Consider the following 54,158-nt stretch of genomic DNA (forward strand, 5'->3'; position numbering starts at 1 on the left):
AACTCGTCTCGCCGGAGCGCATCCTGTTCTCGGGCGACGTCGTCAGCGTCATCGTTCCCTCGGTCGAGGGTGAGATGACCGTGCTCGCGGGCCACGCGCCGCTCGTCGCGACGCTCAAGGCCGGTATCGTCTTCGTCCAGACGACCGAGAGCAATGGCAAGGAATTCTTCGTGAATGGCGGCCTCGTCGAGGTCAACCAGGCCACGACGACGATCCTGGCCGAGCAGGGCCGCTTTCTCGAAGATGTCGATACCGCCGTTCTTGACGCTGAGATCCTGACCGCCGAGACCCGTCTCGCCGGTTCGCATAATGACGACGAGAAGAAGCGCCTGCAGGACACGCTGGTTCAGCTGCGCGAGTTCAAGCACGTCTTCGAGCAGCGCAAGGCGGCTTGATCCGCCTGACAGCTTCGGAATTTGGAAAGGGCGGCGTGAGCGGCCCTTTTTCATGCGTAGCTGATGAATTCCAGCAGCGAACCGTCGGGATCGCGGAAATAGACGCTGATGCCATGGCCGCCGCGGCCGAAGCGCTGCACCGGCCCGAGCTCGATCGCGACCTTCTGCCGTTCGAGATGGGTGATCGCCTCAGTGATCGGCCCGGACCAGGCGAAGCAGAGGTCGCTGCCGCCCGGCGGCACCGGCAGGCGGGCCACCGGGGTCCCATCGACACCCGGCCCGTGGCAGTTCAGTTGCGCGCGCCCGATGCGGCAGGCGAAGCCGTTGCCGATCGCGATGATCTCGGCGCCGATGACGTCGTGGTAGAAGGCGTTCGAGCGCTCCCAGTCCGAGACATGGATTACGGAATGGTCGAGCTCGACGAGACTCATCCCGCTCTTCCTTCCTTGGTGATGGGAGAAGCGAAGGCGGCAAAGGCCTGCGCCACCTTCTCGTAGACCGGGCGCTTGAACGGCACGATCAGGCCCGGCATGTCCGCGAGCGGACTCCAGCGCCATTCGCTGAACTCCGGCGGCTCGTCGCCATTGGGCTTGCCGATATCCATTGCCTCCTCGCTGCCGGTGAAGCGGAAGGCGACCCAACGCTGGCGCTGGCCGCGGAAGGCCACGAGCTTGTGCCAGGGACCGTCATAGAGTGGGAAGTCGTAGCTCCACCACTCATCGGTCACTGCGAGCAGCTCCGCCTGCGTAACGCCGGTTTCCTCTTCCAGCTCGCGACGGGCGGCGGCGACAATGTCCTCGTCCGGGTCGATGCCGCCTTGCGGCATCTGCCAGTCGAAGCCGGGCAGGACGATCTCGGGGCCGGCGCTATGCGAGCGGCCGGTGAAAACAAGGCCCTGCGCGTTGAACAGGGCGATGCCGACATTGGGGCGGTAGGGGAGGCTCATTGGGCGAGCATAGGGTGGCGATGGGCGAAGCGGAACAGGTGGAGTGTCAATCGCCCTGCTTCGGCACGACGCAGGCAAGCAGGCCGGGGAAGCGCTGCTCGATATCGTCGCGGCGCAGCGCGTTCATCCGGGTCACGCCCTCGTTCCGGGTGCGGATCAGGCCGGCCTCGCGCAGCACGCGAAAATGATGCGAGACGCTGGATTTCGGCCGGTCGCCTTCCAGCGCCTGGCAACTCTGCTCGCCATCGGTCGCGAGCCGGCGCACGACTTCGAGCCGGAACGGGTCGCTCAGCGCGTGGAAGACGTCTTCGAGCGCGATCTCTTCGGAGGCGGGGAGGCGGGCGTGGCGCATGAACGACAGCCTATCACAGGGTTTTGAACTTGCCAAAGTTCGAAAAATATCGAACTATCGAAACATAAAGACCCACCTGCACGGAGCCGCATCATGCCTGGCCTGTTCGATCCCTTCAGCCTGAAGGACGTCACCCTTCGCAACCGCATCGTCGCCTCGCCGATGTGCCAGTACATGGCGCAGGACGGCGTTGCGAACGAATGGCACCGAGCCCATCTCGCCGGGCTGGCACGGGGCGGCACGGGCCTCGTCGTGATCGAGGCGACCGGCGTCTCACCGGAGGGTCGGATCACGCCCGGCTGCCTCGGACTCTGGAACGACGGCCAGGCGGAGGCGCTGGCGCCGATCGTCGCCGAGATGCGCAAGGCCGGCGCCGTCACCGGCATCCAGATCGGCCATGCCGGGCGCAAGGCCAGCGCCAACCTGCCCTGGGAAGGCGACGACCATATCCCTGCCAATGACGAACGCGGCTGGGAGACGATCGCGCCGTCTGCGGTGGCGCATGGCGGCGGGCTGCCGCGCGTGCCGCGCGCGATGACCACGGCCGATATCGAGCGCGTGCGGAACGATTTCGTCGCGGCGGCGGAGCGTGCCCGCGATATCGGCATCGAGTGGCTGAAGCTGCATTTCGCCCATGGCTATCTCGCGCAGAGCTTCCTCTCGACCCATGCCAACAAGCGCGAAGACGCCTATGGCGGCAGCTTCGAGAATCGCAGCCGTTTCCTGATCGAGACGCTGGCCGCCGTCCGCAAGGTCTGGCCGGAGAACCGCCCGCTCTCTGCCCGGCTCGGCGTGATCGAATATGACGGACGCGACGAGGAGACGCTCGCCGAGGCGATCACGCTGGTGAAGCGCCTGAAGGACGAGGGGCTCGATTTCATCGATGTCAGCGTCGGCTTCTCGACCACCGAGGCGAAGATCCCGTGGGGGCCGGCCTTCCTTGCGCCCGTCGCCGAGCGGGTGCGCCGCGAGACAGGCCTGCCGGCCTCGACGAGCTGGTATATCAGCAAGCCCGAGCAGGCGGATGCCTTGATCCGCAAGGGCAAGGTCGATCTGGTCACGCTCGGCCGGCCGCTCCTGGCCGATCCGCACTGGCCCTATGCCGCGGCGCAGGCGCTCGGCGTCGAGAACCCGGCCTGGGCGACCCTGCCGCCGCCCTATGCGCATTGGCTGGCGCGCTATCGCGCCGCCTGAGGGCATTCCATCCGAAATGACGCCGTGCGACGAGGGGCCTTGCGGCCCCTCGTTCGTTTGCAGGAGGAGCCGAGGCCGATCCGCTGCGAGACTGGCACGGGCTTCCCCGTAACGACGAGGCAAGAGCCAGCCACGATCTGAAATTGTAACGGAACTTCCGTCTCGTTGACGGCATTTCAACATCTTATGATGTCAGGAAGACTGGACGCACGGATGTGCCGTGCTCAAGCCAGCAAGGCGCCCGGAGGCTGGACATGCCGATCGCTTCGCCCTCTCGTTCCTTCATGCTGAGCCGCCGCGGATTCGGGCAGCTCGCGGTCGGGGCTGCGGCGGCGTGTTTCGCCGGGAGCAGGGCGGTTCATGCGGAGGGCAACACGCCCGTCCGCTTCGCGCTGGACCGTCGTTTCGACGCGCTGACGGCACCGTTCCTGGCAGCGCAGGACAAGGGCTATTTCGGCGGCGAGGGGCTCGATGTCGTGATCGAGCCGGGCAACGGCGCGCGCGCCATGCTGCAACGCCTGGCGGCGGGCGCGCAGGATGCCGGTTTCGGCGACATCAACGCGCTCATCCGGTTCCGCGACGAGAATCCCAGCGCCGATCTCAAGGCGGTGATGATCATTCACGACCGGCCGGGCTATGCCCTGGTCGGCCGCAAGAGTCGAGGCGTCACGACCGCGCCAGCGAGCCTTGAGGGCCGGAAGCTCGGCGCGGCGAGCATCGATGCCAGCTTCGCGCAATGGCCGCTCTTCAAGAGCCTCAACAAGATCGACGACAGCAAGATCAAGATCGAGACGATCGGCCTGCCGGTCCGCGAGCCGATGCTGGCCTCGGGCGAGATCGATGCGCTCTTCGCCTTCGGTCCGTCGACCGCCGTCTCGCTCAGGGCGCGCGGCGTGCCGGGCGACGATATCGTGCTGATGGAAATGGCCGAGCATGGGCTCGTGCTCTATGGCAGCGCCGTGATCGTTTCCGGCAAGCTGATCGCGAGCAAGCCGGATGCGGTGCGCGGGCTCGTACGCGCTGTGATGCGCGGTATCCGGGACACCGTCGTCAACCCCGCTGCCGCCGCACAACTGGTCCTGCGCCGCAACGAGAACGCCCAGGCCGATGTCGAGCGCGACAAGCTCGTTGCCGTGACCGAGCGCAACATCCTGACCCCGTATGTCCGGGCGCATGGCCTGGGCGGGGTCGATCGCGAGCGCTGGGCCCAGGCGCTGGACCAGCTCGCCCTGGCCGGGAACTTCCGCGACAAGGCGCGGGCGGGCGATGCGTTCACCGACGCATTCCTCCCCCCGGCGGGCGAACGCATGTTCTGAGCGCATCGTTACGCTGGGAGATGATACGCAAGATGCGGGTGACAGGGGGGAGCGGCCTGCCTATCGTGCCGCGCCTCCCATCGGACACCTATCTTGATCCTGCCAGACCTGACCGATTACGCCGCCCTACGCGAGGGCTTCCGCTGGCGCATTCCGGATCGCTACAACATCGCCATCGACGTCTGCGACCGCTGGGCTGCGGTCGAGCCTGACCGGCCCGCGATCATCGAAGTCTCCACGGACTGGCAGGTGAGCCCGGTCAGCTTCGGCTGGCTGCGCGAGCATTCCAACCGATTGGCCAATGCGCTGCGGGCGCGCGGCGTCGGCCGCGGCGACCGCATCGCCATCCTGCTGCCGCAGGGGCGGGCGGTGCTGACGGCGCATCTCGCCGCCTACAAGCTCGGTGCGATCGCGGTGCCGCTGGCGGCCTTGTTCGGCGTCGATGCGCTCGCCTATCGCCTCGCCGACTCAGGCGCGAAAGTCGTGGTGACCAATGCCGGCGGGCTGGCGAAGCTCGGCCAGATCACGCAGCCCCTGCCCGAACTCTGCTCATGCATCTCCACCGACGGCGCCGATGGCTCGGTGGAGGGCTGGGACGCGTTGCTGGCGGAGGGCAGCCCGGATTTCACGGCCGTCGACACCACGCCGGACGATCCGGCCTTGATGATCTATACCTCGGGCACGACCGGCAATCCGAAGGGCGCGCTGCACGGGCACCGCGTATTGCCCGGCCATCTGCCGGGCGTGCAGATGCCGCATGAATTCATGCCGCAGCCGGGCGATCTCGCCTGGACGCCGGCCGACTGGGCCTGGGCCGGCGGGCTGCTCAACATGCTGTTGCCGGCGCTGCATTTCGGCGTCGCCGTGGTGGCGCGGCCGGTGACACGCTTCGAGCCGGAGGAGGCCTACCGGCTGATCCAGGATCTCGGCATCCGCAACGCTTTCGTGCCGCCGACCGCGCTTAGGATGATGCGCGGCGCGGGCAGCCCGCAGGGGCGCTGGAATCTTAACCTGCGCACGGTCGCGGCGGCTGGCGAGGCGCTCGGCGCCGAGACGCTGGAATGGGGGCGCGAGGCGCTCGGCCTCACGATCAACGAGGCCTATGGCCAGACCGAGTGCAATCTCGTGCTGGCGTCGAGCGCCGCTCTCGGCGTCAGCCGTCCCGGCGCGATCGGCAAGGCGGTGCCCGGCCATGAGGTCGCGATCATCCGGCCGGACGGCACGGTCTGCCCTGCCGGCGAAGAAGGGCAGATCGCCGTGCGCCGGCCCGACCCGGTGATGTTCCTGGAATATTGGCGCAATCCGGAGGCGACAGCGGCGAAATTCATCGGCGACTGGATGACGACCGGCGACGAGGGCGTGCAGGACGAGGACGGTTATGTCCGCTTCATGGGCCGCGACGACGATGTCATCACCTCGTCGGGCTATCGCATCGGGCCGGGCGAGATCGAGGATTGCCTGCTGCGGCATCCGGCGGTGGCACTGGCAGCGGCTGTCGGCAAGCCCGATCCGCTGCGCACCGAGATCGTCAAAGCCTTCGTCGTGCTGAAACCGGGGCGGGACGGCTCGCAGGCCCTGGTCTCGGAGCTGCAGAGCTTCGTGCGGGCGCGGCTGTCGGCCCATGAATATCCGCGTGAGATCGCGTTCCGTGACGAGTTGCCGCTGACGACGACCGGCAAGATCATCCGCCGATTGCTGCGGGCCGAGGCCTGAACAGAGCCCGCCGGATCTACCGCGCATGCGCGGGCCGATCAGGCGGTTTGCGGCTGCGCGGATACCTTGCCGAGGAAGGCCGACCAGAGCTTGCGCACAGTGTCCTCTTCGATGTCCTTGACGATCAGGACGAGGCGCGAGCGGTGGTCCGAATCCGGCCAGGCATCGAGCTGCATCGGCGGATGCAGGATCTGCTGGACGGCATGGACGAGCAAGGGCCGGCCGGGCTCGCCGGCGACGTCCACCAGCCCCTTCAAGCGCAGCAGGCGCGGGCCGTGGATGGAGCGCAGCAGGGTCCAGAACAGCTCGAAGGTGGTCCGCGCGACCGGCTGATCGGCGGTCAGGACGAAGGCGCGGATCGAGGCGTCGTGGCGATTGACGTCATGCGGCTCCTGCCCATGGGCATGGTCGTGCGGGTGATGATGATGGTGATCGCCATGATGGTGGCCGTGATCGTGGTGATGATGGCCAGGCAGAGCGTCCTCGGCCAGCCAATGGCGCAGGGCATGGGGCTGCTTTGCGAGATCGTAGAGGCCGGCGCCGATCAGGTCCGCGGAGGAGGCGTCCGGCCGAAGGATCGCGATGCCGGGATTGAGGCCGTGGAGGCGTTCGCGCACGGCGATCACGGTTTCGGATGTGGCGAGCTCGGCCTTGGTCAGGACGAGCCGGTCGGCGGCGACGACCTGCCGGCGCGCTTCCTCATGCGCATCGAGCGTCGCCATGCCGTTCACCGCATCGACCAACGTGACGACGCCGTCGAGTTGGAAGCGCATGGCGAGATAGGGGTGGTTGATCAGGACGTTGAGGATCGGGGCGGGATCGGCGAGGCCCGTCGTCTCGATAGCCAGCCGCGAGAAGGGGGCGATGCGGCCGTTGTCACGCGCACGCAGCAAGTCCTCCAGCGTGACGATGAGGTCGTCGCGGATGGTGCAGCAGAGGCAGCCGGATTCGAGGAGGATCATGTTCTCCTCGACTCCCTCGATCATCAGGTGGTCGAGGCCGATCTCGCCGAATTCGTTGACGAGCACGAGCGTGCCGGCCAGCGCAGGATCCTTCAGCAGGCGGTTCAGCAAGGTGGTCTTGCCCGCGCCGAGGAAGCCGGTGAGCAGGGTCAGCGGGATAGGGAGGGGGCGGGCAGGGTCGCCGGTCATGGATCGCAGAGCCTCTAGGACATCGGATCAATCCGATGTCCTATCAAAGAGATCGATCATCTTCTCCGCCCCGAAGGAGCGGGATGATCTAGGCAGGCACGACGCTCCGCCTCGTTTGTTCTAATATTACATTAGTGGCGATGGCGGCGATGACAAGGGCGCAGCCGGCATATTGCAGCGGGCCCAGCCGCTCGGCGAGCACCACGGCCGCGATGATGACGGCGAAGACCGGCTCGGCGCAGAAGGCGAGACCGGCGGGGCCGGGTGCGACGCGGGCGAGCGCCAGGATCTGGAACAGGAAGCCGACGATATAGCCGCCATAGGTGATGGTGACTGCGATAGGGGAGAGCAGGAAGGTCTGGGGCGGCAGAAAGCCGCCTGTGGCCAGCAGCACCAGTGCCGCGACTGGCAGGATGACGACATGCGACCAGAACAGCTTCGGCAGTGTCGGCGTTTCCTTGCAACGGGCGGCAGCGAAGAACTGCGCGGTCGCGCTGAGGCTCGCCAGCATGGCGAGCGCAAGGCCGCGCGGATCGAGACCATGCAGGTCAGGCCCGACTACGAGCGCGATGCCGAGAAAGGCTGCAAGCGCGACCGCGAGTCTATCGGCCCGGAAGGGAGCCGGGGTCAGCACCGGTTCGGCCAGCACGATCAGGACTGGAAAGGTATAGAACACCACCGCCGCGACCGAGACCGGGACGAAGGCGACCGACGAGAGATAGGCGATGCCGACCAGCGCCGTCGCCAGGCCGAAGAGCAGGACGGGCTGGCGCTCGCCGCGCCGCAGGACCAGCGATCCGCGCCAGATGAAGGCGGCGGCGCCGACCAGAAGGAGCATCAGCAGCACGCGATAGAAGACCCGCAGCGGGCCGCTCAGGCCAGCCTGGCCGGCGATCTGCGCGCTGACGATATTGGTGCCGAAGGCAGCGGCGGAAGCCAGGGCCAGGGCGAGCCCCTGGCGTTGACTGGCTTGGTCCCGATCGGGGCTGCCTGGGTTCAAGCCGGCCTCAGGCGTCGTTGGCGGGCTTGGCCTTGGCGCCAGGCTTTCCAGCCGACGGCTTCACGGCGGCTTCGGCAGGTTTGGGCTTGGCAGGGGCGGTGCGAACCGGCGGGGTCTTGAGGGGCACGGCCTTCGTCGGCTGGGCTTTGGCGGCGGCTTGCGCCTTGTCGGGCCTGGCATTGCGTGCGGCCGGCTTGATGCCGGCGGCGGCGGCGGGGCGCAGGCTCGCGGCATTGGCGGCGCCGGGCTGGACGGAACCCTGGAGGCGCAGCGGGCCGCCTTCGAAGGCATCGCTGGAGGGCTGGACCGGCGTATTGGCCGGCGCGAAGGCAGTAGTGCCGCGCGGGATCGCGCCGTTGCTCGAGGCCGTGCGGCGGGTGGGCGGCAGGGCGAGGCCGGCGGCGACCGGCGCTTCCGGCTCGATCGTCGGCGTGCCGCGGGCGACACGCGAGGCAGGCTGCGCCGTGGCATTGGCGGCGAGAGGTGCCCCGGCCGAGCCTGCGGTGCGACCGAAGGAGACCTGCACCGGCGTCACCTCGGCGCGCGGGCCGAGCGTGATACGGCCGCGTGGCGAGCGCGTGGCGAGCGTGCCGGCCGACTGGGTCGTATAGACCGGGAAGCGGCCATCATCGGCATCACGGCTGGGGATTGGCGCCGCTGCGATCGGTCCGGCAGCGTCGGCATCGTCGGCGAGCGCAGTGCCGCCGCCGCGATGGCGGACGTCGTCGCAGATATTGGGCGCGCGGGTGCCGCTTGGCGGCATCGAGGCGACGCTGTAGCCGGCGCCACCCCAGGAGGCGAAACCCTGGTCGAGCAGCTGGGCGGCCTTGACCGTCCGGTCGGTGCCGGAGAGCGAGCCCATGACGACGGCGATCAGCGTGCGGCCTCCGCGGCTTGCGGTCGCGACCACGTTGAAGCCGGAGGCGCAGGTGAAGCCGGTCTTCATGCCGCCGATGCCGGAATAGCGCCCGACCAGCCCATTGGTGTTGTGCATCACCTGCTTGCCGAGCTGCACGGCCGAGGTGTTCCAGTAGTCGGAATAATCAGAGAAATCGTGCATCAGCGCCATGGCAAGCACGGCGAGGTCGCGGGCGCTGGATTGCTGGTCCGGATTGTCCCAGCCATTGGGGTTGACGAAGCGAGTGTCGCGCATCCCCAGGCGCTGCGCTTCGGCGTTCATCATGCCGACGAAGGTCGGGACGTCGCCGCCGACACCCTCGGCGACGACATAGGCGATGTCGTTGGCCGATTTCACCATCATGATGCGCAGCGCGTTGTCGAGCGTGATCTCCGAACCCGGCCGGGCGTAGACCTTCACCCGTGGTTGGCTGGCGGCGAGCTTGGAGACGGGAATCGCGGTCTCCAGCCCGAGGCGTCCTTCCCGCACCGCTTTCAGCGCGAGATAGATCGTCATCATCTTGGTCGTGGAGGCCGGGCGCCAGGCCTGCGTCGCGTTCTCGCTCGACAGCACGGCGCCGCTGGAAGCGTCGATGACGACGCTGGTTCCGGCATGAGCCGGCCCTGTCAGGACGGCACCGAGAGCGAGGACGGCTGCGAGGCGGGGAGCGATCATCGGGCGGGTCTGAACCTGTCTTGCTCGGAACGGGCGGGTAGCGTCTTGCGGGTATGACGGCGCAGGGTTCAACGCGACGCATGCGGCAATTTCGAGACGGCCGCTAAAGTCGCCCGCCCGTGAACGCATACCTACCCCTTGCCGAGCGATTTGCCTAGCCGCGGCGGCCGGTTCACAAGCAAGGGTATCTTCCGCTTTTCCGAGGCTTTGTCGCGTGGCTTTCGGCCTTCTTTGGATCCCGGCGACCATCGCCGCCTCGCTCCTGCAGACCGCGCGCAATCTGGCGCAACGCTCGCTCACCGAAACCATCGGCGTCGTCGGCGCGACGCAGGTGCGCTTCCTGTTCGGCCTGCCTTTCGCGATGCTCTTCCTGGCGCTGGCTTCCCTTGGCCTGCAACGTCTCCCGCCGGCGATCGGCATGGCCTCGCTCGGCTATACGCTCTGGGGCGCGCTGACGCAGATCGCCGCCACTGCGCTGATGTTGGCGGCGATGCGCGAGCGCTCCTTCGCGGTTACCACCGCCTATACCAAGACCGAGCCGGTGCAAGTCGCGCTGTTCGGCGCGGCGCTGCTCGGCGACGCACTGACGCCGATGAAATTCCTGGCGATCGCCATCGCCACTGCCGGCGTGATCGTGGTGTCCTGGAAGCCCGGCGAGAAACTGACCCGTGCCGGCCTGCGACCGGCTGTGCTCGGCATCGTGTCCGGCGCCTTCTTCGCGCTTTCCGCAATCGGCTTCCGCGGCGGCATCCAGGCGCTGCCGGAGGGCGAATTCCTGATCCGCGCCTCGACCATCCTCGTGCTCGGCCTCGGGCTCCAGACCCTGCTTTTGGTCGTCTACATGCTCATCGCTGACCGGCGGGCGCTGATGCTCAGCCTGAAGAGCTGGCGCCGCTCGCTCTCGGCCGGTTTCCTCGGCGCTGCCGCCTCGCAGTTCTGGTTCATCGGCTTTTCGCTGACGACGGCCGCGAACGTCCGCACGCTGGCTCTGATCGAGGTGCCGCTGGCACAGATCGCCTCACGGAAGCTCTTCGCGGAAGGCACGAGCCGACGCGAGATGCTGGGCATGGCGATGATCGTCGGCGGGGTCGGGCTGCTGCTCTCGCTGGCGTTGCGGTGAGCCGGCGGGGCGGCTAGTTCTGAAAGCACAGGCCCGCCAGCCGATCCATGCACGGCCACCATGCGCGGATACCGGCTTGCCCGATGGCGGCGGGCTGCCAAAATAACGTGTAGCTGCACAGTAAGGGAGATTTCGCCATGAGCGCTGCGATCGTCGGCTGGGCCCATACACCGTTCGGCAAGCAAGATGCCGAGACCGTCGAAAGCCTGATCGTGCGGGTGGCGACCGAGGCCCTGGTCGATGCCGGCATCACCGCCGACGAGGTCGACGAGATCGTGCTCGGCCATTACAACGCCGGCTTCTCGGCGCAGGACTTTACGGCGTCGCTGGTGCTGCAGGCCGATCCGGCGCTGCGCTTCAAGCCGACGACCCGCGTCGAGAACGCCTGCGCCACTGGCACGGCCGCGGTGCATCAGGGCGTGCGGGCGATCAAGGCCGGCGACGCCAAGGTCGTGCTCGTCGTTGGCGTCGAACAGATGACCAAAACGCCGGGTCCCGAGATCGGCAAGAACCTGCTGAAGGCCTCCTACCTGCCGGAAGATAGCGAGGTTCAGGGGGGCTTTGCCGGTGTCTTCGGCAAGATCGCGGCCGCCTATTTCCAGCGCCATGGCGACCAGTCCGACGCGCTGGCGATGATCGCGGCGAAGAACCACAAGAACGGCGTCGCGAATCCTTATGCGCAGATGCGCAAGGACCTCGGCTACGCCTTCTGCCGCGAAGAGAGCGAGAAGAACCCCTATGTCGCCGGCCCGCTGAAGCGCACCGACTGCTCGCTGGTTTCGGACGGCGCCGCGGCGCTGGTGCTGGCCGACGAGGAGACCGCGCTCAGGATGCGCCGCGCCGTCGGCTTCCGCGGCATGGCCCATGTCCAGGAATTCCTGCCGATGTCGAAGCGCGACATCCTGAAGTTCGAGGGCGGCGCGCTTGCCTGGAAGCAGGCCCTGGCGAAGGCGGGCGTCACGCTCGACGATCTCTCCTTCGTCGAGACGCATGACTGCTTCACCATTGCCGAGTTGATCGAATACGAGGCGATGGGCCTGACCAAGGAAGGCGACGGGGCTCGCGCCATCAAGGAAGGCTGGACGCAGAAGGACGGCAAGCTGCCGGTCAACGTCTCCGGCGGCCTGAAGGCCAAGGGTCATCCGATCGGCGCGACCGGCGTCTCGATGCATGTGCTCTCGGCCATGCAGCTTGCCGGGGAGGCGCCGGAGGGCATGCAGCTCGACAGCCCGCGCCTCGGCGGCATCTTCAACATGGGCGGGGCGGCGGTCGCCAACTACGTTTCCGTGCTCGAACGGATCAAGTGAAGCCGGCGCCCCGGGCGGATGCCGCTCGGGGTCCGGTCTTGCGGAAAGGGGCTTTGCCGGAGCGCAGGCCGCTATGGCACCGGACCGAAAAGTGGAATCCACTTTTCGGTCAAATCGGATGCGATAACAATGTCATAGGTCATCGTTACCGCGTCCGGTAGGACGCGCGATGATCTAAGCGAAAGCGACGCTTCGTGACGAGCTTTGTCGTCCTGCTGCTGGCCTATATCCTGAGCCAGTTCTTCCGCGCCTTCCTGGCGGTGATCTCGGGGGACCTCACGCGTGATCTCGGCCTCGACCAGGGTCAGCTCGGCAGCTTGCAGTCGGCCTGGCTGATCGCATTCGCGCTCTCGCAATTCCCGGTCGGCTATGCGCTCGACCGGATCGGCCCGCGGCGGACGCTGGCAGGCTTCCTGCTGGTCGCGCTCGCCGGGACGGTGATCTTCGGCCTGTCGCGAAACTATCTCACTGCGCTGACGGCGCTCGCGCTGATCGGCATCGGCTGCGCACCGATCCTGATGTCCGGCTTCTATCTGGCTGCGCGGCTCTATTCACCCCGGCATTTCGCGACGATGTCGTCCTTCCTGATCGGCTTCGGTTCGATCGGCGATCCCTTGAGCGGCGCGCCGCTCGCCTATTTCCTGGCGGCCTATGGCTGGCGTGCGACCGTGTTCGGGCTTGCCGGGATCGTGGCGTTCATAACCTTGCTCGTGATGCTGCTGCTCAAGGACCCGCCGCCGCTGCCGGACGCGTCACAACGGCATGTCTCGCTGCTGGGTGGGATCAAGCAGATCGTGGTGAAGCGGCCGCTCTGGCTGATCTTTCCCATCACCTTCGTGAGCTACGGCGTGACGATCTCGATTCGCGGCTTGTGGATCGCGCCCTATCTCCAGAAAGTTCATGGTTTCGATCTCGCTGCGACGAGCTATGCGGCGATGGCCATGGGAGGCATCATCGCGGTCGGTGCGTTGCTGGTGCTGCCGCTCTATCGGCGGATCGGCGCCAAGCCGACGGTCATCGCCTTTGCCGTTGCCGTCATTCTGGCCTGCTTCGCGCTGGCTCTGTGGGGAGAGGCATCATCCCGCCTCGCGGTCGGCCTGCTTCTCGCCATCGGTCTGTTCGGCGTCACCTATGCCGTGGTGATGGCGCATGCGCGCGCCTTCATGACGCCACAGGAGATCGGCCGCGGCGTCACCTTCATGAATTTCGTCTTCATGGGTGGGGCAGGCGTGATGCAGTGGCTGTCGGGGCGCCTGGTCAATGCCCTCGACGGGCACGGCTATGACGCGCACGTAACCTTCGGCTGGCTGTTCGTCTTCATGGGTGCCATGCTCGCCGCGGCGCTGGTGGTCTATGTCGCCGCTCCGGCGGAACCGAAAGCTACCGCTTCCACGGCACCGTAGTTCAGCCTTCGCCCGGCGCCTTTGCGGCGATAGCCAGGGCGTGGACGCGATCGGCCAGCTCCTGCGCCAGGGCCGCGTTGACGAGGCGGTGGCGTTCGAGCCGGCTCTTGCCGGAAAAGGCCTCCGACACGATATCCACCCTGAAATGAGTCTCGCCGCCCTCGCGCCAGCCGCCATGGCCCTGATGCTGGTGCGATTCATCGATGACCCTGAGCGCCTGTGGCGCAAAGGCCGCGGTCAGCTTTTGCGTGATTCTTTCGCTGATTGAGGTCATGATCGCGCCACCGTTGCCATGATTGTTCGTCGGTCCGGCGATGTGTCGCATCGCACTTGCCGACCCTAGCTCCTGCGTCTCATAACCCGTCGACGATGAACATCAACTCACGCCTCTTCGACAGCATCAGGATCGGCGCTTCCGAGGCGGAAGCGCCGCTGGAGAGCGGCGCGCCACGTTGCGACCATCCGGGCTGCGCCCGCGCCGGCGAGTTCCGCGCGCCGAAGGGCCGTGGCCGCGAGGGCCAGTTCTTCCTGTTCTGCATGGATCATGTGAAGGCCTATAACGCGACCTACAATTATTTCGCCGGCATGGATGACGAGGCGCTCGCCGCCTACCAGAAGCAGGAAGAGATCGGCCACAGGCCGACCTGGAAGCTCGGCGTCAATTCCAAGGCGGCGCGGATGTCGCAGCGTGGCCGCAAGGCGAATGGCGAAGCCAGCGCCGACATGCACGACGCCTTCAACCTGTTCGGCGCGCGCAACAAGCAGCAGGCGGCCCAGCCGGAATCGCGCGTCGGCATCGTCGCGCGCAAGGCGCTGGATACACTCGGGCTGGACGACACGGCGGATTCCGCGGCGATCAAGGCGCGCTACAAGGAGCTGGTGAAGCGCTTCCACCCGGATGCGAATGGTGGCGACCGCTCGCGCGAGGGCACGCTTCAGGAAATTCTGAAGGCCTATCAGCAGCTCAAGAGCGTTGGGATGGTGTAGCGGGGAAGGGCGCGGTCATCCCGTGCGCGTTGCGGCACGCAGTGCTGCGACGCAGACGCGGGGCCGCGTGACGAGAAGGCGCCTCTTTCTGCGAACGGTCCCGTGTCTGCGCAGCGGCGTTACACGCCGCAGCGCGCACGGGATGACAGCGGGCTTATCCCTGCTTCGCCGCCAATCCTGCGACATCGGCGATGATGCCGTCCAGCGCGAAATCCTTCGGCGTATAGACCCGCGCCACGCCCATGTTGCGTAGCGCGTTCTCGTCGTCGGGTGGGATGATGCCGCCGACCACGACGGGCACGTCCATCCCGGCGACGCGCAGGCGGGCCGTGACGTCGCGGACCAGCGGCAGATGCGAGCCGGACAGGATCGAGAGCCCGATGATGTCGGCCTGCTGCTCGCGGGCCTCGCTGACGATCTCCTCCGGCGTCTGGCGGATGCCGCCATAGCTGACGCTCATCCCGGCATCGCGCGCGCGCACGGCGATCTGCTCGGCGCCGTTGGAATGGCCGTCGAGGCCGGGCTTACCGACGAGGAAGCGGGGCGCGCGGCCGAGACGCTCGGTCGCCTTCTCGACGGCCGCCTTGGCCGTAGCGAGGCCGGTCGCGTCACCCAGCTTCGTCGTGTCGACGCCGGTGGGCGCACGATACTCGCCGAAGATCTCGCGCAGGGTCTGCGCCCATTCCCCGGTGGTGACGCCGGCCTTGGCGCAGGCGATCGAGGCCGGCATGACGTTGCGGTTCTCGCGCGCGCTGGCGGCGAGCTCGGCGAGCGCTGCCTCGGCGGCCTTGGCATCGCGGGCGGAGCGCCAGGCCTTGAGCCGGGCGATGGCCTCGGTCTCGACGGAATCCGGCACGGTGACGACGGCGCCGTCGCCAGCCGAGAGCGGGGAGGGCTCGCTGTTGGTGAACTTGTTGACGCCGACGACGACCTGCTCGCCGCGCTCGATCGCCTCGATGCGGCGGGCGCCGTTCTCGACCAGCGCCTGCTTCATGTAGCCGCTCTCGACGGCGGCAAGCGCCCCGCCCATGTCGTCGATCTTGGCGAGTTCCTCCAGCGCGGCGGCTTTCAGCGCAGCGACCTTGGCATCGACCACGGTCGAGCCATCGAAGATGTCGCCGAATTCGAGCAGGTCGGTCTCATAGGCGAGGACCTGCTGCATGCGCAGCGACCATTGCTGGTCAAAGGGGCGCGGCAGGCCCAGCGCCTCGTTCCAGGCCGGGAGCTGCACGGCGCGGGCGCGGGCCTTCTTGGATAGCGTGACCGCCAGCATCTCGATCAGGATGCGGTAGACGTTGTTCTCCGGCTGCGGTTCGGTCAGGCCCAGCGAATTGACCTGCACGCCATAGCGGAAGCGCCGCATCGCCTCGTCAGCGATGCCGTAGCGGCCGAGCGTGATCTCATCCCAGAGCTCGACGAATGCCCGCATCTTGCAGAGTTCGGTGACGAACCGCATCCCGGCATTCACGAAGAAGGAGATGCGGCCGACCGTGCCGGGGAATTCTTCCGCCGAGACCTCCGGCCGGGCACGGATCGAATCGAGCAGGGCGATGGCCGTCGCCAACGCGAAGGAGAGCTCCTGCACCGGCGAGGCGCCGGCCTCCTGCAGATGGTAGGAGCAGACATTGGTCGGGTTCCATTTCGGCAATTCGCTGGCCGTGAACACGACGATGTCGGTGGTGAGCTGCATCGAGGGGCGCGGCGGGAAGACATAGGTGCCGCGCGACAGGTATTCCTTGACGAGGTCGTTCTGGGTCGTGCCCTGCAGCAGCTTGCGGTCGGCGCCCTGCTCGTCGGCGATGGCGATGTAAAGCGAGAGCAGCCAGGCCGCCGTCGCATTGATCGTCATCGAGGTGTTCATCTGCGCCAGCGGGATCTGGTCGAACAGAGCCCGCATGTCGCCGAGATGGGAGATCGGCACGCCGACCTTGCCGACTTCGCCGCGCGCCAGCACATGATCGGGGTCGTAGCCGGTCTGGGTCGGCAGGTCGAAGGCGACGGAGAGGCCCGTCTGGCCCTTGGCGAGATTGGTCCGATAGAGCTTGTTGGATTCCGACGCGTCGGAATGACCGGCATAGGTCCGGAAGATCCACGGCTTGTCGCGCTGGGCCGTTTCCCGGCCGCCCTTGTCCGTCGCGGTCATGGCGTCTCCCCGTATTGCAGAGCAATCTGAATGTTGCACTGCGGCGAAGATAACGCCAGAGCTTCGGCGATGTCCCGTGCGACGTTAGGCTGACGAGATTTTTGTTCAGGTCGCCGCGTCAGCGGCGTCTTGAAGGATGTTCCAGATATCTCCGGAGCCTCCTGGATCATCCTTCGAGACGCAGCCTTTCGGCTGCTCCTCAGGACGAAGGCTAGGCAAGATTCCAGGCGAGCCAGGAGCCTCAGCGCGAACGCGACGAGAGGCTGCCGCGCATATCGGCGGTCGACAGCAGCGCCACGCGGCGGTCGTCCTTGGGCGGCGAGACGAAGGCGCGCAAGGGCGCCTTGGGCAGGTCGAGATCCAGCGGTCGGCCGGGCGGCAGCGGCGCGTTCTTGATCAGCGTGGCGATCGGGCTCTCGAGCGCGGGCAGCTTCGGCGCTGGCGCTTCCGGCGCGAAGGCAAGCGGCGCGGAGGCGAAGGAAGCTGCGGTCGTCGCCGAGGAGGAGGCCGTCGTGAGCGGGATGGAGGTGGTCGAGGCCGAAGCGAGCTGGATCGTCGGCTCCTCGATGCGGCGGCGCTCGGGACGCTCGCCCTTCAGATAGAAGGCGTTGCCGCCGGCCACGGTCACGTAATGCATGTTGTTGTAGCCGAAGCGCATCCCGGCCATGTGGAAGTGCTTGGCAGCGCCGACCGCCTCGTTGCGGCGACCGTTGAGGATGTCCTCGGCGATAGCCTCGACCCGCGGCAGGACCTTATCGGTCATCGGGCGGCTCAGCACGCCGGCGGCGAACTGCCGGGGAGCGCCCACGACGCCGCAGATCGTCTCGGGATATTTCGCCGATTCGACGCGGTTCATCACGACCGTGCCGACGCCGAGCAGGCCCGACTCGCTCGAGCGGTTCGATTCGAAATACATCGCGCGGACGAGGCATTCCTTCTCGCGCGGATCCGCCTTGGCCAGCGCGACCGCATGCTTGCGGGCCTTGGCCGGCTCCTTCACGGCCGGGGCGGCAGCGGAGGTCGCTGCTGTCTCGACCGGGGACATGCTGCAGGCGCCGAGAGCGGGGGCCGCCAGCGCAATCAGAAGCGGGATCGCCTTGCTGCCATGCCGGGAATTCTCGCCGGAACGAAGACCATGAGCAGCGATCGCGGTCCGCTTCATGCGGCAACCTCCTGAGTTCCGGACCCGTGATCGCCGAGGGCGGCAAACCGGGATTGCCGGCAAGGAACCGCGAATTCCTTAACAGAAAGTTAATCGGGGAAGGAAGGGGGGACGTCGCACAGACAGCCGCCAAGCCCCTCCCGGCAGGAGGTGTTTGGCTGATAGCCTCTTGTTACCAAACGAAAAAATTCGTGATCTTGCGTCGAAAATTTTCGTCAGGCCCGTCTCACAAACCTTGCCGAAATCGTAATCCCGGCAGCGCTGAAAATCACTGTGAGCGCGGTTTCGTGATCAGAAACGCCCGAGGAGCGCTTCAGTTCCCCGAGCCCGGCAGGCGGGGGAGCGGCAGAAACTCGACGCCTTCCTCATGCAGCATCCGGGCATCGTCCGGCGTCGCCTCGCCGTAGATCGCGCGCTCTTCCGCCTCGCCGTGATGGATCTTCAAGGCCTCGTCGGCGAAGCGTTTGCCGACATGCTCGGCATTCTCGCTGACATGGCGGTGCAGGGCTGCGACCATCTCGCGAAAGGCTTGCTCCTTCTCGCTCATCAACGCGACCGGCGCAGGCGCTGCGGCGGCCGGAGCGGGCGCCTCCGCCACCGGCCCCGGCGTCTTCGGGCCGAGATCGGTGCGGGCGACATTGGGCGCCATGACGGCGCGCTCGACCTTCGCGCTGTTGCAGACCGGGCAGGTGACGAAGCCGCGTTTCGCCTGGTCCTCAAAGCTGGCCGAGGAGGCGAACCAGCTTTCGAATTCGTGGGCGTTGTCGCAGATGAGGGCGTAACGGATCATGTCGTCATAGATGGTGGCGCAGAGCCACCAAGGCAAATGGCCATCGAGGAATGCCGCGGCAGGGGCGGGAGCGCTCTGCCTCAGGCCGCCAGGAGCTTGTCGAGCTCGCCGCGGGCGTCGAGCGCGTGGATGTCGTCGGAGCCGCCGACATGCTTCTCGCCGATGAAGATTTGCGGCACCGAGGTTCGCCCACCTGCGCGCGCCGTCATCGCTTGGCGCAGCTCCGGCTTGCCGTCGACATCGATCTCGGTGAAGGCCACGCCCTTGCGGATCAGCAGGGCCTTGGCGGCCTTGCAATAGGGGCACCAGGACGTGGTGTAGATCGTGACCGGCGGCATCGGGGCGCGTCTCTCGTTTCGATCCGCCTCATGTAGTGACTTCCCGGCCATCCGTCACGACCCGTGCGAAGGTCAACACATCGACGGCGGTCGCACCGGCGCGCAACAGGGCGCGCGAGGCCGCATTGACCGTCGCGCCGGTGGTCAGCACGTCGTCGACCAGCAGGATGCGCCGGCCCTCGACCAGGCTGCGTGCCGCTGCGGAGACGTGGAAGGCGCCCTGCAGGTTCTCAGCGCGCTGGGCGCGCGTCAGCCCGACCTGCCGGCGGGTGCGCCTGATGCGCGCCAGGGTCGCGGCAGCGAGGGGCAGCCCGGTCTCGCGGGCGATCACCTGCGCCAGGGCGGCAGCCTGGTTGAAGCGCCGCCGCCACAGCCGCGTCCGATGGAGGGGGATCGGCAGGACGAGGTCGGCATCGGCGGCCAGCTCGCGCCCGGCCTGAGCCATCATCCGGCCCAGCGTCAGCGAGAGCTCGACGCGGTCGCCATATTTCAGCCGATGGACCAGCTCCCGTGCGGTGCCGTCGAAACGGCAGACGGCCCGCGCTCGGGCGAAGACCGGCGGGTCTGCGATCGCCGCCGGGGAGAGCAGGCCAGCGCCGAGATCGACGGGAAACGGCGTGCCCAGGCGCTCGCAATAGGGGCGCTCGATGAAGCCGATGCCGCGCCAGCAGGCCGAGCAGAGCGCCTGAGCCTCGCCGGTGGCGGCCCGGCAAGCGATGCAGGTCGGCGGATAGACGATGCCGACCAATCCGCGCCAGCCGGCCTGGAGGGCCATGCGGGCATGGCTCGCCGATTTTCTCCAAGGCGCTGGCGTCGATTGCGCGCTCCTGGTCACGCCGGCCACGGACGGCGCGCATGCCTGACCGGGCGTGGTCTCGCCATCAGGCCGCTCGATCCGCCACTCCGCCATGGCTATGCCGCCGTCTCCGCTGGAAGCGGGTCGGCCGATGCCGCCCCGATCGCGCCAGCATCGGGCTTCATGCGGTGCAGGACAACTGCCGATGCGTCGTTTGGGGCGTTTTCGGCTGTTGCGCCTGTCGCCGGTGGATTCTGGCTCTGGCCTATGGAAGTTGGGTGGCGGGCGCTGAAAACGCGCGATCACCCGGGGTTTCCGGGCATTTTACCGCGCGTTTTCCCAGCATCGCATCTTTATGCGCGGACGATGCAAAAAGCTGTTGCGGTCGCGCGGCTGTCCGACTACATAGGCGCCCTCGGCAGCGCTGCTCCCTTCGTCTAGCGGTCTAGGACGTCGCCCTCTCACGGCGAAAACAGGGGTTCGAGTCCCCTAGGGAGCGCCATTTTCTGCCATAAAAGTTCCTCCAAGTGTCTGGCGTGCAAGCGGTTTTCACCGTTTGACCATGCTTGGAGTGTACCGCGTGGTAGACCAAAACGCGATTTATACCTTCACGAAGCGGGGCGTTTTTTACTTCTCGCGCCGGGTCCCGAAACCGCTCCAGCCTCGATTCGACAAGCCACGCATCGTCACCTGCCTGCACACTCGTTCGCCTACCCAGGCGCGCAAGTCGGCCAGCGTGCTCTCGGCGCAGTTGGAGATGGTCTGGGCGCAGATGCGCCTGGAAAGCGTGCTGCGACGCATCCCAGGATCAACGGCTTCGCAGCGCACGCAAGCGACAACAGCATCCGAATCAGGTGTCAGGCTGTCCGAGGCCGGTGATCTCTATCGTCGGCTGAAGGGAGGCGGGAAAGGCAAGGGCTTCAAAGCCTACACCGATCGCCACCTGGGCTACGTCGTCGATTGCCTCGGCGATGCCGTGATCGGCGATCTCAAACGCTCCGACGCGGGCCGTTTCCGTGATTTCCTGATCGCCAAAAAGTTGACGACAAGCTCGATCAAGCGGGTCTTCGCGACGGTGCGCGCAGCGGTCAATCTGACGATCTCCGAGCACGGGCTCCACTGCACCAACCCTTTCTCGGGCACCTTCATCCCGGAGGTCGGGACGAAGACCGTACGCCCGCCAATCCCGAGCAGCGTCATCCAATCGGTGCAGAACACCTGCCTGGAAATAGACGACGACAAGCGTCTCCTCATTGCGCTGATCAGCGATACCGGGCTGCGGCTGGCTGAAGCTCTCGGGCTGACGAAGACAGACCTGAAGCTTCACGCAACCGTGCCGCACATCGATCTCCAGCCGCACCCATGGCGCTCCCTGAAAACCGCATCGAGCATCCGAACGGTGCCGCTCGTCGGCGCGTCCCTGTTGGCTGCGAAACGACTTGCGGAAGCCACGCGGGGAAGGCTGCTGTTTCCGACCTACGCCACAATGACCGACGTGAACGCCAATTCGGCGAGTGCGACGCTGAACAAGTGGCTTCGTTCCCGTTTGCCAGAGGGATGCGTGATCCACTCGTTTCGGCATAGTCTTCGTGATCGGCTCCGCGCTGCGGAGTGCCCAGCCGACATTGTCGATGCCATCGGCGGCTGGACCACACAGGGCGTCGGCCACAAGTACGGGGCTGGTTATTCCCTCGAAGTGAAGCTCCGCTGGCTGAAGCTCATCGAGCTTCAGCATCCAAGCATGGTCAAACGGTGAAAACCGCTTGCACGCCAGACACTTGGAGGAACTTTTATGGCAGAAAATGGCGCTCCCTAGGGGCGTCCTCCGCGAAGTCCTGATGTGGCAGGCGAACAAGGTCAGAGGGTTATGCCGGTCGGATGGTCGAGGCGCAATGGCGTCGAGGTCTACCCGAGGGTGTTTGTTTCCGCCTCGACGAACATGGTCTTGATCATCGGCCAGCCTCCCCTTGAGCGTCGAACGAAGTTTATTGCCACGAATCAGCCGCCTCGGAGATAAGTATGGATAGAGCGGGTTTGCCGCTTCAGGTCCCTGGCGGGGTCGAGTGTCGTGGCGGCACTAAATAGAAGTGTCGGGCAATTGCCGCCTGATCTTCGTCCACGTGTGTCGCCAACGATCCTTGACCACTGAACCCGCGAGGTGCCGCCACCCCTCGCGGGTTTTATTTTAGGATCGTTGTTTTATGCCCATCCATTACCTGAACGCCCTGGCGGGGGCGGGCAAGACGCACGCCCTTGTGCGCTATGCCAACCGCCTCGCCGAGCGTGGCTCGAAGGTTCTCATCGTCCAACCTACGAAGCATTTGATCGACCTGACGATCGCCGACGAACTTGAGCCACTTGCTCCCCGCTATCCAGTCGTGGCGATTCACGGCAGCGCGGCTCTGGGAACCTCCTCGGTCGTCGGGAAGATCGTCGAGCATTTCCAGACCGCCCGCCCGGACGAGGGCGAGGTGCTGTTCATCACGCATGCCGCCTTCTTCCGTCTGCCCTACCTGCATCGCAAGTCCGATTGGGTCCTCCTCATGGACGAGGCCCCGGTGGTGGATGTCTTCGAGGCGCTGAACCTGCCCGAGACCCACAGCCTGATCACGGATCACCTCGAACTGGTGCCGGGCGGACCGTCCTACGGGCGGCTGGTCAGCCGCGAGCGTCTGGCGGCCATTGCCGCTGATGCGACGGGGGAGGACGAGTGATGAGCCTCACCAGGATCGCCCGCAACAAGCACGGTGATGACGTGCTGAAGCTTTTCGGCCCGCTTGTGAACCGGGTCTGCTCCGAGCATTGGGAGGTTCATGCCGGGCAGGCACAGTTCGAGCGCCTGATCCGGGGCGAGCAGGAGGACTGCCTCCTGAACACCTACTCGCTGTTGAAGCCGTCCATCTTCGATGGCTTCAAGAAGGTGCTGGTGGCTTCTGCTTGCATGCAGGAGACGATGTTCTACCGGCTGTTCCTGGCCCAGGGCGTCGATCTCCGGCCCGCAGGGGATTCGCTGACCTCCAGTCTCCGTTACGCCGAGCACGCTCACGGCGAGCGGATCACGATCAACTACGCCTGCGACGAAGCGTGGTCGAAGCGCTTCCGGGACATGCTGGTTGAAGACGAGGGAAGCGGTCATCCGATCAAGCTCCTCGATCGGGTCAAGCGGTCAGTTGTTGGGCTGCTCGGTACGGAGCCCTTCATCTGGATGGGCAACAAGGACCTGGACGACGGCTTCTTCGGAACGGGCACGGCGCAGCGCCTGCCCAACACGCCCCATGGGTTGAACACCTACCAGGGCTTCCACAATGTCGTGGTGGTCTCGGCGTTGAACCCGCCGCCGCAGCACTTCCACTTCATGGAAGGGTATTCGATCGACGGGGACGAAGTCCGCACCGCTCACTACCGGACGGCGGTCTATCAGGCCGTGATGCGCTGCTCGATCCGCAATCCGCAGGACATGACCGCGAAGCGGGTCGTGGTGATGGATCGCGACACCGCAGAATGGCTCGCCGATCTCTTCCCCGGCGCGACGGTCGAGGCGCTGCCCGGCATGGGCGTGGTGCCCCGCAAGGGCAAGGCGGGCCGCAGGCGCAAGCACGAGAGCGATGCCGAGAAGACCAGCGTCTATCGCAAGAACAAGAAGCAGGCATGGTTCGCCGAACTCGACCGCCTCAACGGGACCTCATTCGCGATGGGTCGGTATCCCTGCCTTGGCTCCGCGAGCGAGATCGGTGAGTTCCGGTGTGACGATAACTCTCTCTATATAAGGGATTACGTCACAGCTTCCGCGCCCCAATCGTCCACCAGCGGCACCGCCTTCGCCACGATCTATGACGCCCAGCCCCTCGACTACATCGACCACCAGGACGACGACAGCTTCATCGCCGGACTCCGTGACCTGCATGGCCGTCAGGTCGCGAAGGAAGATGCGGGTCTGATCTCGCCTGCCCACTTCGACCCGGAGAAGGCGGCGGAGACCTCGCGCGGGCTCGACAATATCCTGCATGTGCGCGGCATCTGGTTGGACAACGACGGCGGCGACCTGACCCCGGACGCCTTTGCCGACCTGTTCCCCTTCCTGAGGGTCGTGGTCTGGAACACCGCGTCTTCGACGCCGCAGAAGCCGCGCTGGCGTGCCTTCATCCCGACTAGCTGCGCGATGAGCATCGAGGTCCACCGGCTCATCATGCAGCAGGTCGAGCAGGTTTTGGAGAAGGCCGGATATTGGGGGAAGCGGAAGCTGGAGAAGCGCAAGGGCACCCGGCCCGCCCGCTGCCACGGCTTCGACGAGAGCAAGTTCAACGCCGCCTCGCTCTTCTACCTGCCCTGTCAGGCGAAGGACCCGGAGGGGTCGTTTTTTACTGACTATGGTGAGCGTGATCCCCGGCGGGGGACGCTCGATCTTCATCAGTGGATCGAGCGCTGCATTCTCAGCTTGAGGCCCGAGCCAGAACCCGCCTCAATCGGTCCGGTAACGGTGGGGACGCCGATCCTGCTTCCCGCGACGCAGGACGCGGCCTCTGACCAGACCATCTCGAAGCTCCAGGCGATCCGGCAGAAGCTGGCTGCGGCCCACGCGCAGAGTCAGGCCGGACGCCAGGAGGAAAAAATCGCGCGGGCGGTCGATGCGTGGCGTTCGACGCCGAGCGGAATGGGCCACCACAACTTCTTCCTGCTGGGTGCGGCTCTGCACCGGGCTGGTCTCGAACTGCACGAGGTCAGGGCGAAGCTCCATCAGGCGGCGATGTTCGCGAACTCGCCAGGGAAGCGGCTTCGCGAGATTAACGGCATCATCAAGAAGCTGGGGCGCTCGGGCACCTTCGGTCGGAGGGGCGCGTGATGCCGACGATCTCACACGTCATCGCGATGCAAGACATCGTTCGGGAGGCGATCCGCGTCGAGACTGAGGTGTTGAAGGGCAGCTTCCCGGATCACAGCCAGGACTTCCTCGACTATGCGGTTCACTCTCTCATCTACGACATCGTCAGCCGTGCCAAAGAGCGCGGCATCGAGGTCCTGAGTGCCGGGCCATTCTGGTCGGACTATGCCGAGGAGTGGGAGCCGGGCGATCCGATCGAGGCGGAGGTGCGCTTCTGCTTCCCCGACGAGGACAACCTGATCTGGTTCAAGACCATGATCCTCTGATCACATGACTGGCCCGGATCACTCCGGGCCGGTCAGGCCAGCGCGCTCCGCCCGCCCTTGAGCGCCCTGTAGATCGTGCTGGGCGCGACCTGGACGTGTTCGGCGATCTCGGCGACCGTCAGCGTCCCTTCGCCGAGCAGCGTCTTCACCACGGTCAGCTTTACCGGGTCGAGCGACTTCGGGCGTCCGCCGACGCGACCACGGGCACGGGCGGCCAAAAGCCCAGCCCTGGTTCGGGCTCGAAGGGTATCAACTTCCAGGGCGCTCAAAGACGCCAAAAGGTGGAAAAGGAAGCGACCGACAGGGGTGGTGGTGTCGATCGACTCGGTTAGAGACATCAAGCCGATCTCGCGGCGCTGGAACTCCTCGCTCAGGTCGATGAGGTGGCGCACGGACCTCGCCAACCGGGACAGCGAATAGACGACGATCACGTCGCCGCTCCTGGCATGGTCGAGGAGCTTCCGAAGCTCGGGTCTCTCAGCCTTCGTCCCCGAGATCGTCTCGGTGAAGATGCGCTCGCACCCGGCCGCCTTCAGCGCGTCAAGCTGAAGACTGTGATCCTGTCCGTCCGTCGAAACCCGCGCCAGCCCCAGCTTCATCGCCTCTCCTTCGCAAAACTCGTCGGAACGAGCGTCTCATGAGACGCCAGTTCTGCAACTAGTTTTTGCGAGACCGTCGTCAGCAGAATCCCCGACGATCCCGCCCACATCAGCAGCGTCGCGGAAACGACCGTTATTGCGACGCCGCCGTCGTGGGCGGGTGACGATCAGAACCAGATGGTTCCGACCACGCTCGCCGAAATCCTCGGGGATCGTCGCCAGCACCGATTCCACAGGGGTTTGCGATGACGGTCAGGAGTGAGAATCCGGGAGGGTTTTTGGAACAGGCTGCCGGGACGGTCGGAACGGGCGTGGCGACGTGCGACCGTCAGACGTTCAGGAGGGGCGAAACATCCGATCATCGGGGAATCGGGCGACAGCAGGAGGAGGACGGTGCTGAGGCGATAGGCCCGGCTCAGGCGGCAATGGCAGATCGCTCGACGTTGGCGAAACGCAGCGCGTTGTTTCTCATCCCCGCTTCAGACGCCCCAAGATATGGCGTGAGCCTACGGTCGCCGCTATTCTCATCGTCGGCGAAGCTGCCTTGCTCAACTCGGCATTCGGCGGCGGAGAGGTTGGGAAACCGTGCGCGAATTCATCCATATTCCGAATCGTCATAACGCCAACGATTCCGTCAACATTCAACCCCTTGGCTGATCGTATCAAACTGTAATATTTCATGATGGCTTTGTAATAAAAAACTGCGTCTTCGAATGATCGATTGTACACTCCGAACTCCCAGGTTCGAGTGCTATACAGAAAAGCCGTCAATGATCCTTCAAAGGTTAATATTCCTCCTTGGGCATTATATCCCTCAGGTATAGCGGGAACGTTGGCGCTTGACGCCATGAAATTGAACCAATCCTGCAAATACAATTGCAGGCGCTGGACATGATTTCCTCGCTCGCCGATCGTGACATGATATTTGTGATCGACAGCGCACTTCTGGAGTCGCTCACTGTCGCGGAAATATGAACTTGTCAGAACGCCCATGCCTGTCTCCTGGTAGCCTCTAACTTCCGGCCATCGCCTTCGTTTGCACGCTAACCAGACCGGCTATCCGTTCTTTCGCCTGCCGTCGTTTGAATAACGTCAGGCCGAGAATCAAAAGGCACGCGAGTGTATTCCCGCCAAAGACAGCCGCCATGGTCGGATCATGGGCTGCTACGAGCGCGTAGACGACCGTGGTGAGGTGCGAGATGGCGAACAGACTCCAGGTCGCGCACGAAATCGCTCGTGCGCCGTCCGGGTCTTGGATGATGCGTAAAATCTGCGGCAGATAGGCTAGGACCCGAACGGCGTTACACAGTGTAAATGCCGTTGTGGCGATCTCGACTGCGGTCATGGAAGCCCCCCTTCGTCGGGATTAAGAGGCTCAGCGGCGATTTGCCATTGTGCCCAGCCTCGCGTCGAGGTCCGCGTAGATTGCGATCGCATCCGCTTCGCGACCGTCGCGACAGGCGATCCGTGCATTGAGGAGCTTCATGGAGGCATCGGCCACGATCTCGGCAGGAAGACTCTGATCCTCCCCATGCCTCTCGATCAGGCCAAAGACAACCAGATCGCGCGAGGCGCAGGCTTCCGCCGAGCCAGCGCGGGCAATGCCCGATAAGCCAAGGAAACTGAGCAACAGAAGCGCGAAACCAACGCCAAGGGGCCGCCGATCAGGCATGATGCACCTCTTGAAGTGAGCGTTGCCGGGACCGTTCATCCGCCAGATTTGGGCGGGGCCGGTGCATTGCTCGGACCGGGTGCAGGCGACGATGTTCCTGCCGCTCCGTTCGCGCGTGTCTGATTGACTACATCGCCTGTTACGTCATGGAGGCAGACCGTCTCGAAGACCGAATATCCCTTCGGGCACACGTCCTGGGAACCCTGTGCAAGGGACACGCCGGGAACGCCCAGAAGAATGAATACAAGAGGAAATGCGGTGGTCAATTTCCGCAGAGACGGACAATCGTTTGATGCGTCCGACGAAGACGCCATGGCCGTTCTCCTTCTTATAGGCTCAGATCAGTTGGCGCTGGAATAGAATGGATCACCGAGGCGAACCTCATGACGGTGACGCAGTTCCATCAAATCATCGGCGCACTGCTTCAGTAGCGCAGACGATGCTCCATTCACGAATTTTGCACAGAACACTGTGGTTTCTTCAGCGATCATCCGGCTGTATTCAACTCGTGCTGTATCCCGGAGTTTTACTCCGATTGCATACGCTCCAACGCAGCCAGCAATAGCCAGTACCGCCAGTGCAGAAAACAGTTTGCGCGCGCCCATGGAACGCCTCATTGCTCGATCGGAATGATCTTGGCGAAACCCGTTTGCTTCCGCTCCCGCCATTTTGGGAAACCGTCGCCCGGAAGCCAAAATGTAGACCTCCTCCACAACCGGGATCACATTCCCCGGCGCGTTGCGGATTTTGAAGGAAAGGCTGTTTCTCCGAAGTGCCGCAACTGATTGTCAGGCGGCGTTCCGCTTCATTCTGCCTTCGTTTATCGTTCGACAGAGTTGGCAAGAAATCGACCGACGATTCTACCCCCAAACGGCGGGGGTATCGCTTCAGAAATGCCTTTAGAATGGCTATAAAGAAACGATCTTGTCCGCCGCAGGGCATAACCATATGCACCCAGATAAGGAACTCTCCGACTTGATCGGGTGCATTTACGATTGCGCCTTAGACAAAAGGCGCTGGCCTTCTGTTCTGGAGAAGCTTTGCGATGCGATGGGCGGAATATGCGCAGAATTGTCTGTTCTTAACACGCTGACAGGCGCTTCTGACATTATGGCTTTGCACAATTGGACCGCCGAATTCCTTCATGCGGTACAAGCCAATATCCATACAAGCCCTTTCAATGCCCTCGGTCTGGTCATGCCTCTAGCTGAACCATTCTGCGTATCGCGGGACTACGGATTGGAGGAAATGCGCCGCACCCCTTACTGGAAGCGCGTGATTAAGGGGCATGGCACGTCGGACTACCTTATCATCCCCCTGAAGCGCACGGTCGCCAAGCTTGCCTACCTCGGCGTCAATGTCAGCGAGGCGCGGGATGTATTTTCCGACCAGGATATCGAACTTGCGCGCGTCCTGGCTCCCCATGTCCAGCGATCAATCCATATTTCCGGCCTCATTGAACATCGGGATATCATAGAAGGCACCCTGCGAGGGATGCTGGAAACACTCGCAGCAGCAGCTTTTATCGTGCGCCCAGATGGCAGCATAGACTACCGTAATCATCAGGCTGAACGGTATCTATCGGAGGGCTATTTTGTAAAAGAGAGCAATAATCGCCTTGTCGCGACGCACCATGGTGCCATCGAATTCCTCGGGACTGCTTTGAATTCAGCCCAATCAGTTTCAGTTGCATCAGACGCATACATTGATGGGTGTAATGAGCAGTCACTTCATATGACATGCCTGCGGCTAGGTGAGGAAAGTGCCAACAGAGAGTATCTCATCCTCCTGCGGTCGCCGGAGCCTGAACTGCGGACGCCCATTCAGGCTGCCACAAAACTCTTCGCTTTAACCGCGCGGGAAACGCAGATTCTGGCCCAATTGCTGCAAGGGCAGAGCTTGCAGGAGATCGGTGATTTTCTGGGCGTCGCCCGATCAACAGTGAAGATGCATCTCGATTCAATCTACGCCAAGAGCAAGACAAGACGCCAATCCGATCTCGTCAAAACCGTCATGGGCATCGTTCCCAATTTACGCATGTAGAACATTTCTCGGTCGGGCATTTATTGCGCCTAGTCTAGGGGGGCATCTTATGGCCTACACGATGAAGGTCGATTTGGGAGAGGTCTTGCAGCAGGTCTACAATGTCAGCCGCCCCGTAGGTCCTGGCTTGTACGCTCCCTATGCACGTGACGATGTGTTGCTCGTGCAAACGCTTATCAAGCTCGCCAACTTCACCCGTTTCCATCCTGGACACGGCCCGGTTGAACGCAGCAGGTCCATCAAGATCGACGGCATCTTCGGTCCGCAGACCCAGCGTCTGCTCAAGGCTTTTGAGCAGAACCAACAGCGAGACGGCAAACTTCTCATCAGCGACGGGATCGTCGAACCTGCCCCCAGGGACGGATACACGCGCTCAGGCGTGCAATACAAAATCATCCATCTGAACCGCGAAGCCAAAGATGCAGGCTGGGAGTACCAGAACCTGCCATTTGAAACGACGACACATCCGCTCTTGCGGGCGTCACTGGCGAAGGGCGCGACGAAGCCAACCCCTGTGAGGCCATTTCCTTCCTGACGACGCTTGAGCCTTGGGGGCGAAATTCGCGCCGAGGCAGGCGCGCCATGGTGGGGGGCCACGTGAAGACAAACGACACGATCGATCAGGCGTGGATCGAGATTTCCTCAAGGCTTGCCAACGGCGAGACCACGATCCGCTGGTACGTCGAATATTGCTCGGCCGCGAACAGGTGCGTCGTCGCAGATCGAAGAACCGAGGACGAGGCGATATCGGCGGCGATGGGCTGGGAGCTACCAATCGTCCATTCCCGTCACTCCGCAGGGGACGAAAACAGGGAAGGCCACGTTGCGCAGCTTTGAAGAGAATAGACGTATTTTCCACCGACACTCTGCTTTCGATCCGCGTCGGCCAAAGCTGAGCCGGATGAGGCAAGCTTTCGCGCTCTCAATCTGCATTGGTGTCGTGTGGGGGGCCGCAGCAGCTACCGCGCAGCCAATGACACGTCAGGCGCGGGCGTGCTTCGCCTGGGACAAAGAACTGCACCGCATGCTGAATTCGAGCGAGCAATTCAGTATTCACGCCCCCGAATTGCGTCAAAGCATTCGCTTTGAAGCCGGAAGGCTGCGAGAGCGGTGCATTCGGGACATCAGCATGGCGTCCCTCAGCCGGTATGTGATGCTGATGAAAATGCTCTACGACGATGAGGCCGACGAGGTCGAGAGTTTCGATTGAACCGAGATGAGCCGGGCAATAACGTAGCGTCGTCACGGCGCATTGCATGAGGAACGCGTGTCTCGACCGATATCGTTGTTTCAAGCAGCGGGCCTCATGCAGCGGCTACGCAAATTCGCCCCCGAAATTGATATTGCAGAAGCCCAGATCGTGCTGACTGTCGCGCACCGGCCGGGCATTCTTCAGAGCGAGCTTACGCGCGAGATGGGCTCCAAACAGTCCAGGGTATCACGCCAACTTGGCGCTTTGTTCGAAGAACACGGCTACATCAGTATCAACGAAGTTTCGACCAACCGGCGCTGCAACGAACTACATCTGACCGAGAAGGGAGAAGCGTTGGTGGCGGCGCTGATCCACCGCTGATGAGAAAGCCGTCTCGGCATTGGCGACTCCGAGACGGCTTTCCGATGTGGCCTTGACCGCCGCACCGCCCCGAACGGAGCAGTCCCTTATTGCCGGGATTTGGGGCGGAATTCGGCCGCTGCAAAGCTCGCCAGCCAGTGATCAATAGGCGCGCGTAAAACCGCCGTCGTGCAGAATGTTCAAGCCCGTCATGTGGTCTGAAAATGACGACAGCAGCCCCTCGATCACCGCCGCGACCTCCGAGGGTTCCCCATATTTCTTGAGGGGAACGTTGTCTGTCTCGTTGGCGAGTTGCGCTTCGTAGGAAACACCAGCCTTCTGAGCCCTCTCGGCAATCTTGTTCTGATACCAGGGCGAGAGCGTGCCACCGAGGGACAGCGTGTTGACATGGATACCACGGCTTCCGAGAGCGAAGGCGAGGGTCTTGGCTTCGCCGACCCATGCCGTTCGAATGACGTTGGCTGTCGCGTAGTGGCTGAGCACCTGCGCTGACGAGACGCCCGAGATAATGACAATCTTGGCGCGACGCCCTTGTGCAGGGTTGGGGGCAATGCGCGCGACAGCGGCTTTCAACAGGGAAAGGGGGCCAATGAAACTCAACTGAAACAGATCGCGCCACACGTCCGGTGACGGCATCGGATCAGGAGCAGCATGCGGCTGGGGCGGCATCAGCACCAGCCCGTCGAGGGCAAGCTGTTCGCTGTCCATTCGCGCCGCCAATCCACTGATAGAACTGTCTTGTCCCATATCGGCTGCCACGGCGAGGTGTGCCCCGCCGAGTTCGGTAGCCAGGGAATTGAGCTTGGCCTGATCGCGCGCTACGAGCACCAAACGATGATTGAGAGCCAACCTTCGGCAGATTGCTTCGCCGATTCCACCAGTCGCTCCGGTAATCAAATAAGTTGCCATCGCTCGCTCCCCTTTGCCGTTCGACACCTATCTTGGTTTTTCTTCGTAGACCGGCGAGGCATGTCGCCGGGGCATCTGCGCGATCATGCTTCAGGGTTGGATCAAGGACCACGCGGAATTTCCCTAGAGCCCAACCTCTCCGAAGAGTCAGAACCTTGGCCATCAGACCTTCTTCGGGGGAATGAATCCGGGCCGATCAAATTGCTCGGAATTCATTTGCCTCGAATTCGTCGATCCGGGTCAGCGTGTTCCGATGAGCAACTATCGCCAATGCCGAGCTTTTCTCACACACGCGTTTCTCGCGCTTGATGGCGAGACGCCAGAGGACAATCGCCTCCGGCGCGCGATTGAGCTTCTGCTGGAGGCCGTCGCACGCACTGAACGAGATGTGCCCCGTTCAAATGTTGTGCCGTTTCCTGCGCCGTCAAATCTCTCGAATATCCCGCGAATTCAACAGCCGGGATCGTGACGGCGTACGCGCTCTGCGCTTATGATCGAACTGTTCGTACCGCGAGACACGTTACGGACTGGTACCGGGCGGCCACATCTACCCCCCCCAGAAGGCCGCCCGGCACCAATCAGGTGGACGGGACAGGCCCCTCCGGCAAGCAGCGCAATGCGTCAGTCCGCTCGATCCAAGGTGCCCTCATTGCTGCGGTGGCTGAAGGCCGCTTTCCAGTACGGCCCGCGCCGCTATGAACGCAGCGTCTTGCGTCGGCACGGCGACCTGTTGTTGTTCCAGCAGCATGAGAGCCATTTCGTAGATTTCCCGCACGTCTGCCGATTCGAGTACGCCCTTTTGCACGAGGCAGCGCAGGAGGCCCGCCATGGTCGCGGACAGGACGAGATTACTCGCAGCCGTCGTTTGTGTTTCGGACGTTGGCATCAGCGCGACATTCGTCACTGTGTCAGAGGCTGTGACGGCTCTGGCACCTCATAGCCCTCCGCTTGATAGAGGCTGATCTTGTTACGGAGGGTGCGGATGGCGATGTCGAGCAGCTTTGCGGCGTGCGTGCGATTGCCGTCCGTCTGGCGCAACGTCGCCAGGATCAGGTCGCGTTCGACATCGGGAAGCGTCCGGCCGACCAGCCGTTCCACGACGGCCTGATCCGAATGATAGTTGTGCATGGCCGCAGTCCTCTCTGAGCCCCCATACCCTGATGGACCTCCCAAGGGGACGCCTGCATGCTTAAGAATTGGTGAATGCACTCTGGAGATATAGGCAGGAGCACGTGGCGGCAGGCCGTGGGTATTTCGGACAAAATCCTCAGGGGTGAGAGGCCGGGCGAAATGCCGGTCGCGATGCTTTCCAAACGAGAACTCATCGTCAGCCTTCAGGCGGTGAAGGCCATCGGAGCAACTGCTTCCCCTGAGGTCGTGAAACGTGCCGATTGCGTCATTGAATGATCTGACCCATGGTGAAGGCACGCTAGATCGACCTCTTGACCTTACAGAATAACTGCCTCAACCTTCATCCGTTCGAGACTTCTTACGGACCCCCACCATACCTTACCCCGCCCCGAAAAGGCGGGGTTCTTGTTGATGGGAACCTTGACGATATTCCGCCTCAATGCCGCGCATCCTCGTTGCCGATCATCTCCACCTTGAAACTCAGCATCTGCTCGAACAGCGGGGGCTTTCGGAAACCCTCTTCCTTCAGCCGACTTGGGGCGCGCTTCTGCGCCCGGCTTTCTATGAGGCCGAGCCACGCCAGAGGTCGAAGGACGCGTGCCACCAGGACGAAGCCCGTCAAAGGCGGATTGATATAACGATTTTATGTACGGCACCTCATTTCAGTTGTCGCTTTCTCTTGTGGCCTTCTTTAAATAGAAGCGTTGATTTGCAGTTTGCTCACGGATTTTTAGAATGCCGAAGTTTCTTGTAACCGTTGAGTTCCGCAGAGTTGCAATAATTGAAATTGAGGCCGAGGACGGCCTTGACGCAAGAAGTAAAGTCGGAAATTACGAATTTGACGAAGATATTATAGGTGATTTATGCGGGTGGCGAGTTCTCTCAACTGAGAAACACGTCGAATCTACTGAAATTGATCTGGGTAGTCATTCAGCATTATCTATGGAAATAGATAATCAAATGAAGTCGCCCTTCAAATAATAATCGTAGAATTCTTTGTCGAGCGCCCTTATGTAACGTTCGCTCATGCGGTGCGTTTTGAGGAAGCGCTTTCGATTGAAAGCGTGATGCAGTATCTACAACCTTGGTTGCCAAAGTCGGTCTGATTTTACGGTCAAATTAAGAAGGTTTTGTTGAAATATTTTGCGCTGACAAAATATATAACCTAACGAATTCTGTCGAATACTTCAGCCATGCCTTTGCTGTCGGCGATCGTATCATACAGGCGGTCAATGACTACGACCGCGAGGTTTTCAACGGCGATCTCGGCATGGTCATCGGCATCGATGACGAGGAAGGCGCGCTGACCGCCGAGTTCGACGGGCGCGTCGTGTCCTACCCGTACGGCGAACTGGACACGCTCGTGCTGGCCTATGCCACGACGATCCACAAATCCCAGGGCTCGGAATAACCCGCCGTCGTGATCCCGGTGGCGACCCAGCACTACATGATGCTTGCCCGCAACCTGCTCTACACGGGCGTCACGCGTGGAAAGCGGCTGGTCGTCATCGTCGGCCAGAAGCGTGCCCTGGCGATGGCGGTCAGGGCTGGCGGCAAGCGCCGATGGACGAAACTGCGGGAGTGGCTGGGATCGGATTGACCGGGGCGAGAGCACCTGCTCTAGCGGCCGACAGTCAGCGCGATCATCGGAAGAAAAATACCGGAAAATGAGGATCGGTGATGTGGTGCGCGACGCCCGGAAGTCGCAAGGCATGACGCTGTCCGAATTGGCCTCTCGTTCGTCGTGCAGCGTCTCCAGCCTGTTCGAACTTGAGACGAATGGGCTCGGCACGGTTGCGCTCTTGAAGCGTGTCGTGAAGGCACTCGATCTCAAGTTCGTGGGCTTGCCGGGGCACGGTCCTGTTTTCGAGCGCCTGCGTCTTCGCCGGGAATACCTTGGACTGGCCAAGTCGGAGGTCGCTGCCAAGGCTGGTGTTTCGCCTGACGCGCTTGCTTGCCTGGAGCGCGGCGAAGCCCGCATCGCGACGATGGAGCGCGTCGCGAAACGGCTCGCGCCGAAATTGCGGCCCCGAGCGCCGGAGATTTCCAGATATGGCGGTGGCGTCAGGAATGAACGGCTGACCGACCACGGTGTCTGGGAGAGGATCGAGAAGGCCATCGGCGTCTCGCCGATCGACCTGGACCCCTGCGGTCACGTGCTATCGCCGGTCCGTGCGAAACGCCGATACTCGGTCGAAGACGATGGGCTCAAGCAGCAATGGGTTGCCGATTGGGCTTACGTGAACCCGCCCTACGCGTTCACCGCCGCCTTCATCACCAAGGCCGTCGCGGAATGGCAGGCAGATCGCCTCAAGAACGCGATCCTGCTGCTCCCCTCGAACACGCAACTGGCCGTTTTCCACGACAAGCTCGTCGGGAACGCGGATATTCTGCTGTTGCGGTCTCGGCTTCAATTTCTCGATGAGACCGGGCAGCGGCTCGGGAAAATCCCGTTCGGCCACTATATCGCGATGCTGGGCGGTTCGGGCGAAATCCTCGACCGGCTCATGGCTGGCTTTCCCTCGGTTCATTTGCCCAAGGATGCGCGCCGGACATCTGGCTGACCATTGCCAAAGTCTCTCTCGCGTCGTGGTGCCGTTCTGAGATCGGATTAACTGCCGAGTGATGATGTTAGCCCCGTTGCGACAAAAGTGATCGACAAAAATCAGAACGCCATCATGCTTGTTGGCTGAAACAAGCATGGAGCAACACTTGGAACAAGTTGAGCGGCAGCCGCACTACCCTCGTCCTGTCCGGGGATATGCTCTCGATGCAGCCGCAAAACTTGAAGCCGCAAGCCCCCATTTCCTATTGAAACTGCTGTTTAGTAGCGCTCGCCTTCGTCAGAGCTTTTTCGCATTTGCTGCCGAGTCATATCTCGACCGCCCGAGGGACTTCCTGGATCGGGTCGCGCAGTACGCGCCGGATGTTCTGCATGGCCTGGAGCATCTCGATCCGATCGCGCAGGTCGCGCGCGCGCTGATCCTGATGAAACCTCGGCGGGTGATCGAGGCGTTGTTCGGTTCCTGTCCCGATGGATATCTCGGCTTGTTGGCCCGCCTCGGCTGCGATCCGCAATATGGCAAGGAAACGTACCGCGCTGCCTTCGGCCTGTTCGCCGATCCGCGCAACCGACACCGGGCGAAGGTGCTCGGGCAACTGCCCGGCCGCATCACCGCCGAGCATATCGCCGTGATGGCGGGACTCGATGACGTGCTTCTGCACAGGGCGGTGCTGGAGAGAACCAAACCCGCCGAAGTGCAGGCTCTGAACACTTTCGCCGAGATGATCGCCGACTTGTGCAACGCGACGCCGGAAACGATCAAACACAGCCTCGACAAGCTGAATGTCGGTACGAAAGGCGTCGGGATGGACGAGTGGGCGCAGGGCTGGCTTGGGCGGCAGGTTCGGCTGCCTTTCGATCCGCCGATTCCGGCATCCGACCCCGATTTCAAGCTTTGCCTTGGGGTCGAACTGACTTCTTTGGGTCGGCGATTTCGAAACTGTGCTGGCCAACGGCAGTCGTACACTTTTCTCGGGGAGCGGCTGATCTACGAGTGGATCAGGCCCGGTGAAACGGCGGTGCTCGAACTCCTGCGGCTCACCAGCGGCGGGGAGACGAAATGGGTCTGCGAGGATTTGCTCGGACGCGCGAATAGGCGCGTCAGCCCAGAATTGGCTGCCTCGGTTCAAGCGAAGCTCGACCAACATGGCATTCTATATCAATCGCTGACGCGTCCTTCAGTCGAGAAGCTGGCGATGCACAGGTTGCTCGACCACACTGCTCCGTTCGCCTGGGACGGGCGCGCCGACGATGCGGATGACGCGAACGGCGATGCGGATGACGCGAACGGCGATGCCGCGATCGAGCAGATGCTCGGCGAGCTTGAGCAGAAAGTTCACGGCCAGGAGGTGGCTTGATGGGTGCGGTCATCCTCGCCCAGGTTCAGGATCAGCCCGCCCGCGAGAGCATTCGCGACGCCCGAGGGATGATCGTCGGCGTTATCGAGCGTCAGCGGTTGACCGGGAATCTCGTAGCGCGCGATCGCAACGGTACTATTATCGGCGTTTACGAGGAGCGCTCCCGGACGACCCGCGATGCGCACGGACGACTTGTCGGCACGACCAATCTGCTTCCGGCACTCCTGCTGTGGGCTCGTTGAACCATGCGGGTGCTCCTCGTCTTCACGTTCATCGGCTGGATCATGTCGCTGCCCTGGGCGGCGCTATTCGCCTATTTCGCGTTGATCGTCGTCGCGATCGTGGTGATGTGGTTCCTGTCGGTTTCGATAGAGCGCCATGCCATTTCGCCCTCGCGCGGCGGAAACACCATCGACCCCCACTACGTCGCGGCGCTCGAAGGCATGGTGGCGGAGGCGGAAGCGCAGGTGGAGACCCTGCGGGCCGAGGTCGAGCGACTTCGCACGTCCCGTTCTGTTTCGGAGCCTGATCCGAAGGCCGCCCTGTACGGTCGAGTCGGACTCAGTTCTTGTGCACCCGATTGGCTGATCTTGGCGGCACGCCGAGCCTACCGGGCCAAACTTCATCCCGATCGGCATCCTGAACACCACAAGCGGGAAGCTGACCTTCGATTCAAGCTGGCGGAGGCCACGTTCGACCAGATCGCGTCCTCGCGATCGTAGCCGGGCGATGGGGTTCCGTCGCCCTTCGGCGGTAACGGAATCGATACCGCCGAAAAAATCGACCAGTTCACGAATCGATACCACTCTGCCGCCCTTCTGCCGCGCGAACCAGGAACAGGAACGTGCGACGGTCGCACGTTCCTGTTGCTTGGACCTCCCTCATTGTTCCGGCGCGTGCTTGAGCACCAGGGCGCGCAATTCCTTTTCGGTCAGAGGGATCAACCGCAGCACGTCGCCGCCCCGGTTGAGCGAAAGCCAGAGACCGGATGGGCAGGTTTCGCCATCTGACGGCTCGATATTGCCGATGGGTGAACAGCCTGTGACGGCTTCGGTGAAGGTTGCGCGCTCCTCCGCATCACGCTCCTGATGCTTCTGGCGCTGGGCATCCTTGAGCTTCTTCGACCCACGAAGCGTGACTTCAGCACGGTTGAAGCCGCGACACGCGACGCCGTTGATGACCACCTCCTCGGTGAGCCACTGTGCAACGGCGGTCTCCGTTTCGGCTACTTCATCATGTTCGAGCGCCGTCACGACCCGCGCCCATTCATGCTCCGTGCTCTTCTTGACCTTGATACCCGCCTCGCCCAGCAAGGCCCGGACGGTTTGCTTGTGGAACGGCGTGTCTGCGCGGACTTTTACCTTGGCCCGCTCCAGGCGCTGACGGTGCCTTTCCTGATCGCGCTTGCCGTCCAGCGACAGCCTGTAGATGCGGCCCAACAGCGTATGGAGAAGTTCCTGGCGGCGTTGCTCGTCCATGAGCATATCACCGTGAACGCGACGAAGTTCTTCCGTGGCCTGCATCAGAAGGAGGTCGGAACCTCCGAGGAGCGGCAGCACATCGGCGCTCGGCGGTAGTGCTTCATCCTGGCCGAGCGGAGCCACAAGGCTGGACACCTCTATCCGGCGGGCGGCGCGCGCCTCGCGCTTTTGCTTGCCGTCGCCCATTGCCTTCGACCAGCCCTTCGCGCCGTAAACGCTGCGCTTGGCCCTCTGATTCAACGCTGACATGACCAAAACTCCTACTCTCGAATTGCCTCCGTCGCGATCGGGCTTGACCACGATTTCAACAGTGTGTACTAATAAAAGTACACAGTCAAGCGGTAGGGAAATGGCGATGTCCCCTGATGAAGTGAAAGCGTGCCGGGCCGGGCTTCGGTTGACGCAACCAGAGTTCGGAAAGTGCATTGGAGTGAGCCGCACATCCGCGATTCAATACGAGACAGGACGGCGGCTCGATACAAAGCAGCCGATCCAGATCGGGAAGGGCACCGACATGGCCTGCGGCGCGGCGTGGCTGGGCGTCGAAGGTTACACCGCGATCATCGCTGCCGCTGAACGCGCAGATGCGCAGGTCGGCGACTTTCCGCCGATCCTTCCTAGCAACGCTGTTGAGCCGTGGGCGGCGGAAGCTGCTTTACACGAACTCGAAAAGCGCGGGTTCCGCATCGGCGAACACCGTCTAACGTTCCCATTGTTGAGTACGCTGGCGGTCTGGCCGCAGATCACGCGGTGGTGCCCTGGGCACGGGATTTCTACTCCCAATCTCCATCCGGTCATCAGCGCGTCAGTTCCCACTATTGCAATCCTGGAATTCGCGACGGCGAATGACGCTATCAACTTCAAAATGTTCTGCACTGGAGGCCGGTGATGGCGAACCGCTGGCACATTCTCGCGGCTAAAGCTCAGCCGGGCTCAAACCAGCCCGGACTAACGAACTGGCAGTTTGGTGCTCTGATGGAAGACGTTATTCGCGAGAATGGCGGTAGCGTCGTTCGGGAGCCCACCTACAGCGAGACCCAAGAATTTCAAGATTCAATGCTCCTGCATAAGTTTCATTGGGCGGTTGCACTTACCGAGAACTCGGGATTCTCCGCGAAGATGCATCTCCCATCTGGCGTCGAGTTTGAATTCTGGACGGATCGGGAAATGGACCCCACCAAGCGGGCTGTTGCCGCCGATCCGATGCGCTACAAGACTTGGATGTACACTGATCTAAAATGTCACAATCAGGTCCGTTCTCGCTATTTGAGTACGCCTCATAGAACTTCCGATGGCCGAAAGATTCAGTACGCCTATAGCACACAAAAGAATATCGCTGGCTATTTTCTGACATGGCGACAAATTGTGAATTCTAACGGAATTCACTATATGTCAGATCGGGACGAAATTATTGCCTGCAAGCTTCGCCGTGAAGCTAGGCAGATTATGATTGATCGGTCCAAATAGCCTACCTTTGAGATTTAGAGGCCGAATGGTTTTGGAAGCGGACGCTCAAAATCTGTATCGGAACCAATCGGCTTCGTAGAGGTCGGCGAAGCGGTAGAGCTTCCCGACCTCTTTGCCGTCCTCGGTCAGGGTGTCCACCCAGAACGGGCGCTTGCAGTGCTCAGCAATCCAGCGGCGACGTTCGTCCTGGAGGCGCAAGAACCGGTCATCACCCAGGTGGCTGCGGAGTAGCCCCGGCTGTCGGACGGCGTGAGGATGGCTTCGGCGACGCTCTTCGAGGACCGCGTCGAAAAATTCTCGGTGATTGGGAAATGGAGGGCGCATCACATATTTAGTCGGGCGGCTGACCGATAAATACGGCATGTCCCGTTCATGCTGCTCGGCCCATCGGTGCTCATCGATCTCGTGTCCTGGCTGCGCGTGGCGCTATTCGCGCCATATCGCCCGCGAAATCCTCGCCTACGAGCCTCGTCACCTCTTCGCGATGACAATCGAGCGCTCCGCTCCTGGTCCGGGCGATTTCGGGCAGTGGCGAAAAGCCATCCACAATGCGGCGTCCTACCAGCGACGGCGGTATCGTCGATGGCGGGGTGTTGGCATCTGGGGCTGGCATACCGGTGCTGACATTCGCGGCCTCGTCGCGCTCGACCCGATCGGGGCGACCGAATTCACGCTCGCGTTCCGCCGACATGGGGAGGTTCACCTGCGGCTGATCCGCGATGAGGATGTTCGCGTCGAGGTGTATCGCGCGGTGCAGTCGATTCCGGCGACCTGGGCGGATCACAGATCGGGCCGGTACCAGTCGCTCAAGATCGCGATCGTGCCGATGACGACGGCGAAGTCTTCCACGCCGACCATCCCCGCCCAGGTCATCGAGCCTCTCCCGATGATCCTGTTCTGAACGTCTGACGGTCGCACGTCGCCACGCCCGTTCCGACCGTCCCGGCAGCCTGTTCCAAAAACCCTCCCGGATTCTCACTCCTGACCGTCATCGCAAACCCCTGTGGAATCGGTGCTGGCGACGATCCCCGAGGATTTCGGCGAGCGTGGTCGGAACCATCTGGTTCTGATCGTCACCCGCCCACGACGGCGGCGTCGCAATAACGGTCGTTTCCGCGACGCTGCTGATGTGGGCGGGATCGTCGGGGATTCTGCTGACGACGGTCTCGCAAAAACTAGTTGCAGAACTGGCGTCTCATGAGACGCTCGTTCCGACGAGTTTTGCGAAGGAGAGGCGATGAAGCTGGGGCTGGCGCGGGTTTCGACGGACGGACAGGATCACAGTCTTCAGCTTGACGCGCTGAAGGCGGCCGGGTGCGAGCGCATCTTCACCGAGACGATCTCGGGGACGAAGGCTGAGAGACCCGAGCTTCGGAAGCTCCTCGACCATGCCAGGAGCGGCGACGTGATCGTCGTCTATTCGCTGTCCCGGTTGGCGAGGTCCGTGCGCCACCTCATCGACCTGAGCGAGGAGTTCCAGCGCCGCGAGATCGGCTTGATGTCTCTAACCGAGTCGATCGACACCACCACCCCTGTCGGTCGCTTCCTTTTCCACCTTTTGGCGTCTTTGAGCGCCCTGGAAGTTGATACCCTTCGAGCCCGAACCAGGGCTGGGCTTTTGGCCGCCCGTGCCCGTGGTCGCGTCGGCGGACGCCCGAAGTCGCTCGACCCGGTAAAGCTGACCGTGGTGAAGACGCTGCTCAGCGAAGGGACGCTGACGGTCGCCGAGATCGCCGAGCATGTCGGCGTCGCGCCCAGCACAATCTACAGGGCGCTCAAGGGCGGGCGGAGCGCGCTGGCCTGACGGTCAGGGAGATCGTAGCGCTGCGTTCTCGCGCACGAGATTCAGTCAGATTCGACCCCTCGCGCGATCTCCGTCATCTGCCTGTTTAAGCCTAGCCGCCTGCGGCGGCAGATGACTCTCCCTGCATCGAGGTGATGAAGACCTCGTTCTTAATACCCGCCACATGGATTTCGAGGTCCGATGCGCGCAGCGCGAGGTCGCCTCGAAATCTGATGTGGCACGCGGATCGCGCTCGGCTGCGCAGCGGCAGAGCGTGAGCGGCGTCAGATCAAGTCCAGGTCTCTGCTCGATCTCATTCCGGTACGACGAGGGGCGCTGGCGCGCCCCGTCGTTCCGAGAACGCCATCTTCGCGCCCGCGCCCTGCGGGCTGTGGGCACTCGATGCCGCCCTCGGTTGGAGCTTCAAAAGTAAATTGAGGAATCGAGTCCTGTCGAGGTAAAAATAATGTGTCATCTCTTCCTACTATATAAAGGCAGATGACAGATTTAATCATGGATATTATCGATGCATATTACAGTGTACCAGGGCGCTCCTGGCAGCCGCAAGACCCTAACCTTCCTCGATACGGCGCTAGATAACGCTGGCCTCTACCTTGTCGCCTTCCCGCGCAACGCCCTGATCGACGAGCAGGCCGACTACTGCCGGAAGAAGGCCGCACAGATCGGCGCAGCGGCGTCGATCGTACCGATCCACACGGACCAGTCCTGCCATCGTGGTCAGGTCGGTCGCCGGATCGAGGAGGCCCTCGAAGCCAAGGCCGGGCAGAGCCATGTCGTGATGATGATCAGCCACGCTGCCCTGCTCGTGCTCGACCCGGCACTGCTCGCAGGCTGGCACGTAGCGATCGACGAGAACCTCGACGCCAGTGTCGGCTCAGGTGTGTTCGTGGCCACCACATCCTGGAGTGTGCTCGCCCGTCACTATCGGCTCGATCCCCTTCCAGGCGGCCAGCATTGGGAGGTGGTGCCACGTGATGATGTTGCTCCTCTGACGCGGAAGGCAATCGCCGCCGAGGCCAAGGACGGACTCTCGGCTTTCCTGACCTATGCCTCACAATCGCGCCGCACGGTTTTTGTCGATGTAGGCGACTGGCGCGAGGCCCAGGTCGGGCGTTCAATCCGCTGGTGGTCGATCTGGACCCCGCTCGTCCTGAACCGGTGCGCGGCGGTGACGCTGATTGGGGCGGGCTACTTCGAGAGCGTTCCCTTCCATGCCAACGACTGGCTGGCACGTGGTGCCATCACCTATGCGGAGAAAGACCTGAGCGTGGCGGGCCGGGCGAACCCTCGTGTGCGCATCCACTACTACACGCGCGGCCATGTCGGTTCGACAAAGTGGTGGGAGTCTGATGAAGGCCACCGCTGCCTTTTGCAGGTCTCGGACCACCAGAAGCTGATCGGCGGGCCGGGCTACTGGTCGTCGAATGACGCGATCCGGCTGGTCTTCCGCGCCCGCTTCCCTGGTGAGTGGTGCTCGCCCAAACAAGCAGGCACGAACGGGCTGATCCGCCACACCTCGTGCCTGTACATCTACTCGGCGAAGCCGCAGATGGACGACGCTCCGATCATCGATTTGCTCGGCCTCGATCGTGATGTGATCCGCCGGGCGCGCGAGTTCGAGGACATCCGCCAGTTCGTGCTGCGCGGGGCACTCAGGCGGCCAGACTATGCCGGGACCTACGACATCTACCTGTACGACCTCGCCCAGGCCCAGGACCTCGAAGCCTATCTGCACGGCATCGGCATCGCTGACCTGGAGTTGGTGCCGGTCGTCGAGGCCGGGATCATGGACGTGGTCCGCCCTGGCTCAGCCGCCGTTGTGCCGAAGGCCCCGCTGAGCCGCCAGGAAAAGCGGGAGAGGAACACCGCCAGCCAGCAGAAGCGCCGGGCCAAGGTTCATGCCGAGGAGACGGCCAAAGGCATCGTGCGGAAGCGCGGGCGGCCCAGGAACGCATCGGTAGACCTCGGAGCCATTGCGCCCTGATCAAAGCAAGACCATAACCCACTGACCTTGTTCGCCTGCCACACTGGTGCTTGGTGGAGGACGCCCCTAGGGAGCGCCATTTGCCGCCTAAGCCATCAGAGTGGCTTAATCTCCTGAGATGTCATAAGTTTCTCGGCTTGGAGCGCTGCACTTCGTTGTTGCACACTCAGCGGAGAGATCGTGCCTGCGGGTGGCTGGCTGCGCAAGCGCCCGGGGACTGGCGTGTTCCCTCTCAAAACAGAAGATCATCTATATCTTCGGAAGGTGCCGCGACCGGGCTGCGTTTGCGCGATCCGGTCCTGGGACGTGCCAACAATCCGATGATGGATCGTTCGTTCGATCTCGAGCGTCTCGGCAAGACGCAGCCCCGCAATGGCGTGCTCAAGCCGTTGTCGGATACTGTCGCCCGACTGCAATGCTATGATCACGGCTCCGGCCGCCGTCACGACCTTGCCAGAACGTGCCGCCGCCTCGCCGGCAAGCGTGATGCTGCGGCGCTGCCGGCCCTCGACCTCGGCCAGGATAACCGAAAGCGTGTCTGCCAGTGCCCAGAGGGCGGGAGCGTATCGCGTTTCGAAATCGTGTTGGGCTGCCAGGGTCGAGGCCAGCAGGATCTTCATCCGGTCGTGATCGCGCGCAGGCTTCGATCGTGCGCTGGACCCGGGTCGTCAGCCCGACGATCTCTTTGGCAAAATCGCCGAAATCAGGTCACCGAGCTCGGTGATGTTCCCAAAGACCGGCTCACTCCGGCCCGGCCCACGGTCAGCGACGCCGGGACGCGGGATACAGCGCTGCCGCATACAGATCGAGATAGCGCCGTGCGACTTCGTTCCAGGAATACGAGGCGAGGTCGGAGAGGCGCGGGCGCGTCGCAGCGGGCGCGCGCAGAAGGGCTGAGTGGGCCTCCCTGACCGCAGTCGCCGCCCGTTCCGGATCGGCGAAATCGACGGTATGGACCGTGGGGAATTTGTCCGCCAGCGCCGCGAAGGCGGCGTTGGGCTGCACGATGGGCACAAGGCCCGCGCTCATCGCCTCGATCAGGGCGAGCCCGAAGCCCTCGAATTCGGAGGCCGAGACGAAGAGCGAGGCCTGGCTCATCAGCGCACGCACGGCGGCGTCGCCGAGGCCGAGATGCAGCGTCACGGCCTGTTCCACCCCTGCGGCCGCGATTGCCGCCCGCAGCGCTTCCTCGCTCCAGTCGGAGGTGACGCCGATCAGGTCGAGATGCCAGCCGGGCTCGCGCCGGGCCAGCGCCGCCATGGTGGCGATCAGCCGGTCGGGGCGCTTGTTCTTGGAGAAGCGGCCGATGCTGACGAGGCGCTTCCGCGGCTCGGGGCTGGAGGCGCCGGCGAACTTGTCGAGATCGACGCCGTTCTCGATGACGGTGACCCTGCCGGGTGCGATCTGGCCGAAAAGCCGCGCATCATTGGCGCTGCAGCCGGCGATGCCGCGATAGGCCAGGGCCGAGAGCCGGGTCGGCCCATTGAACCAGAGCGTCTTCAGCGCCGAGAAGTCGCCGGTATGGAAAAAGCCGCCATGGGTCGTGGCGACGAGCGGCTTGCGATGCAAGGGCCAGCCGAAGGCCAGGGCGTCGAAGAAGAAATCGATCGCATGGACATGGACGAGATCCGCATCGCCGAGATGGCGGAAGACGGAAGGAGCAAGCGGGTAGCGCGTCGAGCCGCGGAACGGGATGCGGGTTACGGGAATGCCGTCGAGCACTTCCTGGGTCGGTAAGACTTGGTCCAGCCGCACGAACAGGCGGTCGAGCGTTACCACGGACGGGCTCAGGCCGAGCTCGCGCTGCACCCGGCAGAGATTGGCGACGACATCCTCCAGCCCGCCGCGATTGGGATGGAATTGGCGTACGACATGGGTGATGCGGGTTCCGGCCGGCAGCGCCGGAGCGAGATCGTGGGAGAAGGGGGCGGTCAAGGCTTGGCATCCTTGCCGCAGGCCGCGGTCTTCTTGCTGGTCTTGAGATGCGCGAGCAGCAGCTTCACCTGCGGGCGTTCGCCGCCCGGCGTCGGTTCGAGGTTGAAGACATAGTCCTGCGGCCACCAGGCGCCGGCGCCCCAGGCCGTCCAGCCCAGCCATTGCCGGGGGCTGGCATCGACCGCGGTCACGATCTGGCGTAGCGCCGTCAGGCATTCGGGGCGGGTCGAGGCGGCGAACTCGCCGAGGAAGCCGCGGCGGTCATGCGTCTTCAGCCAGGCGGTGACGTCACCGATCGCCTTGAGCGCGCCGGCTGCCGCCGAGCATTCGGCCGAACGACCGGAATAGTCGGCGTCGAGATATTGGTGGAAATCATAGGCGTAGCGGTCGCGCGGGTCCTTCACGTCGAGGAGGTCTCGGCCGTTGTTGCCGATGGGCAGATCGGCGGTCCAGCTATGGGCGCCGCCATAGGCGGTGCCGGTCACCAGCAGGAGCTGGTTCGCGCCTTCCTTGCGGATCGCGGCGATCGCGGCGTTCTGGATCTGCGCCCAGGCGGCGCTGTTGATGTCGTAGGGCTCGTTCATGATCGAGAAGACGAGCTTCGGGCGATCGCGGAAATGCCTGGCGAGCCGTGCCCAGACATCAGCGAGAGCCGAAGCCGGAAGGCTCTCCGAGCCCAGCTGCATCTTCTGGTAGTAGCCGAAATTATGCAGGTCGATGATCGGCGTGAGTCCGGCGATCTCGGCCCAAGTGACGGTATCGGTGAGGCGTGCCAGCTCCATGAGGTCGAGCGGTTCGTTCAGCGCCGGCTGAAGACGCTCCCAGCGGAAGGGCAGGCGGACGCTGGTCATGCCGAGCTGGCCGAGCCGCTTGAGAGCCGCCTCGCCGGGATAGGTGTAGTCATGGTCCGGTCGGCCGGGCAGGCCGCCGAACTCGGCGCCCGACAGGTTGACGCCGCGCAGGCAGGTCTCGGCCTGTGCTGGCAGAGCGAACAGGGCTGCGAGCGCGAATAGGACGCTTCTCATGGCGCGACGATCCGCAGCAGGGCGTCGAGCAGCCGGCGTCCGGCGCCGAGATGGGTGAAGTTGTGGTCGGCGTCGGGGATCGTGGTCAGGGTCGCGTTCGGATAGGCGGCGAGGCGCTCGCCGCCTTCGCCGAAATAGGTCTTGAACTCCGCCATGCCGATATCGCCGTCGGCATAGATCAGCGCCAGCTCGACCTTGCGGCCGGCGAGCACCTTGAAGCGGCGATGGCATTCGCGATGCAGCCGGCCATGCTTGGTCAGGCGTCCGAGCATCGGAGCAAGCGAGACCGAGAGCTTCTTGCGCCAGCGGAAGAGGAGGTAGCGTCCGGCGGGGCCGACGCGCAGGCGGCCGGTCAGCAGGCGGCGCAGGCCGCCCTTGCGGGTCAAGGTGGCGCCGAGATCGCCGACGCTGCGGTGGGCGTAGCGGATTGCATCCTCGACGCTCTCTTCGGGATCCCAGACGAAACGCTCATTGTTGACGATGACGAGGCGGCGCACGCGCGGGTCCTGCACGGCCGCATTGAAGGCGGCATAGGCGCCGCTGCAGCGGCCGATCAGCACCGGGGTCGCGAAGCCACGCTCCTCGAGCGCATCGATGGCGAGGCGGACATCGTCGATCTGCGCCTGCGAGTAGAGGATTTCCTCCGGGCCGCCGGTGGTGGGCGGGCTGTCGCCGACGCCGGAAACGTCGAAGCGCAGCGAGGCGATGCCGTGCGCGGCCAGGGCGCGGGCCTGGATCACGCTCGCTCGGGCCCAGCCGATATGATAGTCGCGACCGGCATTGACGAAGAGGGCAGGTTCGCCTGCTGCAACGCCGATCGGCTCGCAGAGCACGCCGAAGAGGCGTCCGTCCGGGCCGAACCGGAGCGGACGCTCGACGAAGCCCTCGCCGCGTAAGCCCGCAGCGGGAAGAGGCGCCAGCGGCTTGCGCAGGGCCGGTACCGTGCCTTCCGGCAGTGCGGCGCGTTCGGCAATCCAGTCTGTCACCGTTGCGATCATGGCCGGCGGTGGAAGGGCCGAGGTCGGGTCGGTTGTCAGGACCTCATAGCCGGCATAGTCGCGCTGTTCGACGGCCGCGCCGAGGCCCGCGAGAGTCTCGGCCATCGCGGCGTCGCCGCCATGGCCAGGGCGTGCGAGGAGAAGGACCTGCTTCGCCGGGCTCTGCATCATGGCCTGCAAGCCCAGGGTCGCTATGGCCCGCAGGCGCCCCGGCGCCAAGCGCAGGCCTGCGACGGCGCAGCGGGTGTCGTCGTCGGGGTCGACGCCGATGCCGATCCGGTCCGAGACCATGCGCGACCAGGCCGTGAGCTCGCGCAGATAGCGCTTGCCGTTGCCGACCGGCGCCATCAGCACCAGGGCCTCGACCGGCGCCAGGGCTTGCGCGGCCTGCAGGGCGAGCGTCCCGCCGAGCCCCTGTCCGACCAGGACGAGGCGCGTGCAGCCGCTCGCCTGCCGCAGCAGGTCGGCTGCGGCGCGGATCGTCTCGAACCAGTCGTCCAGCCCTTGCGGATGGGCGGCCTCGAGCGCATCGCCCTGTCCGGGATAGTCGAAGCGCAGGCTGGCGATGCCGGCGGCCGAGAGGCTGTCCGCCAGGCTGCGCCAGGTCGCGCGCAGGCACAATTCTTCGTAGCCGATGGCGCCGAGCATCAGCACCGCGACCGGCGCCCGGCCGGGATGGAAGACGCCCACGCTGCTGGCGAAGGTCACAGGCTGGCCGAAAGGCCGCAGCGCGGCCGGGGCGAGGCCGGCCCGTGGCGGCTCGTCCTGGTCCGGGGAGGGCCGGAGGGCGGCGGCGATCATCGGCTGGCTCCTTCCGCTTCGGGGCGGCCAGGCAGGGGAGGCACGGCGGGTTTGGGGGCTCCGCCGAACAGGAAGGGGCGGAAGAAGGCGGTCGCCATGTTGTCGATCCCCCAGCGATGCTTGATCCAGTACCAGGCGACGAGGCTCGAGGCGGTGCTGAGGATCAACCCGGCGGCCGCGATGCCGATCAGGCCAGCCAGTCGCGCCAGCCCGTAGAGCAGGCCGAGATAGAGCACGAACAGGATCGCCCGGGCGATCAGGAAGAAGCGCTCGCCGCCGCCGATCATCAGCAGCCATGAGCCCGGCCCGAAGAAGGCCAGGGAGACCGCGAGGACGCAGAGCACAGTCAGAACGTCTTCGTGCTTGACGAATTCGGGGTTGAACAGGTGCAGCACGAAGGGGGCGACGACCGCGAGCCCGAGCGCGCCGAGCAGCGAGATGCAAAAGCTGGCGAAGGAAAGCCGCCCTATGACGAGCTGGGCGCCGGCCGTGTCGGATTTCTGGAAATGTGCCGCGATCATCGGGATGCCGACGGTGTCGATGGCCGAGATCGGCAGGGTCAGCAGCATGGCGATGCGCAGCGCGACGAAATAGAAGCCGGCCTCCTCCAGCCCGAGCAGCGCGCCGATCAGGACCGTTTCCAGATAGGCGGCGGCCGAGTTCAGCGTGTTGTTGGCGATGAAATAGCCGCTTTCGCGCCGCCAGGCAGAGCGGGTCTCGCGCGGGATGCGGCCGTGGGCGCCGACCCAGCCCAGTCCTTCGTCGCGCAGGAAGGCGGCGCTCTGGTAAAGGGTCGTGGCCGCGAGCAGGCCGGTGACGATCGCCATCGCGCCGACGCCTCCCATCATGGACCCCGCGAGAGCGGCGCCGGCGATGCACAGGATCGAGCTGCCGCGCCAGACGATCTCGCGCGGCACCAGCGACAGGTTGATGCGCCCGTGGATGCGGAAATAGTTCTGGTAATATTCGCTGAGCGCGAAGATGGCTGCGAAGACGAAGGCGAGCCAGAGATAGCGATAGGTCGGCGGCAGCTGCTCGGCGAAGAGCCAGAGTGGCAAGGCCGCCCCCAGCAGCACGAGGCAGCCGAGCGCCAGCCAGCGGGCATTGACGTCGATCAGGGCCTGGTTCTGCGGATTGCTGGTCGGCTCGGTGCGCTGGTAGTGCTTCACCACCAGGATCTGCTGGCCAAGCACGGCGATGAGCCCGAGGCCGCTGCCGATCGAGAACAGGAAGACATAGAGGCCGTATTCCTGCGTTGGCAGGAAATGGCTCGCCGTCAGCAGCACGAAGAAGCTCAGGATGGTGCTGCTGAAACGCGAGGAGAAGGCCGGGATGAACCGGCCCGCCGTCTCGGTCCGCATCAGGCGCAGGAGAGCCTTCACGGGCGCACCTCACCTGGCTGCAACTGCCTGGTTCCGTTCGGCTGGCGGACGAGCCCGGCGAAGACTGCGTCGAAACCGGCTGCGATCCGCTCCGGCGCGTAGCGCGCCGCCGCGGCGAAGGCCCCGGCCGAAAACCTGGCGACCTGCGCGCGGTCCCGAGCGAGCTCCATGATCCGCTCGGCCAGGGCCGCATCGTCGCCCGCATTGAACAGGGCGCCGCTGATGCCGGGCTCGATCGTCTCGGGGATTCCGCCGGAGCGCGCGCCGATCACCGGAACGCCATGGGCGAAGGCCTCGATGGCCACCCGGCCGAAGGGCTCGCGGAACAGCGAGGGCATGGCGAGCACGTCGATCTCAGGCAGGAAGAGATCCGGCCTGGTCCAGCCGAGGAAGCGGGTGTTGCCAGCTGGGAACAGGCTGGGCAGCGCCTTGGCGTAGTCGCTCTGGCCACTGCCGGCGATCAGGAACTCGACCGGCTCGTCCTTCAGGCGGTGGGCGGCGGCTGCGAGGGTGTCGAGGCCCTTGACGGGATCATGCACGCCGATGAACCCGATACGCAGCGGCCTGTCCGCGGTTGGCGCAGCGCGGGGCCCGGCGCCGGGCACAGGCGCGATCGCGCCGGGCACGACATGCGTCGTGGCGTTGGGGAAGAGGCCGTGGTCGCGATGCCGGGCGATGATGAAGCCGGTCTCGCCGATCACGGCGTCGACGAAGCGCGAGCTCAGCTTCTTGCCCCAGGATGTCACCTGGCAGGAGGCGCAGGCGCGTTCGCAATTGTCGTTGCCGCGCCGCATGCTGCCCTTCCAGCAGAGCAGGAAGGTGCTGCGCAGGATATGCGCCACCGGCACGCCGCAGCTCTTCGCCGCCGCCCAGGTCGCGACATTGATGTTCTCGATCGAGTCGGTCAGCACGAGGTCGGGCCGCAGGCGGCGGATCTCGCGGCGCATGACGAGGAAGGCGCGCGGGTTGAAGTTCTCCAGCGCGTGCCAGACGAGCTTCTTCCAGGCCGGGCGCGGCAGGCGGTAGTTCCAGTCGACATTCAGCGAGCGCAGGCGGTGCACCGGCACGCCGTCATAGATCTCCTGCTTGTCCTCGCCGGAGACGTTCACCACGGTGAGGTCATGGCCGGCGGCCAGCAGCAGCTTCGCGACGATCATCGCCGAAATCGGGCCGCCACCGTCGATGAACGGCGGAAAGGCGGCGCAGGCCATCAGGATGCGCATATGGGCCGAACTCGTCCTCGTCGTTGCGGGCGGGGCAAATCCGCGCTCCGCCTGTCCCAGATCACGACGCCTCCGCAGGAGGCGGTCTCGATGATCCATCTCCTTGTCGGCGACCCGGAGCGTTCCGAAACGTGGAGTCCACATCTCGATCCGGTGCCATAGCGGAATAGCCCGTGGACGCTAAGCAAAGCTTGGCGTGATCCCGGAATCTGCTCCCATCGTAAACCGCGCATGAACGAGACCATACAGGCGATGAGAAGGGAGCCGGAGCATCGACGGAATCCGGCATTTTTTCGAGTGCGTCAAAACATCAATGAAAGTCTTATGAAGGAATTCGTGTTGAACTCCTGCTGATGTTGCAGTTGATTTTGGGAATTGTAACTTCGATTTCGTCAAGATTATGCCGTAATTACTCCGTTACAGGAATGTTAACTGCATCAAGGCAGGCTGCGCGGCAGCGTTCCAGCAAGGTCCGCCCGACGAAGCGCTCATGCGCCCGAGCGGGACGGACGAGGAGAGACAGGGTTGGCATCTGCGTTGGAGGCGGGCGAAGGAGAGGGCGCATCGGCACCGGGCCGCGCTTCTCCGGCTTTCAGCCTGTCCGAGTTGCTTGGGTTGCTGCGGCGGAGGCGCCTGCTCGTTGCCGTCTGCGCGGGGCTTTGCCTGCTGCTCGCGCTCGCCTTCCTGTCGGTCCAGACGCCGGTCTATCGCGCGACGGCGGAGCTGCTGGTCGATCCGCAGGCGCTGCAGGTCGTCGGCAAGGACATCGTGCGCACCGACACCTCGGCCTCGATCGATTTCGCCAATGTCGACAGCCAGGCGCTGGTGATGACCTCGACCGGCGTGCTCAAGCAGGTCATCGACGAGCTCAACCTCGAAACCGACCCTGCCTTCAATCGCTCCGCCGGCCTGCTCACGCGCCTTCTCGGCAAGCTGGCCGAACCGACGCCGGAACAGCGCCTGGCTCAGACGATCGACGCGCTGAAGCGCGCCATCGTGATCCAGCGCGTCGACAACTCCCTGGTCTTCCGCATCATCGTCACGCATCCGCAGGCGCAACGTGCGGCCGATATCGCCAACACGCTGGCGCAGATCTATTTCAAGCAGGGCATCGATGGGCGTCGCGCCGTGGTCGAGCGCGCCAATGCGACGCTGATCAGCCAGATCGCCGGCCTGAGGACGCAGCTCGACGAGGCGGAGCGCGCCGCCCAGACCTTCCGCGCCCAGAACAACTTGGTCTCGACCGGCGAGGGACTGGTCATCTCGCAGCAATTGCGCGACCTCTACAGCCAGATCGGACAAGCGGAGGGCGAGTTCGCGCGCCAGCAGGCGCGGCGCGACCAACTCTTGCGCTACGGCAATGGCAGCCCGCTCTCCGACCAGTTGCCGGATGCGCTGACCTCGCCGGCGATGGCTGCGCTCAGGACGCAATATGCGCAGACGGCACGCGAGGCGGCGAGCCTGGGCCAGACGCTGGCGCCGCAACATCCGCGACTGGTCGAGATCCGCGGCGAGCTGGCAGAGACGCGCCGGCTGCTGGCGTCGGAACTGTCGCGTGTGCGCAGCTCGATCCAGGAAAACTATCGCCAGGCTGAAGCCAATCTCGCCAATCTCCGCAAGCGGGCACAGGAGCTGACTCGCACCCAGGAGACCAGCAGTGCCGCCCAGATCCGCCTGCGCCAGCTCGAAAGCGAGGCTGAAGCCGTACGCGCCGTCTACAGCGCCTCGCTGCAGCGTGCCAAGGAACTGGAGCAGCAGAAGCGGATCGAGACCAATAATTCCCGCATGCTGTCCGAGGCGGTGGCGCCGTCCGTCGCATCCAAGGTGCCGGCTGCGCTCGTGCTGGCGGCAGCGGCGCTCTTCGGCAGCTGCGCCGGGCTCGGTATCGCCTATCTGCTCGAATGGATGCCGCCGATGGCCGGCTTCCTGCCGAAATGGCGGCGCGCACCCCGGCCTGCCAAATCTGAGGAACCCGCCAAGGCCGCGAAGCCGGAGAAGCCCGCCAAAGCCGCAAAGCCGGCCGTGCCCGAGCCGCCCCCGCTCTTGACGCCGGAGGCGGCTGCCGAGGCGATCGGGATCTCCACGGTGATCTCGTTGCCGAAGGATTCGGCAAAGCGCCAGGATGCGCTGGTGCCGGTGACGCGATTGTTGCAGCGCACCTTGGGCAAGCAGCTGCCGGCGCTGGTGATGGTTGCCGGCCCGGCCGACGCGGTGACGCAGACGGCTCTGGCTGAAGGCATCGCCAACAGTCTCGCCGCGCATGGCGAGAGCGTGCTGATCTGCCGTGACAGCGCCGGCGGACGGAACATGGACATCCAGCGCATCGAGCCGCAGGGCGGGACCTCCGCCAAACCCGGGCAGCGGCGCAACTTCATCGTCATGCGCCATTCCAAGCCGACCGAAGGCAAATCTGGCGCCCACCTGCCCGACGCGATCGTGCTTGCGGCGCCGCTTGCCGGCCAGACGACAGACAGCCTGATCGATCAGGCGGCGGCGGTCGATCCCACGGGCAAGCATATCCTCGCCCTCGTGGTTCCGCAGGCTGCGGCCGCGACCGCCGCAAAGCCGAAGAGCTTCGCCGCCCGCTGGCTGCGCTGGCCGGCGCGGGCGGCCGCCTGACCATGACGGCCGCCGCCGAGACGCACCGGCCCGGCTCGACCCTGCCGCTCACGATCCTCGTGGCGGCGCTGACCTTCAACATGGCGCTGTGCTTCCTCAACACCAACGTCATGCCGGTCAACGACACGATGGTGATGGGTTGCGAAGTCGTGCTCGTCGCGACCACGCTCTATCTCGGGCTCGGCCGCAACGCAGCGCCCTATCTGCTGTTGGCGGTGTTCCTGTCCTATGCGGCGATGCTGATGGCGATGCGTCCGCTCATCGATCCCAAGGCGGTGCGCGACTTCCTGATCCCGATCGCCTTCTACCTGCTCGGCAAGAGCTATAACGATCCGCGGCTGGCCGACCGGGCCGCGCTGATCTGCGGCATCATCGTCGTCGTGTTCGGGCTGTTCGAGTTCCTCGCACTCGACCTCTACGTGAGCTATTTCAACATCATCAAATATTACGTGGCGCGCGGCACGGTGGCGCCGAGCGACGTCAGCAGCCAGACCGGCGCGCTCTTCGCCAGCGGCCTGCGGCCGGATTCGCGCACATTGCTGCCCTTCCTCGGGCCGCACCGCGCCTCCTCGGTCTTCCTCGAGCCGATCTCGACCGGCAATTTCGGGGCGATCCTCTATATCTGGACGCTCAACCGCAAAGGCATGTCCCATCGCTGGCTCACGATGGCGACCGGACTCACCGCGATCGTGCTGAGCGACTCCCGCTTCGGCGCCAATGTCTGCATCGTCGCGACCGTCGCTTACTTCGCGGCGCCCTG

General features: G+C 64.1%; 58 protein-coding genes, 1 tRNA gene and 2 pseudogenes (1 of these 61 running past the window's edge). 32 read left to right on the top strand and 29 right to left on the bottom strand.

Annotation, left to right across the window (positions count from 1 at the left end):
- The coding region (gene atpC / locus Q0Q36_RS02670) for an ATP synthase F1 subunit epsilon (RefSeq protein ID WP_293795317.1) at positions 1-395 on the top strand (395 nt) is incomplete at its 5' end.
- Between the two features lie 50 nt (positions 396-445).
- On the opposite strand, the gene Q0Q36_RS02675 is transcribed toward atpC, so the two are convergent.
- Genes Q0Q36_RS02675 through Q0Q36_RS02685 form a run of 3 tightly spaced genes read right to left on the bottom strand, consistent with a single transcriptional unit; the run spans position 446 to position 1,693 of the window.
- Entirely contained in the window at positions 446-826 is a 381-nt protein-coding gene (locus Q0Q36_RS02675; RefSeq protein WP_293795318.1) for a VOC family protein, read from the bottom strand.
- Positions 823-1,341, bottom strand: a complete 519-nt coding sequence (locus tag Q0Q36_RS02680; protein ID WP_293795320.1) for an RNA pyrophosphohydrolase — start codon at positions 1,339-1,341, stop codon at positions 823-825. The genes Q0Q36_RS02675 and Q0Q36_RS02680 overlap by 4 nt, the downstream gene beginning before the upstream one ends.
- 46 nt (positions 1,342-1,387) lie before the next feature.
- Positions 1,388-1,693 carry a helix-turn-helix domain-containing protein gene (locus Q0Q36_RS02685; RefSeq protein WP_293795322.1) on the bottom strand — a complete coding sequence of 102 codons (306 nt, stop codon included), beginning with the start codon at positions 1,691-1,693 and terminating at the stop codon, positions 1,388-1,390.
- Positions 1,694-1,786: 93 nt separating this feature from the next.
- Here Q0Q36_RS02685 and Q0Q36_RS02690 point away from each other — a divergent pair, with 93 nt between their 5' ends.
- The 3 genes from Q0Q36_RS02690 (at position 1,787) to Q0Q36_RS02700 (ending at position 5,916) form a co-directional block, all read left to right on the top strand.
- Positions 1,787-2,887 (top strand): NADH:flavin oxidoreductase/NADH oxidase, encoded by a 1,101-nt coding sequence (locus tag Q0Q36_RS02690; RefSeq protein ID WP_293795324.1) that lies wholly within the window; start codon positions 1,787-1,789, stop codon positions 2,885-2,887.
- Positions 2,888-3,141: 254 nt separating this feature from the next.
- The gene (locus Q0Q36_RS02695; RefSeq protein ID WP_293795325.1) at positions 3,142-4,203 is read left to right on the top strand and encodes an ABC transporter substrate-binding protein; all 1,062 of its coding nucleotides are present in this window, start codon (positions 3,142-3,144) and stop codon (positions 4,201-4,203) included.
- Between the two features lie 96 nt (positions 4,204-4,299).
- Positions 4,300-5,916, top strand: coding sequence for an AMP-binding protein (locus Q0Q36_RS02700; protein WP_293795539.1), 1,617 nt, complete (start codon positions 4,300-4,302; stop codon positions 5,914-5,916).
- A gap of 38 nt (positions 5,917-5,954) precedes the next feature.
- Here Q0Q36_RS02700 and Q0Q36_RS02705 read toward each other — a convergent pair whose 3' ends face one another.
- From Q0Q36_RS02705 to Q0Q36_RS02715, 3 genes are all read right to left on the bottom strand, one after another.
- Positions 5,955-7,067 (bottom strand): GTP-binding protein, encoded by a 1,113-nt coding sequence (locus Q0Q36_RS02705; protein ID WP_293795326.1) that lies wholly within the window; start codon positions 7,065-7,067, stop codon positions 5,955-5,957.
- Between the two features lie 88 nt (positions 7,068-7,155).
- Positions 7,156-8,067, bottom strand: coding sequence for a DMT family transporter (locus Q0Q36_RS02710; RefSeq protein ID WP_293795327.1), 912 nt, complete (start codon positions 8,065-8,067; stop codon positions 7,156-7,158).
- Between the two features lie 7 nt (positions 8,068-8,074).
- Entirely contained in the window at positions 8,075-9,640 is a 1,566-nt protein-coding gene (locus Q0Q36_RS02715) for a serine hydrolase (RefSeq protein ID WP_293795328.1), read from the bottom strand.
- A 214-nt stretch (positions 9,641-9,854) separates the two neighbouring features.
- Between Q0Q36_RS02715 and Q0Q36_RS02720 the strand changes: the two genes are divergently transcribed.
- The 3 genes from Q0Q36_RS02720 (at position 9,855) to Q0Q36_RS02730 (ending at position 13,470) form a co-directional block, all read left to right on the top strand.
- Positions 9,855-10,760, top strand: a complete 906-nt coding sequence (locus Q0Q36_RS02720; RefSeq protein ID WP_293795329.1) for a DMT family transporter — start codon at positions 9,855-9,857, stop codon at positions 10,758-10,760.
- Positions 10,761-10,897: 137 nt separating this feature from the next.
- Positions 10,898-12,067 carry an acetyl-CoA acetyltransferase gene (locus tag Q0Q36_RS02725; RefSeq protein ID WP_293795331.1) on the top strand — a complete coding sequence of 390 codons (1,170 nt, stop codon included), beginning with the start codon at positions 10,898-10,900 and terminating at the stop codon, positions 12,065-12,067.
- A gap of 194 nt (positions 12,068-12,261) precedes the next feature.
- A complete protein-coding gene (locus tag Q0Q36_RS02730; RefSeq protein WP_293795333.1) occupies positions 12,262-13,470 on the top strand; it encodes an MFS transporter in 1,209 nt (402 codons plus the stop codon).
- 1 nt (position 13,471) lies between these two features.
- Here Q0Q36_RS02730 and Q0Q36_RS02735 read toward each other — a convergent pair whose 3' ends face one another.
- Positions 13,472-13,744 (bottom strand): BolA family transcriptional regulator, encoded by a 273-nt coding sequence (locus Q0Q36_RS02735; RefSeq protein ID WP_293795335.1) that lies wholly within the window; start codon positions 13,742-13,744, stop codon positions 13,472-13,474.
- A 95-nt stretch (positions 13,745-13,839) separates the two neighbouring features.
- Between Q0Q36_RS02735 and Q0Q36_RS02740 the strand changes: the two genes are divergently transcribed.
- A complete protein-coding gene (locus tag Q0Q36_RS02740; RefSeq protein WP_293795336.1) occupies positions 13,840-14,457 on the top strand; it encodes a J domain-containing protein in 618 nt (205 codons plus the stop codon).
- A 154-nt stretch (positions 14,458-14,611) separates the two neighbouring features.
- Here Q0Q36_RS02740 and Q0Q36_RS02745 read toward each other — a convergent pair whose 3' ends face one another.
- The 5 genes from Q0Q36_RS02745 to Q0Q36_RS02765 form a co-directional block, all read right to left on the bottom strand.
- A complete protein-coding gene (locus tag Q0Q36_RS02745; RefSeq protein WP_293795337.1) occupies positions 14,612-16,600 on the bottom strand; it encodes a protein meaA in 1,989 nt (662 codons plus the stop codon).
- A gap of 241 nt (positions 16,601-16,841) precedes the next feature.
- Positions 16,842-17,762 (bottom strand): cell wall hydrolase, encoded by a 921-nt coding sequence (locus Q0Q36_RS02750; protein ID WP_293795338.1) that lies wholly within the window; start codon positions 17,760-17,762, stop codon positions 16,842-16,844.
- A 313-nt stretch (positions 17,763-18,075) separates the two neighbouring features.
- Positions 18,076-18,552, bottom strand: a complete 477-nt coding sequence (locus tag Q0Q36_RS02755) for a DUF1178 family protein (RefSeq protein WP_293795541.1) — start codon at positions 18,550-18,552, stop codon at positions 18,076-18,078.
- A gap of 80 nt (positions 18,553-18,632) precedes the next feature.
- Complete coding sequence (gene grxC, locus Q0Q36_RS02760; protein WP_293795340.1) at positions 18,633-18,890, bottom strand: glutaredoxin 3; 258 nt, start codon at positions 18,888-18,890, stop codon at positions 18,633-18,635.
- 28 nt (positions 18,891-18,918) lie between these two features.
- Positions 18,919-19,665: a ComF family protein gene (locus Q0Q36_RS02765; RefSeq protein ID WP_293795342.1), complete on the bottom strand. Its 747-nt coding sequence runs from the start codon at positions 19,663-19,665 to the stop codon at positions 18,919-18,921.
- Between the two features lie 447 nt (positions 19,666-20,112).
- Between Q0Q36_RS02765 and Q0Q36_RS02770 the strand changes: the two genes are divergently transcribed.
- The 5 genes from Q0Q36_RS02770 to Q0Q36_RS02790 all read left to right on the top strand — a co-directional run bounded on the left by Q0Q36_RS02770 (position 20,113) and on the right by Q0Q36_RS02790 (position 24,831).
- Positions 20,113-20,188: transfer RNA gene (locus Q0Q36_RS02770), tRNA-Glu, on the top strand.
- Positions 20,189-20,266: 78 nt separating this feature from the next.
- A complete protein-coding gene (locus Q0Q36_RS02775) occupies positions 20,267-21,442 on the top strand; it encodes a DUF6538 domain-containing protein (RefSeq protein ID WP_293795344.1) in 1,176 nt (391 codons plus the stop codon).
- 445 nt (positions 21,443-21,887) lie between these two features.
- Positions 21,888-22,400: a DEAD/DEAH box helicase family protein gene (locus Q0Q36_RS02780; RefSeq protein WP_293795346.1), complete on the top strand. Its 513-nt coding sequence runs from the start codon at positions 21,888-21,890 to the stop codon at positions 22,398-22,400.
- Positions 22,400-24,526: a hypothetical protein gene (locus tag Q0Q36_RS02785; RefSeq protein WP_293795348.1), complete on the top strand. Its 2,127-nt coding sequence runs from the start codon at positions 22,400-22,402 to the stop codon at positions 24,524-24,526. Before Q0Q36_RS02780 ends, Q0Q36_RS02785 begins: the two co-directional genes overlap by 1 nt.
- Entirely contained in the window at positions 24,526-24,831 is a 306-nt protein-coding gene (locus Q0Q36_RS02790) for a hypothetical protein (protein ID WP_293795349.1), read from the top strand. Before Q0Q36_RS02785 ends, Q0Q36_RS02790 begins: the two co-directional genes overlap by 1 nt.
- Positions 24,832-24,863: 32 nt before the next feature.
- Here the strand turns inward: Q0Q36_RS02790 and Q0Q36_RS02795 are convergent, their stop codons facing one another.
- The 5 genes from Q0Q36_RS02795 to Q0Q36_RS02815 form a co-directional block, all read right to left on the bottom strand.
- Positions 24,864-25,430: a recombinase family protein gene (locus tag Q0Q36_RS02795; RefSeq protein WP_293795350.1), complete on the bottom strand. Its 567-nt coding sequence runs from the start codon at positions 25,428-25,430 to the stop codon at positions 24,864-24,866.
- Between the two features lie 468 nt (positions 25,431-25,898).
- Entirely contained in the window at positions 25,899-26,423 is a 525-nt protein-coding gene (locus Q0Q36_RS02800) for a hypothetical protein (protein ID WP_293795351.1), read from the bottom strand.
- 19 nt (positions 26,424-26,442) lie between these two features.
- Positions 26,443-26,775: a hypothetical protein gene (locus Q0Q36_RS02805; protein WP_293795352.1), complete on the bottom strand. Its 333-nt coding sequence runs from the start codon at positions 26,773-26,775 to the stop codon at positions 26,443-26,445.
- A 30-nt stretch (positions 26,776-26,805) separates the two neighbouring features.
- Complete coding sequence (locus Q0Q36_RS02810) at positions 26,806-27,102, bottom strand: hypothetical protein (RefSeq protein ID WP_293795354.1); 297 nt, start codon at positions 27,100-27,102, stop codon at positions 26,806-26,808.
- A 341-nt stretch (positions 27,103-27,443) separates the two neighbouring features.
- Entirely contained in the window at positions 27,444-27,707 is a 264-nt protein-coding gene (locus Q0Q36_RS02815; RefSeq protein WP_293795355.1) for a hypothetical protein, read from the bottom strand.
- A 319-nt stretch (positions 27,708-28,026) separates the two neighbouring features.
- On the opposite strand from Q0Q36_RS02815, the gene Q0Q36_RS02820 reads away from it, so the two are divergent.
- The 5 genes from Q0Q36_RS02820 to Q0Q36_RS02840 all read left to right on the top strand — a co-directional run bounded on the left by Q0Q36_RS02820 (position 28,027) and on the right by Q0Q36_RS02840 (position 30,718).
- Entirely contained in the window at positions 28,027-29,145 is a 1,119-nt protein-coding gene (locus tag Q0Q36_RS02820) for a helix-turn-helix transcriptional regulator (RefSeq protein WP_293795356.1), read from the top strand.
- 49 nt (positions 29,146-29,194) lie between these two features.
- The gene (locus Q0Q36_RS02825) at positions 29,195-29,680 is read left to right on the top strand and encodes a hypothetical protein (RefSeq protein WP_293795357.1); all 486 of its coding nucleotides are present in this window, start codon (positions 29,195-29,197) and stop codon (positions 29,678-29,680) included.
- A gap of 62 nt (positions 29,681-29,742) precedes the next feature.
- Entirely contained in the window at positions 29,743-29,982 is a 240-nt protein-coding gene (locus Q0Q36_RS02830) for a hypothetical protein (RefSeq protein WP_293795358.1), read from the top strand.
- Positions 29,969-30,355: a hypothetical protein gene (locus Q0Q36_RS02835; RefSeq protein WP_293795359.1), complete on the top strand. Its 387-nt coding sequence runs from the start codon at positions 29,969-29,971 to the stop codon at positions 30,353-30,355. Before Q0Q36_RS02830 ends, Q0Q36_RS02835 begins: the two co-directional genes overlap by 14 nt.
- A gap of 96 nt (positions 30,356-30,451) precedes the next feature.
- Positions 30,452-30,718 carry a hypothetical protein gene (locus Q0Q36_RS02840; protein ID WP_293795361.1) on the top strand — a complete coding sequence of 89 codons (267 nt, stop codon included), beginning with the start codon at positions 30,452-30,454 and terminating at the stop codon, positions 30,716-30,718.
- A 141-nt stretch (positions 30,719-30,859) separates the two neighbouring features.
- Here Q0Q36_RS02840 and Q0Q36_RS02845 read toward each other — a convergent pair whose 3' ends face one another.
- The 3 genes and pseudogenes from Q0Q36_RS02845 to Q0Q36_RS02855 all read right to left on the bottom strand — a co-directional run.
- Positions 30,860-31,627, bottom strand: a complete 768-nt coding sequence (locus Q0Q36_RS02845) for an SDR family oxidoreductase (RefSeq protein WP_293795363.1) — start codon at positions 31,625-31,627, stop codon at positions 30,860-30,862.
- A 646-nt stretch (positions 31,628-32,273) separates the two neighbouring features.
- Positions 32,274-32,531 carry a hypothetical protein gene (locus Q0Q36_RS02850; protein ID WP_293795365.1) on the bottom strand — a complete coding sequence of 86 codons (258 nt, stop codon included), beginning with the start codon at positions 32,529-32,531 and terminating at the stop codon, positions 32,274-32,276.
- Positions 32,528-32,716 (bottom strand): annotated as a pseudogene (locus tag Q0Q36_RS02855) (helix-turn-helix domain-containing protein); the annotation flags it as partial. The pseudogene Q0Q36_RS02855 and the gene Q0Q36_RS02850, both read right to left, overlap by 4 nt.
- A gap of 156 nt (positions 32,717-32,872) precedes the next feature.
- Here Q0Q36_RS02855 and Q0Q36_RS02860 point away from each other — a divergent pair.
- A complete protein-coding gene (locus tag Q0Q36_RS02860) occupies positions 32,873-33,034 on the top strand; it encodes a hypothetical protein (protein WP_293795366.1) in 162 nt (53 codons plus the stop codon).
- Positions 33,035-33,194: 160 nt separating this feature from the next.
- On the opposite strand, the gene Q0Q36_RS02865 is transcribed toward Q0Q36_RS02860, so the two are convergent.
- Complete coding sequence (locus Q0Q36_RS02865; protein WP_293795367.1) at positions 33,195-33,380, bottom strand: hypothetical protein; 186 nt, start codon at positions 33,378-33,380, stop codon at positions 33,195-33,197.
- 113 nt (positions 33,381-33,493) lie between these two features.
- On the opposite strand from Q0Q36_RS02865, the gene Q0Q36_RS02870 reads away from it, so the two are divergent.
- The 6 genes and pseudogenes from Q0Q36_RS02870 (at position 33,494) to Q0Q36_RS02895 (ending at position 37,401) form a co-directional block, all read left to right on the top strand.
- Positions 33,494-33,739 (top strand): hypothetical protein, encoded by a 246-nt coding sequence (locus Q0Q36_RS02870; RefSeq protein ID WP_293795368.1) that lies wholly within the window; start codon positions 33,494-33,496, stop codon positions 33,737-33,739.
- 193 nt (positions 33,740-33,932) lie between these two features.
- Positions 33,933-34,358, top strand: a pseudogene (locus tag Q0Q36_RS02875) (ATP-dependent RecD-like DNA helicase); the annotation flags it as partial.
- 67 nt (positions 34,359-34,425) lie between these two features.
- Positions 34,426-35,322: a DNA N-6-adenine-methyltransferase gene (locus Q0Q36_RS02880; RefSeq protein WP_293795369.1), complete on the top strand. Its 897-nt coding sequence runs from the start codon at positions 34,426-34,428 to the stop codon at positions 35,320-35,322.
- Positions 35,323-35,470: 148 nt separating this feature from the next.
- On the top strand, positions 35,471-36,679 hold the full coding sequence (locus Q0Q36_RS02885; RefSeq protein ID WP_293795370.1) for a hypothetical protein: 1,209 nt from the start codon (positions 35,471-35,473) through the stop codon (positions 36,677-36,679).
- Positions 36,679-36,921 carry a hypothetical protein gene (locus Q0Q36_RS02890; RefSeq protein ID WP_293795372.1) on the top strand — a complete coding sequence of 81 codons (243 nt, stop codon included), beginning with the start codon at positions 36,679-36,681 and terminating at the stop codon, positions 36,919-36,921. The genes Q0Q36_RS02885 and Q0Q36_RS02890 overlap by 1 nt, the downstream gene beginning before the upstream one ends.
- 3 nt (positions 36,922-36,924) lie before the next feature.
- Positions 36,925-37,401, top strand: coding sequence for a hypothetical protein (locus Q0Q36_RS02895; RefSeq protein WP_293795374.1), 477 nt, complete (start codon positions 36,925-36,927; stop codon positions 37,399-37,401).
- Between the two features lie 159 nt (positions 37,402-37,560).
- On the opposite strand, the gene Q0Q36_RS02900 is transcribed toward Q0Q36_RS02895, so the two are convergent.
- Complete coding sequence (locus tag Q0Q36_RS02900; protein WP_293795376.1) at positions 37,561-38,409, bottom strand: hypothetical protein; 849 nt, start codon at positions 38,407-38,409, stop codon at positions 37,561-37,563.
- A 106-nt stretch (positions 38,410-38,515) separates the two neighbouring features.
- On the opposite strand from Q0Q36_RS02900, the gene Q0Q36_RS02905 reads away from it, so the two are divergent.
- Together Q0Q36_RS02905 and Q0Q36_RS02910 are read left to right on the top strand one after the other, a co-directional pair.
- Positions 38,516-39,049 carry a hypothetical protein gene (locus Q0Q36_RS02905; protein ID WP_293795378.1) on the top strand — a complete coding sequence of 178 codons (534 nt, stop codon included), beginning with the start codon at positions 38,516-38,518 and terminating at the stop codon, positions 39,047-39,049.
- Complete coding sequence (locus Q0Q36_RS02910) at positions 39,049-39,627, top strand: hypothetical protein (protein WP_293795379.1); 579 nt, start codon at positions 39,049-39,051, stop codon at positions 39,625-39,627. Before Q0Q36_RS02905 ends, Q0Q36_RS02910 begins: the two co-directional genes overlap by 1 nt.
- 45 nt (positions 39,628-39,672) lie before the next feature.
- Here Q0Q36_RS02910 and Q0Q36_RS02915 read toward each other — a convergent pair whose 3' ends face one another.
- On the bottom strand, positions 39,673-39,990 hold the full coding sequence (locus Q0Q36_RS02915) for a hypothetical protein (protein WP_293795380.1): 318 nt from the start codon (positions 39,988-39,990) through the stop codon (positions 39,673-39,675).
- On the opposite strand from Q0Q36_RS02915, the gene Q0Q36_RS02920 reads away from it, so the two are divergent.
- The 3 genes from Q0Q36_RS02920 to Q0Q36_RS02930 all read left to right on the top strand — a co-directional run bounded on the left by Q0Q36_RS02920 (position 39,989) and on the right by Q0Q36_RS02930 (position 43,415).
- Positions 39,989-40,528, top strand: a complete 540-nt coding sequence (locus Q0Q36_RS02920) for a hypothetical protein (RefSeq protein ID WP_293795381.1) — start codon at positions 39,989-39,991, stop codon at positions 40,526-40,528. The two genes, Q0Q36_RS02915 and Q0Q36_RS02920, sit on opposite strands and share 2 nt — an antisense overlap.
- A 336-nt stretch (positions 40,529-40,864) precedes the next feature.
- A complete protein-coding gene (locus tag Q0Q36_RS02925) occupies positions 40,865-41,431 on the top strand; it encodes a recombinase family protein (RefSeq protein ID WP_293795382.1) in 567 nt (188 codons plus the stop codon).
- 505 nt (positions 41,432-41,936) lie between these two features.
- Entirely contained in the window at positions 41,937-43,415 is a 1,479-nt protein-coding gene (locus Q0Q36_RS02930) for a hypothetical protein (protein WP_293795384.1), read from the top strand.
- A gap of 245 nt (positions 43,416-43,660) precedes the next feature.
- On the opposite strand, the gene Q0Q36_RS02935 is transcribed toward Q0Q36_RS02930, so the two are convergent.
- The 6 genes from Q0Q36_RS02935 to Q0Q36_RS02960 form a co-directional block, all read right to left on the bottom strand.
- Entirely contained in the window at positions 43,661-44,035 is a 375-nt protein-coding gene (locus tag Q0Q36_RS02935; protein ID WP_293795386.1) for a hypothetical protein, read from the bottom strand.
- Between the two features lie 142 nt (positions 44,036-44,177).
- The gene (locus Q0Q36_RS02940; RefSeq protein ID WP_293795387.1) at positions 44,178-45,350 is read right to left on the bottom strand and encodes a glycosyltransferase family 4 protein; all 1,173 of its coding nucleotides are present in this window, start codon (positions 45,348-45,350) and stop codon (positions 44,178-44,180) included.
- On the bottom strand, positions 45,347-46,375 hold the full coding sequence (locus Q0Q36_RS02945; protein WP_293795388.1) for a glycoside hydrolase family 5 protein: 1,029 nt from the start codon (positions 46,373-46,375) through the stop codon (positions 45,347-45,349). The genes Q0Q36_RS02940 and Q0Q36_RS02945 overlap by 4 nt, the downstream gene beginning before the upstream one ends.
- Positions 46,372-48,174 (bottom strand): alpha/beta fold hydrolase, encoded by a 1,803-nt coding sequence (locus Q0Q36_RS02950; RefSeq protein WP_293795389.1) that lies wholly within the window; start codon positions 48,172-48,174, stop codon positions 46,372-46,374. Before Q0Q36_RS02950 ends, Q0Q36_RS02945 begins: the two co-directional genes overlap by 4 nt.
- Positions 48,171-49,556 (bottom strand): lipopolysaccharide biosynthesis protein, encoded by a 1,386-nt coding sequence (locus Q0Q36_RS02955; protein ID WP_293795390.1) that lies wholly within the window; start codon positions 49,554-49,556, stop codon positions 48,171-48,173. Before Q0Q36_RS02955 ends, Q0Q36_RS02950 begins: the two co-directional genes overlap by 4 nt.
- Complete coding sequence (locus tag Q0Q36_RS02960; RefSeq protein ID WP_293795391.1) at positions 49,553-50,779, bottom strand: glycosyltransferase; 1,227 nt, start codon at positions 50,777-50,779, stop codon at positions 49,553-49,555. The genes Q0Q36_RS02955 and Q0Q36_RS02960 overlap by 4 nt, the downstream gene beginning before the upstream one ends.
- A gap of 525 nt (positions 50,780-51,304) precedes the next feature.
- Here Q0Q36_RS02960 and Q0Q36_RS02965 point away from each other — a divergent pair.
- Together Q0Q36_RS02965 and Q0Q36_RS02970 are read left to right on the top strand one after the other, a co-directional pair.
- A complete protein-coding gene (locus Q0Q36_RS02965; protein ID WP_293795392.1) occupies positions 51,305-53,398 on the top strand; it encodes a GumC family protein in 2,094 nt (697 codons plus the stop codon).
- A gap of 2 nt (positions 53,399-53,400) precedes the next feature.
- Positions 53,401-54,158, top strand: partial view of a UDP-phosphate alpha N-acetylglucosaminyltransferase gene (locus Q0Q36_RS02970; RefSeq protein ID WP_293795393.1) — the 5' portion only. The gene runs 481 nt beyond the window's last position; only the first 758 of its 1,239 coding nucleotides appear in the window; the start codon lies at positions 53,401-53,403; the stop codon falls past the right edge of the window.

Source organism: uncultured Allobosea sp. (assembly GCF_945957345.1).
Taxonomy (GTDB): domain Bacteria; phylum Pseudomonadota; class Alphaproteobacteria; order Rhizobiales; family Beijerinckiaceae; genus Allobosea.

Bases quoted from the DNA above. Each gene is read 5' to 3' on its own strand.
- Q0Q36_RS02725 (WP_293795331.1), top strand. From the start codon at position 10,898: ATGAGCGCTGCGATCGTCGGCTGGGCCCATACACCGTTCGGCAAGCAA.
- Q0Q36_RS02815 (WP_293795355.1), bottom strand. From the start codon at position 27,707: ATGGGCGCGCGCAAACTGTTTTCTGCACTGGCGGTACTGGCTATTGCT.
- Q0Q36_RS02930 (WP_293795384.1), top strand. From the start codon at position 41,937: ATGCATATTACAGTGTACCAGGGCGCTCCTGGCAGCCGCAAGACCCTA.
- Q0Q36_RS02905 (WP_293795378.1), top strand. From the start codon at position 38,516: ATGTCCCCTGATGAAGTGAAAGCGTGCCGGGCCGGGCTTCGGTTGACG.
- Q0Q36_RS02795 (WP_293795350.1), bottom strand. From the start codon at position 25,430: ATGAAGCTGGGGCTGGCGCGGGTTTCGACGGACGGACAGGATCACAGT.
- Q0Q36_RS02915 (WP_293795380.1), bottom strand. From the start codon at position 39,990: ATGCCGTATTTATCGGTCAGCCGCCCGACTAAATATGTGATGCGCCCT.
- Q0Q36_RS02690 (WP_293795324.1), top strand. From the start codon at position 1,787: ATGCCTGGCCTGTTCGATCCCTTCAGCCTGAAGGACGTCACCCTTCGC.
- Q0Q36_RS02845 (WP_293795363.1), bottom strand. From the start codon at position 31,627: ATGGCAACTTATTTGATTACCGGAGCGACTGGTGGAATCGGCGAAGCA.
- Q0Q36_RS02890 (WP_293795372.1), top strand. From the start codon at position 36,679: ATGGGTGCGGTCATCCTCGCCCAGGTTCAGGATCAGCCCGCCCGCGAG.
- Q0Q36_RS02675 (WP_293795318.1), bottom strand. From the start codon at position 826: ATGAGTCTCGTCGAGCTCGACCATTCCGTAATCCATGTCTCGGACTGG.
- Q0Q36_RS02870 (WP_293795368.1), top strand. From the start codon at position 33,494: ATGCCGAAGTTTCTTGTAACCGTTGAGTTCCGCAGAGTTGCAATAATT.
- Q0Q36_RS02750 (WP_293795338.1), bottom strand. From the start codon at position 17,762: ATGAAGCGGACCGCGATCGCTGCTCATGGTCTTCGTTCCGGCGAGAAT.
- Q0Q36_RS02715 (WP_293795328.1), bottom strand. From the start codon at position 9,640: ATGATCGCTCCCCGCCTCGCAGCCGTCCTCGCTCTCGGTGCCGTCCTG.
- Q0Q36_RS02935 (WP_293795386.1), bottom strand. From the start codon at position 44,035: ATGAAGATCCTGCTGGCCTCGACCCTGGCAGCCCAACACGATTTCGAA.
- Q0Q36_RS02705 (WP_293795326.1), bottom strand. From the start codon at position 7,067: ATGACCGGCGACCCTGCCCGCCCCCTCCCTATCCCGCTGACCCTGCTC.
- Q0Q36_RS02685 (WP_293795322.1), bottom strand. From the start codon at position 1,693: ATGCGCCACGCCCGCCTCCCCGCCTCCGAAGAGATCGCGCTCGAAGAC.
- Q0Q36_RS02895 (WP_293795374.1), top strand. From the start codon at position 36,925: ATGCGGGTGCTCCTCGTCTTCACGTTCATCGGCTGGATCATGTCGCTG.
- Q0Q36_RS02810 (WP_293795354.1), bottom strand. From the start codon at position 27,102: ATGCCTGATCGGCGGCCCCTTGGCGTTGGTTTCGCGCTTCTGTTGCTC.
- Q0Q36_RS02945 (WP_293795388.1), bottom strand. From the start codon at position 46,375: ATGAGAAGCGTCCTATTCGCGCTCGCAGCCCTGTTCGCTCTGCCAGCA.
- Q0Q36_RS02695 (WP_293795325.1), top strand. From the start codon at position 3,142: ATGCCGATCGCTTCGCCCTCTCGTTCCTTCATGCTGAGCCGCCGCGGA.
- Q0Q36_RS02950 (WP_293795389.1), bottom strand. From the start codon at position 48,174: ATGATCGCCGCCGCCCTCCGGCCCTCCCCGGACCAGGACGAGCCGCCA.
- Q0Q36_RS02735 (WP_293795335.1), bottom strand. From the start codon at position 13,744: ATGACCTCAATCAGCGAAAGAATCACGCAAAAGCTGACCGCGGCCTTT.
- Q0Q36_RS02960 (WP_293795391.1), bottom strand. From the start codon at position 50,779: ATGCGCATCCTGATGGCCTGCGCCGCCTTTCCGCCGTTCATCGACGGT.
- Q0Q36_RS02910 (WP_293795379.1), top strand. From the start codon at position 39,049: ATGGCGAACCGCTGGCACATTCTCGCGGCTAAAGCTCAGCCGGGCTCA.
- Q0Q36_RS02780 (WP_293795346.1), top strand. From the start codon at position 21,888: ATGCCCATCCATTACCTGAACGCCCTGGCGGGGGCGGGCAAGACGCAC.
- Q0Q36_RS02880 (WP_293795369.1), top strand. From the start codon at position 34,426: ATGAGGATCGGTGATGTGGTGCGCGACGCCCGGAAGTCGCAAGGCATG.
- grxC (WP_293795340.1), bottom strand. From the start codon at position 18,890: ATGCCGCCGGTCACGATCTACACCACGTCCTGGTGCCCCTATTGCAAG.
- Q0Q36_RS02920 (WP_293795381.1), top strand. From the start codon at position 39,989: ATGTCCCGTTCATGCTGCTCGGCCCATCGGTGCTCATCGATCTCGTGT.
- Q0Q36_RS02840 (WP_293795361.1), top strand. From the start codon at position 30,452: ATGCAGCGGCTACGCAAATTCGCCCCCGAAATTGATATTGCAGAAGCC.
- Q0Q36_RS02765 (WP_293795342.1), bottom strand. From the start codon at position 19,665: ATGGCCCTCCAGGCCGGCTGGCGCGGATTGGTCGGCATCGTCTATCCG.
- Q0Q36_RS02790 (WP_293795349.1), top strand. From the start codon at position 24,526: ATGCCGACGATCTCACACGTCATCGCGATGCAAGACATCGTTCGGGAG.
- Q0Q36_RS02785 (WP_293795348.1), top strand. From the start codon at position 22,400: ATGAGCCTCACCAGGATCGCCCGCAACAAGCACGGTGATGACGTGCTG.
- Q0Q36_RS02680 (WP_293795320.1), bottom strand. From the start codon at position 1,341: ATGAGCCTCCCCTACCGCCCCAATGTCGGCATCGCCCTGTTCAACGCG.
- Q0Q36_RS02740 (WP_293795336.1), top strand. From the start codon at position 13,840: ATGAACATCAACTCACGCCTCTTCGACAGCATCAGGATCGGCGCTTCC.
- Q0Q36_RS02825 (WP_293795357.1), top strand. From the start codon at position 29,195: ATGGCCTACACGATGAAGGTCGATTTGGGAGAGGTCTTGCAGCAGGTC.
- Q0Q36_RS02800 (WP_293795351.1), bottom strand. From the start codon at position 26,423: ATGGGCGTTCTGACAAGTTCATATTTCCGCGACAGTGAGCGACTCCAG.
- Q0Q36_RS02900 (WP_293795376.1), bottom strand. From the start codon at position 38,409: ATGTCAGCGTTGAATCAGAGGGCCAAGCGCAGCGTTTACGGCGCGAAG.
- Q0Q36_RS02805 (WP_293795352.1), bottom strand. From the start codon at position 26,775: ATGACCGCAGTCGAGATCGCCACAACGGCATTTACACTGTGTAACGCC.
- Q0Q36_RS02745 (WP_293795337.1), bottom strand. From the start codon at position 16,600: ATGACCGCGACGGACAAGGGCGGCCGGGAAACGGCCCAGCGCGACAAG.
- Q0Q36_RS02755 (WP_293795541.1), bottom strand. From the start codon at position 18,552: ATGATCCGTTACGCCCTCATCTGCGACAACGCCCACGAATTCGAAAGC.
- Q0Q36_RS02925 (WP_293795382.1), top strand. From the start codon at position 40,865: ATGAAGCTGGGGCTGGCGCGGGTTTCGACGGACGGACAGGATCACAGT.